Here is a 57,671-nt window from a genome sequence, read left to right as displayed (position 1 = left end):
GTAAGTTAATTGATGCAGCTCATAGAGCTCAGGCACTTGCTGAATTAGAGTCTGTAGTTTCAATAAAAACAGGATCTCCAATTTCAACGGTATCTGCTGAGGACCCGCGAGGATTTGGATTGGGGGTTGGTTATTACTACGATAAAGAACTTCAGCAAAAATTCTGGATTTATAAAGGAAGTACTTTAGGATTTAGAACGATGTATTTTTGGCAACCTTGTAATAACGTAACCACTGTAATTGCATTAAATAGTAAAGGGGGCGAAGGTAATCCTGATTCTAAATTAGGCGATGAGATTCTGAATGCTAATCTTAAATTATATAAATTGATTATAAAGTCCCATCCCGAACTAAAATGTATGCCTTAATGTGATAAAACTTAGCCCCTATTCGTATTAGCGCCGTGTAATAGGAGAATTTGTACCACAGCACTCCTGCATTATGACTTTGTCTAACAGGTTAAAGCAGCTGACAGGTTCCCCACGAGTTAATAATTCCTTAATGGAAACTAGGGTAAAATTTCAGCCATATTTTTTTGCCTATGAAAATTATGCCAAATAGCCCCATCACAATTAAAAAAACAGATCGATTTTTTATTGCCATTGCTAAAATTGAGGTGCATTCGTTTGTCTTGTTTGGAGTTTATAATCAGTTTAAGGTAAATAACTTACTAAGTCGGGTAGGTAAGGTATTTGACGATAGTAAAATTGATGACACTTGCATTGATGAGTGCATGCGACCGTTCTATTTCCTTTCTGGAGGTATTGCTGCTCAATTAATGGATGAAGGAGTTTTCAGAAAAAAACGGCGACAAGCCGCGATCAATTACCAGGCTTATGATATTAGCTACGAACAATATTTAGAATATCTAACGATTTTAAGTAATTTAAGCACCCAAAAAAATGCTTTTTACTGTTATCAACCCAATTGGGTGTCTGAGGAGCAAATTATACTTAAGTATGATAAGGTGCCGCGTCAGACCAGTTCGAATGAGAATGTAGCTCAAATAAAACAAAGCGTAGCGAGTTTGAATGTCGGAAATACTTGTCGACATAGCGCCATTGCATTGGTGGAAGCGGTGCAGAAGGAGCCGATTTCTACTTCTGTTTCATCTTATTTCTTTCGTGATTTGCCTTATAAAACCATATTGGAATTTGGTCAGCCCACCAATTCGATCCCTTTTTATGTACTTCCAGCCCCTCCCTCAGCCTACATAGGATTGGGAGATGAGAAAGAGCTAATTCTTAGGGACCTCTATGCAGGGATGGAGCGTTTGCCGCACATTGCGCCTCACGACCAAATTACGATGGATAAATTTAGCCGGCTTAAGGAGTTATATAATAACATTGCGGGACCGCAAAAAGATGTAAGCCTTAATGAATTACTCCAAAACATTCAGGTGTGGAAGAGTAAAAATTGTGTCGTTTTAGACACCTTAAGAGAAAAATTTTGGGGTTTGGATTTCTTTTTTAAGAGGACATCAGCTACTATGTTGTTAGTCAATAACGTAGAGTCTAGGCTAGAAAAATTCATAACCTCTTCGTTGACTCGATGAGGGGTTAACTTACATCAAAGGAGTGAAGATGAAATTCTATTATTGCAAATCGGCTTGTTCTTTGGCAGTACGCATTATTTTAAATGAATTAGATTTTAGTTATCAGGATGTAGAAGTTGATTTAAGAACAAAAAAAACAAAAAACGATGAGGACTTTTGGGCGATTAATCCCAAAGGAGCAGTGCCAGTGATTATGCTGGATAATGGTCAAGTCATCACTGAAAACCAAGTTATTTTGCAATACCTGGCTGATACGGCCAAAGACCAAAAGGTTTTAGCGCCTATAGGAGATTTGAAGCGCTATCATACTTTAGAATGGTTAAATTATGTGGCGACAGAGTTGCATAAGTCTATTGGTATGTTTTTTAATCCAGCACTGACTGAAGAAATGAAAAAAAATATTTATATGCCAATGATTCACGCCAAGTTGAAATTGGTAAATGAGCATTTAGGAAAAAATACCTATTTAATGGGAGAGCATTTTACCCTTCCAGACGCTTATTTATTTGTTATTTTAAGATGGACCTATTATTTTAAAATGGATTTATCTGCGGTACCGCACATAGAAAAATTTATGCATCATTTAAAAACTCGCCCTTCAATAGTAAAAGCACTACAACAAGAACAATTATAAATACTTGCGCAGCCTGGTTGGCTCCAACCAGGTTTTCCAAGGCTCATGCGTACATCAAGATAAGTGAAAATTGGGGCTGGGGCTTTACCAAAGAAATAATTTATGACACAATGTGTATTTTTAAGTCAAATTGAGGATTTAATACATGCGGAATCAAAATGCATTTACAGCTGAGCTGGATTTGAAGTTTTTTGGATACGCAGGTTTTGAATCAACAGCAGGGCTTTCTTTATCAGACCAGGCTCCTCTTATTGCACGTAATGTATTGCGTGTATTGATGATGGGATGGACTGATGCTTGGAGAGAGCTATTAACCCCAACGGTTTTTCATGCCGTTTTTATTGAGCGTAATCCGACATTTTTAAAGGAAATGCGTCGTGCTTTCCAAGAAGGTTTTTTAGAGTTATTTAACCAATTAGAAGGCAAACAATTTAATGAAAACCAATCAGAACAAATACAACTTTATTTAAGTAATTGTTTGGCATTATTACCTTATAGTGATTTAACTCCCTATGAATCGATTAGTATTCCTCAAAACATTGCCGGCGAATGGGTTCTGGTGGAGTATGCGGTAAAACCAATTGAATTAACCAGTGGAAAAGAGCGTGATTCGGACCGAGTTTTTGCTTATGGTCTTGAGCCTTTAATCAATCGGTATGCAGAGCCTCACTTAATTTTTATGGGTACCACTTATCCTGCTGGACAAGGATTTTTAACCCAGATTAATTCCGATGCTCGCGGCTTTGAATCCGTGGGGACTTCTTTATATAAAACAGGTAGACAACGTATTCATGATTGGTTGGCGTTGCAGCACAATCCTGTTCATGTTTGTGGAACAAGTCTTGGGGGTTCGTTAAGTTTATTATTAGCTATTGATAATGGTGATTATACCTTAGCACGTGTTGATGCCTTAAATCCTGCAGGATTACATGAGGCACAGTCTTCAACTAATATGGATCACTGGGATAAATTGTCTTCTAAGCCTCGAGTTGTAGTCCAGAAACAGGGAAACGATCCGGTTTCTTATTTTGGTTTTTGGAAAGATGATTGGGAAATAGTCGAAGTGAGGCCTCCCAAAAATAAACAAGGCCCAAACGCAGTTACCGATCATGCATTAAATTATGCAGGTATTAAGGGCACACAGTTTACCTACATTAATGCTAATGAAGACAATGCCAAACGCAGTTCACGAAATTTTTGGATTTTTTCCCTTGCTCGCAGTGCATTTTATTATAGTGTCATGGTTCCTTATACATACGTAATTCGCCCGACAGGTTATTTTTTAGCTAGGAATTGGCCTTTCTTATTCTTGGCTCCCGTGGTTGCTTTGGCTTCGTACGCTACATTTCTTGGAGGCGTATTGGCTGTGGGGTTTGGTGTTGCGGCAACAGGACTCGCTTTGCTGGGAGCTGCTATTTTTGAGCGCATTTTTAAAAGCACTCCACAAACGCATTATGCAAAAATGCATGATCCTTCACTTCCGCGAAATGAGGAGCTGGACATTTATAATCAAGACAATGCCCTTGATCTAAAGCTTACTTATCGCGATGTAAATGCTTATTATAAAATGATGCGTATGGCTAAGGGCAAAGAGTTTTTGCCGGATCATGATCGCACTTCCAAATATGTTAACACGATGACGAAACGAGAATTACTAGCGGCTAGTGAGGATCCTCTTAATGCAGATGTGGATGTGACTTTACGTTTACCCAAAGCTAAAATAATACAAATGAATCATGCTTTTAGACTTTTTGGTAAAATAGGGGCCACGGATCAACATCGATTAGCAGAAGGATTGAATGCTAGCCAGCAAGAGTATGCGTGTGGGAAAAAGCCATAGTTTATTGTAGGTTAGGCCCTAGGCCTAACCCAAAACTTACAAAATATTCTTCATTTAATGGCTGTGAAAGGGTGCCTATGCATTGTTCAATGAAGCACAGCTGTGCTGCACTGCCTCCCCCACAAAATCAATAAAATGGCGCACAGCGGGCACCAAACCTCGCTTAGAGGGATAAATAAGGTAGAAACTTGCAGTAGACAAAGACCACTCAGGGAGAATACGAATTAAGCTCCCTTCCTGAATTTCCTGGTTGCAGTATTCTAATGGCAGTAACGCAATACCTAAGCTTGCCATAACTGCATGTTTTAAGATCGTCCATTCATTACTTTCGAGACGAGGAGTTAATGGAATACTCACTTTTTGTCCATTCGTATGTGTCAGTTGCAATTGATTGATGCCGTCCATTTTCGTTTTACCTAGCCAGGAAAACTGCGTCAATTCAGTAGGGAATTTTAGAGGAGGGTGTCCTTGCAAATAATTGGGAGTTGCAACTAGACAATGAGTGCTCTCTCCTAGTTTTCTAACGACTAAATTGGAATCCTCCAATTCATTGACTTGGAACCTCAGGGCCATATCAAATCCTTCTTCAATTAAATCTACTTTACGATCACTGGCATAAAGGTTGACACGCACTTCTGGATAACTCCGCAAAAACTCAATAATAATCTTTTTAAAGTGCGATTGAGCAACTAAAGTAGGGCAGGTTACATGAATGCGTCCTTTAGGTTTGGCTTGAGCTTGAATTGCCACTTCTTGAGCAAAATTGGCTTGGTTTACCATGGCTTTACTGTATTCATAAACTAATTGGCCTATATCCGTTAAACTCAGTTTACGCGTTGAGCGATTAAGTAAGCGCACTCCTAAATAATTTTCCAACTCCGAAATACGTCGACTTAATTTAGATTTCGTCATTTCTAAACCAAGGCTTGCTTGGGTAAAACTACCTTCATCAACAACACAGCAAAAGAAATATAAATCATTTAGGTCAGGTAAAAGAGTGAATGAGCGCATAGTTGGGTCTTTAAAATATTGATTATTGTTAATTATAGGACAATGTTTCATGAAATAGCTATCTTATCATTTATTGTTTTAATTATATGCTTAATACAGAGGCAAATAATTAATTCGGAGATAAAAATGAACTTACTCGCTCTTGATAGCAGTATTCTGGAAAATAATTCTATTTCTCGCCAACTGATGAGCCAATTTCTTGATTATTGGCAACAAGAAAATCCACACGCGGAAATAGTTTATCGTGATTTAAATACACAACCTATTAATCATTTATCCAGTAAATTTTTAGGTGCGAAACAAAAAGCCCCTGCAGACTTGTCCCCATCCTTAAGAGAGGATTTGGAGCTTTCAGAGCAGCTGATTAATGAATTTATCAATGCAAATGAGCTTGTTATTGCAGCGCCTATGTATAATTTCACCATACCTTCCCAATTAAAATCTTGGATCGATCGTGTTTTAGTTGCTGGACGTACGTTTAAGTATACCGAACAAGGGGTTGTAGGGTTGGCAGGTGAAAAAAAAGTTACCATTATTTCTACTCGTGGTAATCATTACTCAAGTGATGAAGTAATGAAGGCTAGGGATTTTCAGGAAGACTATTTAAAGGTTATTTTTGACTTTATTGGCATTAAGGATGTAACCATTGTCCGAGCTGAAGGTTTGCATATTAACGAATCAGTACGAGTTAAATCCATAAGTTTGGCTGAGCAAGAGATTAAAAATCTTTTTCAGGTTACTCACTAAAAACTCCCCGAATTCCCATATTTTTTAAGGTAGGCTGGGCGATAAAGCCCAGCAAACAATGTTTGTCCTAAATCCGATGGGGCTTACATCCGCCAATAACTGCCAAATGAAGGTGATTTTATCACCTGCTCTCCTACTCCTCGCGACATCCCTCATAATTGTCACCGCTCTGAATTACCGTGGTCAAGCACATGGTAATTCGAGCCTTAGGCAAAATTTGAAGTGAAATTCGGCCATGGGCTGTACCGCTAGCCTTTGCTATCACGACGCTTTATTTTCTTTCCATTCATATACTTTTTGCTCATCAATAACATCGGTGGTTTCGTTAAAGCCAGCACGATTTTTCAACGGCTCTATCGCTGTTGCGGCGATGTTAATGCAATTAGGTTTTGCATATTTTTGCATATGACCTGCAATATCAATAACTCGATCGCTTATTTGTTCCAGAGGTGTGTCCTCATCGATATAAACAAAACCGGCGTTGATACCACAACGAATTTGAAAGTCGTGTTTTATTTTCTTTTCATTTTGGTTAAAGCTTTTTAAGCGTTCAAGCAGACATACGGCGGCGCTGACGGCGCCATCAACAGTACGAAAACAACTCATAATACCATCAGGTGTTTTAGTGTACTTTACAACCCCGTTTTCTTTAAGGCATAAGTCCACAAAAGTGTTATAACGATCAAAGTCATAGGCAGCAAGATGTTTGTCTTCGTCTCTTTTCATCCCCGTTGAGTCAACCACATCAATGGCTAGAAAAGCTAATTGTTGCCCCATATTGTCGAGTTTACTTTTAAGATCTGCGAATTCTTTAAGAAGTTGTTTTCTATCACTAGGTTTGGTTGTACTCAATGCTTCAAATTTACTATCGATTTCAGTCATTTTTTCTTTGGATACAACCCGGCTGATTTGATTGCGCCATTCATAATAGGCTCTCTTCTCTTTCTGTTTACTGATTATACTCAAGCATTTTTCTCTCAACGAAGTACAGAAATTGGCTAAGATCAGTAAGAGTACACCTAAGATTAGCAGGCTAAAATCAATGCCATGTAATTTATAAGGTATAATTAGTTTTATGTGTGATACGAGTGGCTGGCTTACCTGATGTACCCAGTTTGTTATTTTCATTAATATTGTGTACTGACCAGGGTTATCGATATAATGGGAGCCAAAACTGATGGCTAGCAAAAGGACGAAAAATAGAAGTACTAATCTTACTACTTTCACTATATATGCCAAGGAAGTTAATAACATCTTTATCATTTTTTGACCTATAGTAGATACTCGTTTACTTTGGAATTCACACAAGCATTGGTTTAATAATAGGCAATAATTGAGAGATATGCGAACAAATTAGGTTTTTTAAGGTTAAGATAATGAAATATTGTAATAACATGTAGGTTGGGCCATGGCCCAACGTAAAGTTTTAGAGGGACTCGATGCTTTGTTGGGTTATGAGCCCAACCTATAAGGCAAACGATTTTAGCTTAAAACCGATAAGCTAAACGTGCAGTAATGGAATAAAGGAAGGGATAATAGGCATCCGCTGGACTTAGTTGAGACTCTCCAAAACCCGCAGTGTAGTTTGCTACAACTTCACCCATTATACGGTCTGTAAAATTATAATTGACCCCAACGCCAAATGTAGGGGATGCGCGCCAGTCATCAATAATCAAATCTTCACGATAGAGGGCTGCGATTCCGGCACTAGAAAATACTCTAAACTCAGTACGAGGGATTTGTAGCATAATTTTAGCGAGGACACTGATGCTATCAGTTTTCGTAGTTAAACTCAGTTTCCCATCATGCTCATAACTGAACAAGCTATAAGATGTGAAGTATACTGTCGAGTTTGGATAACGCATGTAATTTGCTTCAACTGCAAAATAAGGGGTAAATTCATACCCAAGCAACGCTCCCCAAGTTGCCCCGCCTTCCTGAACATCTACAGGTGTGGACATTAGCAGCGCAGTTTTTTGGTTTTTATTGGTAGGGATTAGTGCATGCCAGGTGGTAGATCCATAACCGGCTATAGCACCCGCATAAAAAGGATGTTTTACTTGGTTATTTATATTTGCGTAGCATCCAGTAGTTGAAAAAAATAAAAGCGAAAATAGAGGTAATATTGATTTTTTATTAATCACAATGCAATACTCTTTTTACAAAATCAGATCTAAATCAAATTGAAAAGCTGGGCCATAGGCCCAACTCGGTTCAGTGCAATTATTGACAGGCTTTCCCAGAAGAACTACAGATTCTTCCACGAGAATCAGTACCACCCAAACGGTAGCAGTTCCAGTTGTCCATACAATCTTGTACCGAAGTGTATTTTTGATATTCACATGCTTTTTGTAACGAGCCAAACACACTGATTAATCGGGCATAGAGCATTCTCATATCTTGACACATGCCTGCGGGTAAACCTGAAGCTTGGCAATAACAGGTAGCAGTAGTTTTAAATGAAGGGCAAAATCCGGGATTGTCTGTAGGAACGGCATTGGTGCAAGCAAAGGAAGATATACTAAAAAAACACATCAGCACAGCAAAAATTTGTCGTATCATTTTTGAGACCTTAGTTGAGGGGAAAAAATAATTGCAGTAATGTATCAGAAAAATGGAAAAGCTGCAAAAGAGATAGCTTTAAAAAGTAAAGTTTAGAGCATACAAGACACCTACAGCTTTGAATGAGAGCAGCATAATCAAGATTTTTTCACCACAACCTCGTTGATTACGCTCTGCATCAAGTCTATTTGTTGTTCAATAGCTAATCTTTAAACTATTTGATAACTCGTCCGATTGGGTTGCCCTACAGTTTTTTCTATTACCAAGCAATCCATAATCTTAACCACTTCTTTAGTAATTTGCTTGCGGTATTCCGGGGTTAGATTTGCCGAAACTACTAAATAATGTAAATATTGCTCAGGATCATAAAAAAAGCATGCCTCAAAAACATAATCAATTACTAATAGATCCTCTTGATAGTTTTTTATAGGGTGAGTTTTTAACCCAAAAAGTTCAGGTTTCTCATCAAGATGATCAATATTGGCAATAAAATCATTTCTAACATTAACGTTCATAATGAAATGAGTATTTCGTTTAAAGAACATTAACCGTGCAATAGAATGCTGTAAAATTTTATGATAACTCGTTGAAATTTTTAATAATTTTGCAGCAATAGGCATTAATAATTTGATTAAGGCCGCTCGGATTTTTTTACCTTTAAATCGCAAGGTATGAGTAGCCCCGAGCTTAATAAGATTAGAACAATGTTGATGGTTGCTGGTCTCGATTGTTGCTGCGCATATTTGCTTGGCCAAGGTGGTTACGGAAGCATGCTCATCCAAGTCAATTTTAATGGGCTCAATGCGTAAAAATGCACCTAGCGAATGATCATAGATAGGATTGTCTCGCGTTGATTTAATAATATTCATGACAGTGTATGGTGCATCATTTGGTGCATTGTTGCCGCAATTACGAAGTGCGAGAGCCAGTATGGCACAAAGTCCATTATTCAGACTGATATGATTTTTTTTACAGAATAGCTTTAGTTTACTCAACGTGTGAATGGGGATTTTTTCATAGGTTGAATAGCTATGGTTTGCTGCACTCATATCGTCCACGACATATTGTTTGGGAAAGGAAAAAAATGAAGCATCATGTAAATACTCCTCCCAGAACCTAATATTTTCATCTAATGATGTTGTAATTACATGTTGGTCAATATAAACATACTTTTTAAAAGTAAAGTCGGTTTCAATGGTATCTAGTGAGAGTGGATTTGTGTGGTAGAGCAGATAATATTTAGATAAATCAGCAAAGAGGATGGTAATGGATGCATCATCTGAAGTGATGTGAGGCATGCAAATTTGCAGTTCGCTAATACCAGTGTTTAGATGGAATAATTTGATGATAATTGATGGATAATTTTGTGGCCAATGCTGTGCGCTACTTAATTGCTCCATCGACATAAGGAGTCTTGTTTCTGCATCCTGTTTTGATAAAGAGCTTAGATCTTCCATCAGCAGTGGGAGAGCTACATTTTTTTGTATTTGCTGTTTGGGGCTAAGCTTTAACATGCGATAAGTTAAAACTTCATGTTTTTTTAAAATAGCTTGGAAGGCATATTCCAATGCTTCTTGATTTAATCGGCCTTGGAATTGTTTCCTGGCAACAATGTTTAACTTTTTTGCTCTGGGCTCAAAAGTATCCGCCATCCATAATACAAATTGGAATTCAGTTAATGGGATTTGTTTAACCCCAGGGTAGTACTCCTCATGATGAGTAGGGAGCTCTGATTCTTTAGCATTTTTAATTGCAGGGATTAACTTTGCGATAGAGGCTGCTTTATAAAAATCTTTTAAGGTAATACGTTTATGTAGTTGATGATTAATTTTGGATACTAAGCGTGCTGCTGATAATGAGTGGCCGCCTAGTTCAAAGAAGTTATCATTTAATCCAATTAATTTAACCCCTAATTCCTCGGACCACATTTTTACTAATTGTTTTTCTAGGGTTGTTGTCGGCTCTACATAATGTTGGCTAGCCTCTATATGGGGTATAGGCAAAGCCGCTTTATCAAGCTTGCCATTTGCGGTCAGTGGTAAGGAATTAACACGTACGAAGGCTGCCGGAATCATGTATTCAGGAACATGATTCTGCAGGAACTGTCGTATTTGGTTCATACTTGGGGATAGGTGGGGTTCATTGTCTTTTAGAATATAGTAAGCAACTAATCGCAATTCATGGTGTTCATCTTTTTGTGCAACTACGGCAACATTTTTAATCATGGAGTGCGTTTTTAAGCAGGTCTCAATTTCTCCTGGTTCAATACGAAAGCCACGGATTTTAACTTGATCATCCTAGCGGCCAAAATACTCCAGGGCTCCATCAGCTCGTCTGCGGCATAAGTCGCCTGTTTTGTAGAAACGTTTACTTGCATGATTATTGAGGGATAATGTAATAAATTTTTGTTGGGTTAATTTGGATTGATTTAGGTAGCCCCGAGCTAGGCACAGGCCACTAATTAATAACTCACCTGTTTCCCCATCAGCAACGGGAGCTCCATGCTCGTTGACAATAATGCAGCTGATCTCTGGGCCTGTGGTACCAATAGGAACATTGATTTCAAAGTCAGAAAAATTGTGTGCATCGACTCGATACACCGAAACCGCAACGGTAGTCTCTGTAGGACCATATTCATTGAATAATACATGCTTGGGATAGAGTGAAAGCCACGCTTTACATTCTGTAGCAGTTAAATTTTCTCCGCCTAAGATAATCGATTTTAAGTGAGGTAGCTCAAGATAATTATTTTGAGTTTCATGCTGCAGCGTTTTAAAATAGCTTGGCGTTGTTTTAATGATGTCGATTTGTGCTTGTACTAGATATTTAAGATAATGACTTATATTTTTTTTGACATCATCCTGGCAAATAACCACAGTTAATCCAAGCAGTAATGGAGCCAATGAGGTGGATACCGCCATATCAAAAATCGCGCTGGAAGAAAAATCAATCCGTTGTTGGGCTTGGCATCCGGTATATTCTGCAAGCCATTGGCAATAATTAATTACTGAACGATGCTCAATTAATACCCCTTTGGGAAGTCCAGTCGAGCCGGAGGTATAAATAATATAAGCTAATTGCTCCGAGGAGAGCTGAGTACTCAAATTTCCAGTAGTTTGCTGGCTGATGTGTTTCTCTTCTTTATCGAGAAGAATCAAATCGCCTTGATATTGAGTAAATTTATCGTTAAACGTTGATTTACTAATTAAAATAGGTGCCTTACTGTCTTGCAGCAAAAACAATAACCGCTCTTCAGGTTGATGTGCATCTAAGGGTAGATAAGCTCCGCCCGCTTTTAAAATAGCAATAATGGTGATAAGAAAATCAAAGGATCGAGGCAAGCATACAGCAATGGGTGTATCGGCCGTTACTCCTTTTTCTTGTAGATAACGCGCAAGTTGATTCGCTTTGTTATTTAATTCAGTGTACGTTAGTGCTTTCTTTCCCTGTAGAGCGCCAACATACCCTGGAAACTTGCGAGCTTGCTCCTCAAACAAACCTGGTAGTGTATTTGGTATCCCCATGTTTTGTACCTACATTGTTATTGTTATAGTCTCGGTAATAAACGATTAAGCCACTGTGGCAAATACCAATTCCACGATTTAAAAAGAGCCATTGTTGCTGGGACTAAAAAGCTTCTTATTAAAAAGGCGTCCATAAAAATAGCAACGGCAATACCTAATCCAAAGGCTTTAACCATTAATACGTCAGCGACTAAAAATGAGCCGCAAATCACGATGACAATAAGGGCTGCACTAGTAATGATACGGCTGCTTTTTTCAATTCCAAAAATAATACTTTTATTATTGTCTCCAGTTAATTGATGAGCCTCTTTAATTCGCGATAACAAAAATACTTCATAGTCCATTGAAAATCCAAATAGAGCGCAAAAAATGATCACTAATAAACTAACGTCAAGCATCCCTTGGGGTTCAAAATTAAGAAGATTAGCGAGATATCCTTCCTGGAATACAAACACTAAAGCACCATAAGAAGCAGAGAGACTTAGTAAGTTCATTAAAATGGCTTTTAATGGTAAGAAAAGCGATCTTAATAGCACTAAGAGTATCAAATAGGAAAATATCATTATCCATAAAATTGCATGAGGCAAGACGCGATAAATAGTATGTAATACATCGATATTGCTTACAGCCGTTCCTGTTAACTTCATCGTTAAACCTGAAATTGGCTTTAAATCACGTAACTCAGCAATCAATTTTTTGGTTTCAGGGGAGTTTAGCGGGTATTTGCTGACAATATTGAGCACCGTTAAATGTTTTAATGTGGTATTTGCCAATAATTGTTTCACATGAGTATCTGATAGGCTACGTTTGTCATGATATAAGGTATAATATTGGCTTTTCGTCAGGTCAGAGTCGCTACTGATGATCCCTGTAACTTTTTTAATACGGGAATTATCTTTCAATTTATCCACCAGATTATAAATCTTCGACAAGTTACTCTTGGATAAAATCGAAGTCTTGGAGGTTATTACTAATTGAATAGGGTTTAATTCTTCAATGTTAAATTGCTCCGCATAGGTATCATAAAAACTTCGCTTTGCAGAGTTTTCGGGGAAAATTCGATAGTCTGAAATACCAAATTTTACGGATAAGAAAGGGTAACCCAACACCAGTAACAGCGTTAATATTGTAAAGAAAAAGATATAAGGTCGCTTTACAACACGCTCAGCAATCCATCTCCAATAACTGACCTCTTCGTTTTTTCTGCGGAAAAAACGTATAGGAAACAGATTAATTTTCGTTTTTAGAACAGCAAGAATTGCGGGTAACAGTATGGTCGATATAAGAACGGCATAAAATACCGCCATAAGCCCACCAACAGCAACAGAAATCAAAATATTAATGGGAAATAAGAATAGGGCACTTAAGCTCACAAATACTGCTAACCCACTAAAGACGATTGCTTTCCCTGCACTGGCTTGGGTCACCGCCAAGGCTTCGCCACTGCTTAGCCCACTCTTCAATTCATCACGAAAACGGCTGATAAAAAATAAGGAATAATCTAAACATAAGCAAAGACCTAATAATAGAGCGATGTTGATAGTAAATACAGAGAGTGTGTAATAATGCCCAATAAAATAAAGGCTGGTTAAGATAATCAGAGCACACCCTCCACCTAAAATAATAGGTAGAAATGCTGCAACAACTGAACCAAACACAAAAAGTAAGGTAATAATTGCCACCGGGGTTGCGATAAAATCTGCTTTATAAAGGTCGATTTGCGTTTGATGCGTTACTTGTTCGACAAACTCGGGTTCCCCACCAATTTGCATTGTCATATTGGTAGGTTTTTTGATGGCAGCCTTAAATTCTTTTAATTGCTGATCCGTAATGGCTTTTTTGTTTTTAAGGATTACTACTGCATAAGCTGTATGCTTGTCCTGAGAAACTTGTTGCTTTTTATACGGGAGTAGGATTTCATGCTTAATCGAGTAATCATCTAGGCCAGACAATGATTTTTTAATCTTGGAAATGAATTCATCATCAGTCGCCTTCAGCCTAGAACTGTGGTACATGATAATAAATTTATTATTATTGTCGTAACCAAATTCCTTGTTCAGGAAGCTTTGCGTACGTGTGCTGTCAGAGAACAAATCGACAAAACCCGTTGTTTTAAAGGGGTCCATAATTTTAGGTAGAAAGGGAATGCATCCTAAAATAAGCACTATCCATAGGATAATAACAGGCCAACGAAATCGATTAATAAATTTTCCTACTTGGTAAAAAACCATATATTCTTCTCATTATTTAGCAGAAATTAATGTAATTTTGCAGCAAAAATTCAGTGCAACATGCTCAATCTATTTGCGAATTTGCAAAATAAACCCCTAAAAAAACGATGACTCTTTAATCATATTAGTATAAATTAAGCATTATTGTTTTGTTTTAGCCATTGAAAAGGTATTTGTGCATCACTACGAGGATTTGATAACCATTTTTCACGCTTGTTTCGGCGCGGATTATAACACCAGATTGGTTAAAGGTGGTAATGAACCCATTTATTTACCTGCCGATGATCAACGAGATTATCATGCTATTTTCTTTGCTCATGGTTTTTTTAGCAGTGCATTGCATGAATGTTCACATTGGCTAATTGCAGGAGAAGAGCGAAGGAAACAGGTTGATTTTGGCTATTGGTATGCTCCCGATGGACGTACGGCGGAACAACAAGTTTTATTTCAACAAGTTGAAGTAAAGCCACAGGCAATCGAATGGATACTTTCGAAGGCTGCAGGGCATAAGTTTCGCGTAAGTATTGATAATTTAGATGGCGAACAATCAGACACTGAAGAATTTAAACATGCAGTGTATGACCAAGTAAAACATTATTGCACGCATGGACTCTCCGAGCGCGCAAAGCGATTTCGAGATGCAATCAGTGCTTTTTATGGTCAAAATGCAGTCTTATGTGTGAATGATTTTTTACTAGAGGAGCTGTAACTAAAAGTAGCTAGGGCAGCTAAGGTCTCTTGCCTTGAATTCCCGTGGCTGGACCACGGGATCTAAGAGAGCAGGGCAACTTGCTATCCATGCATTAATGATGCAACACAACCCCCATTGTCCAATCTATATTTTGTTCAGAAGGTACATACTTCACCGTTTGGGTGGGTGAGAATCCATAACCATGCACCATTAAGGCATAATAAAAAGCAGGTAATAGGCAGTAGGAGTCAAGATACTCATTGTCAGGATAGGTAGAGCTCAATGTTTCCCAAGCTTGATGACAAGCTAAATCATTAGCTTGTTGGAGAAAATCTTGAGTAGTTAATTGCTCGCCAGGAAACTGGAATGGTTTGCTTTCAGCAAGGTTGGCAATACCACCAATAGCATACCAAGAGCGCGTAGGCTGGCTATTTAAAAGTGGTTGAATGATTTGGTTGGCCTTATGTACCCCATTGATCAGTGCTTCAATTTCTTGGGCACACTCAAGAGCGTTTCCTGCTCCTACCCCACCACTTGGAAGAGGGTAGCTATCAACAAAACAGGAAGAGGAATCCAAGAGTTGGTGGGCCATTTCATTTTGACCTAAACCAAGAAAACTATGCACGAATAAGGTAATATGTTGGCCATAGAGGTTTAACTCAATAAATTTTCCTTTTTGTTGGGTTGCTTCACTAGAGACAGGGAAGGCAATTTGAGTAGATGCGCCGCCAATATCCAATACTCCGACAGATTCAGTGGAGGCTGATTGTAAGGTTTTGAGGTGATAATTCACTGACAACCAGTCATAGAGTGCTTCATCATCTCCGGTAATTGTTTTGGCATCCATTAATTGCCAATTGGCATTTTGGTTAAACCAGTTTCTTATATTTTGGTAATAGACTTTCTGTTTTGCTTGAGGGACTAGACGCATTCCGGCAGTAGCATAAAAATAGACGGGCATCTGCTGCGTAGGAGCTCCTGCAAAGAGAATGGTCATGTAGGAATCAATAGTGTTTTGATTGGTTTCAATCGTTGCAAGTCCGGGGGAGATTTTTTTTGCCCAGACTTCAGTGATGTTCGTTGGGGTATTTGTATTATCTTTGTTATAGGTAAAAACATGTAGCCTGGAGCCAGTACTTCCTGCATCAATTACTGCAATACATTGGTGGTCTTTACAGGGATTTTTTTCGGCATAAACATTCGTTGATATGATGAAGAAGCAAGAAATAAAGATGAAAATACGCAGCATAGTCTCAACCGTTAAGATTCAGTGCGCAAATGATACACTATGTATTTTTTGTTTTCAATATGATATCCTCACAAAAAATGCTAAATTATTAAAAAAACAAATAATGTAGGCTGGTTGCTTGCAACCAAGATCACTGCCATTAAGTTAGGATTATATTTATACCCTGTAGGTTGGGCCAATGGCCCAACAAATGCATCGCGTTATACCAGAATTTAATGTTGGGGCGTGGACCCAACCTACAAGTAATTATAATTTCTTAACTTAATTGCTGTGGTCAAAAACACGGGCTATTCCGCTTATACTACTGGATTACATCATAATGACAAAAGAACATGTTGGCGCAACCTATGCAATTTTATCTGGCTTTTTATATGGATTTATTGGCTATTTCGGTTTAAGTGCCATGAATGGATCAATGTCATCCAGTACCATGTTATTTTGGCGATTTTTTATCTCCAGCATTGCTATTGTAATTGTACTTTTACCTCAACTTAAAAAGAGCACAGACACCGCTAAAAGCATGTTAAACGCGTTTTTAACAGGCATGATTTATTATGGTTTTTCAACCTTACTTTATTTTTTAGCTTGCCAATACGTGAGCACAGGGGTATCGATGGTAATCTTTTTTACCTATCCCGTATTAATTATGCTTATTAACTTTTTAGTATATAAGCAAGCAATTCCTAAGGTTTATTATCTGGCAATTCTATTTATTCTGATTGGTATGAGCTTTTTAGTTGATTTGAGTGCCTTATCCTTTAATTTATCAGGTATTTTCCTTGGGGTAATTTCCGCATTTTTTTACGCTTGTTACATTATTTCCAGTAAACGAAATACACTGTCCCCGAACATGTCCACTTTAATGGTGTGTTTAGGGTGTATGGTTACTGCATTCATTGTTTCTGTTTTTAATCATACATTTGCTATGCCATCCTCAACTAACGTATGGCTTCATTTATTAGGCATTGCTATTATTGCAACTGTGGTTCCAATTTTATTAATGCTGTACAGTTTACGTTATATTAGCTCTGAAAAAGCCTCTATTCTATCCGTTTTAGAACCTGTATTTGTTGTGATCTTTGGGGTTCTACTTCTTGGCGAAGAATTACGCCTGATGAGCGCTGTAGGAATTATTCTTATTCTGGCTGGGGCCTTGGTTACACTGTTTAGCCATAAAATTAGTCTTGAGCTGGGGCGACTCAATGGGTGGCGAAGAGAGGTTATTGGGGAGTAAGGTGAGGAAATAACTACTTGATCGACGTAGCCCGTATTACGCTATACGAATACTGGCTACGTGGTGGGTACGTTGTTCTTATCTTAATACCAATTACCCGTATAGCTATTAGTACCAGAACAATCGCTCGGTGCGCATGTTCCATTACATGGATTACCGCAACAGTTACTCAACGCTACAGAAGCAATCACCATAGCTAAAACCAATATCATTTTTTTCATGACCTATCCTTGTTATGACTTCTTATACCTTAACTATACTCCAGGATTGTTCATTTAACCAATTAAAATTCAATGCTCTACTATTTGTAGCCACTGTAATTTCCATAAGTCAAAAAGAAATAATTGATTGGTTTTTTGGTCTAAATAAGGGCCGGCATTAATCGAGCGATGATTGGCAAGTTCCCGAAGCAATTCTGGTGTTACGCCCTCTATATCCCACTCACAACCATTAATATAAAATTGGTTTATTAGCCCTGAGTTTTCTTCTACATAAGCAAAACGGCAAGAGGCATCGCGTATCAGAATTAATCCTGATTGTAGTTCCTGGATAAAATTGGACAAATCACTTAGTTCATCTTCTTCCAGGGGCATGGGTAATTGTTGTTCGGCGTTTTGATCCAAACGGGTCGCAAAACAACCAAACCAAGACTTCATTATTTTTTCATCATTAATTAAGTGCTGTAAGAGTTTTTGTGCGTGTTGCCAGGCCGGCTGAGTAATTTCGGAGGTATTTTCTAAATGCGACCAATCTGGATCTTGATATAAATCAGTGAACGCGCCTTTTTCAGATAAAAAGTCACCAAGGCTGTCCCATAATTCTTGTCCTTGATAGCTGCGATATCCAAAAGAATAGGTCATGCATGATTCAGAGCGGGAGATGCCATAATGGCCAACATGCGGTGGCAGATAAAGCATATCACCTTCTTCAAGAATAAATTGCTCTTCTACAGCAAAACGCTCCATGATGCGTAGTTCAAGATCTTTAAGATAATTGTCTTGATTGCATTCTTTAGTAGTTAACAACCATTCTCGACGCCCTTGAGCTTGGTATAAAAAGACGTCATAGTTGTCATAATGCGGCCCCACGCTGCCATTAATTGCAGCAAAGCTAATCATGATGTCGTCGATTCGCCATTGGGGAAGAAAGTCAAAATGATCCAGCAGGGTATACACTTCAGGTATTAATCGATCTACCCCTTGGACTAATAAAGTCCAGTGAGTTTGCGGCATAGTGTTAAAATCTTGTTCTGTAAACGGTCCACGCTTTAGATGCCAAGCAGGATTCTGTTCTGGTGTTTCCCAGACAATACGGCTTTCAACATCTTCCTCTAGGGCCAGCCCTGCTAATTCATCGGGAGTTAAGGGGTTAACAAAATTAGGCAAGGCATTACGAATAACTAAAGGTTTCTTTTGCCAATATTCGCTAAGAAAAGTTTTTAAAGAAATATCCTGAAAATTGATCATATCTACTCCACATAGCCTGATGCAGGATAGCGTAATCAAGGTGAGTTCTTGATTGAGCTGCACTGCTTGAGCCTAAGTTGTTCTAATTGGAATGTAGAATCCGTTCTAATTCTCCACGCGCCTGACGCGCAAAGTTAATTAAATCTCGTTCCTGTTCAAAAAACTCAAATGATTGAATTAAGGTTGCATTATCATGCTTTTTGAATGCTTTAGTTTTTCGCTCAATATCCTCGTGTTTATATCCTAAAAACTTCATGACTTCTTTAGTCATTGTGAGCGAGGATTCAAAAACTTCTCTGATGAAATAATCAACGTTTAACTTATGTAATTCATAAGCATGTTGTCGGTTACGTGCTCTGGCATAGATTTTGAGATGTGGGAAGTGCTCTTTAGCTAATTGAATGATTCTAAGATTTGCATCGACATTACCCACCGTAACAATCAAGAGCTTAGCATTCTCTGCTCCTGCACTTTTAAGTAAATCAAGGCGGGTAGCATCTCCGAAATAACCTATGTAGCCAAATTTTCTTAACAGTTCGACTTGTTCCGCATTATTTTCTAATACAGTGATCTTTATTTTTTCCCCATTGAGAAGACGACCGATAATCTGCCCAAAACGTCCATATCCAGCCAGAATAATGTCATTGCTTTCATTAATAGAATCGTATTCTTTTTCCGGTAACATACTCATGTAACGCGGCAAAATAACACGATTATACAGCAACATCAAAAAAGGAGTGGTTAGCATGGATAGGGCGACGACTAAGGTGAAAAAATCGATAGTATTGGGATTAATAACGCGGGTTGCTCCCGAGTATTGGAAGAGTACAAAAGCAAATTCACTACCTTGGGATAGAGCAAAGGCCAAGCCAAAGGTTTGAAAATTAGTTAAATCGAAGTAACGTCCTAAAAGATTGAGCGTGGTGGCTTTGACCAGAACCAAGGCTAAGACGGCTCCGAGGATAAGCCAGGCATGTTCTGAAAAGAGCGAAAAATCCATGCCCATGCCTACGGAAACAAAGAACAATCCCAATAATAATCCTTTAAATGGTTGGATATCGGCTTCAATGGCATGCTTATATTGAGAGTTGGCTAAAACCACCCCAGAAATAAACGCACCTAAAGCAGGAGACACGCCTATTGACTCCATAAGTAATGTGATGCCAACAACCAATGCCAGTGAAAAAGCGGTGAATACTTCACGGAGGTTCGTTTTCGCAATAATAAAAAATAAATACCTGGATAAATAATGACCTACTAAAATAATGGAACCAATAACTCCTGCAACAAGAAGCGCATGCACCCATTTAGGCAGCTGAGTCATAAAGGAAGTTTCATGCTCGTTAAGTTGAATATGCCCACTCAATTGCAGCAAAGGGATAATAATTAAAATAGGGATTACTGCAATGTCCTGAAATAAAAGAATGGCAAAAGAGGCCTCGCCTTCTGCAGTTTTAAGCAGATTTTTTTCTTGTAGCATTTGCAAAACTAAGGCGGTAGAGGAAAGTGAAAGTGCCATGCTGACTGCAAGGGTGGGGCGCCAGTCATAACCAAGCATTAAACCAATAGTGAATAAAGCCCCGGTGGTAATAACCACTTGGAGACTACCTAAGCCTACAATGAGCTTTCTTAATTTCCATAACATGGACGGTTCTAGCTCAAGGCCGATTAAGAACAACATCATAATGACGCCAAACTCAGCAAAATGCATGATTTGTTGCGAATTGCCAATGAGTTTAAATCCGAAGGGACCAATCAGCATACCGACAATGAGATAGCCTAATACGGAGCCTAATTTAAATCGGCTGGCGATAGGCACCATGATGCTAGCGGCAGCAAGGAAGATAAAGACATTTAGTAAAATAGTTCCACTCATAGTATTAGACCTGGGATTTATTTAGCGTGACAATTTTTATATTTTTTACCGCTACCACAAGGGCAGGGGCCATTTCTGCTTATTTGTTGTTTCTTTACCTTTGAGGGGTTCTCCTTATTGACTCCATTCACATAAAACCAGGAACCATTCTCTTTGTGAAATTCACTTAGCTCGTGGATTACTTTTACTTGCCCATGGTCGATAAAGCGTGCGCAAAACTCAACAAAACCCTTATCAGAATCGGTTGGTTGCGCACTTAGAACTTCTAAGCCCAGCCAGGTGACATTTTTTGCCCATTGCTCGGCTTCTACCGGGTTGAAACCCACTAACATTTGACCTTTCATGGTGTTTTGGATGTAGTCGATGTTGGCCAGGCTATAAGCGGTATATCGTGAGCGCATTAATTGCTCAGGTGTTTGCGGCAGCTGTTTTTTTTCTAGATATAAGCCGCAACATTGCTCGTATGTCTTTTGTGTCCCACAAGGGCAAGGTGTCATAAGGAGCTCCCAAGCAAATAAATTAACTTGGAGATTATATGCGATATGGATGTAAATTTTTAGACTTATTCTTTCATTAGCGTATTTTTATCAGAAAAAACTAGCAGAAAAAAAGTAATCAGTGCACAATTCCGCAAAAATGTAGGTCATTGGGAGATTGGTCCCCGGAATGATCTGTAGGCTGGGCCCCTGGTCCCAATCTACATCTAATCATACAATCAGAGGTCATCGAAAAAATGAATTCTTATTTACTGACACAAGATATAGAACAAATCAATCAACAAGAAAGTGTTGAGCAGTTAGAAGACGGAAAGGTATTATTTTTCCCCAAACATGTCTTTTCTAACATTCATCCAAATCTTATGTCAGAAAGCATACTCGATGGCACTCGAAAAAATATCAGCTACGACTCCCAGAAAAAAAGTTTAAATGCTTACAAAAAGGACATAAATGGTCTTGATGAACAACTTGCGGACATGATGCAAGGATATGCCGATTTTTCCTATCAATTAATCCAAGCCGCCTTACCCTCATACATTCCTCATCTACGCTGGGGGCGCACCAGTTTTAGACCCGCTCAAATTAATGGGCGTGCTAGTTCAAAACGTAAAGACGACACCCGCCTACATGTGGATTCATTTTCAGCTAGTCCTGTGCATGGATTACGAATTTTACGCGTATTTTGTAATGTAAACCCTAATAATGAGCCACGTGTGTGGAATCTTGGTGAGCCATTTCCTCAAGTTCTCGCACGTTTTGCCCCGCAGATCGCCACCTACAGCAAGTTCAAAGCGCATGTGCTGAAATGGACGAAAACAACAAAAACATTACGTTCTGCCTATGATCATTACATGTTGCATTTACATGATACGATGAAGCTTGATGATGCGTATCAATCACAAGTGAATAAAACACGGGTTGATTTTCCTGCGCAAAGCACTTGGATTGTCTTCACTGACCATGTCTCGCATGCGGCATTAAGTGGGCAACATTTGCTAGAACAAACATTTTATCTCCCAGCAGATAAAATGATCAAACCTGAGTGCTCTCCATTAGTGCAGTGGCAAAAAATTAGGCCGGAAGTGGCTGTTTTTTAGGACAAATTCTCTTTACGAGGGGTCGAATTGCACGTTATGATGGGTTAGCATTAATTTAACGAAGGACCGTCGTACTCATGCAAGGAGTTAAGTCACCTGAAAAAAGTAAGAAAAAACGGGTGATTCCCCCTAGTTGGAAGAAACATTTCCCCTCTGAAAGCTCATTAGGCTTGCTGATCCTAGCCCTTGTGTTGATGATTGTTCTGTTATGGTATTTTGTCGCTAATAGGCAGCATGTTAATCCGGTCAAGCCGATCCCGATTGTTTCTGGGGTGGCAACAACTCGGGATGTCCCAATTTATATTTCTGCCTTAGGTACGGTAACCCCAGTTTACACGGTTACTGTTCAATCACAAATTAATGGCCTTTTGATGAAGGTTTTATTTAAAGAAGGGGATTTGGTTAAAAAAGGACAGTTAATTGCGCAAATTGATCAACGCCCTTATGAAGCATTGTTAACTCAATATCAAGGTGATTTAAAACGAGATACGGCTTTATTAGAAAATGCGCGTATCGATCTGAAGCGATATCAAACTTTGTGGAAAGAAGACTCTATTTCGCAACAAACTTTAGCAACCCAACAAGCTTTGGTAAAGCAGTATGAAGGTAATGTTGAAACAGATTTAGGCTTAATTCAAAGCACCAAGATCAATCTGATTTATTGCAACATCACCTCACCAATCGATGGACGAGTAGGCCTACGGCTTATTGATCCAGGTAATTTTGTGCAAACCTCAACTACGAGCGGCATTGTCGTTATTACCACCCATGATCCCGTGACGGTTATTTTCCCAATTGCTGAAGATTTTGTGCCGCAAGTAGCGCCCCAGGCATTTAAAGGCAAGAGTCTTGAAGTGAAAGCATACAATCGTCAACAGAATCAGTTATTGGCAACTGGAAAATTAATCGCCCTGAATAACCAAATTGATCCAGCTACTGGAACGGTCAAACTAAGGGCCATATTTGATAATAAGGAAAGTAAGTTATTCCCCAATCAATTTGTAAATGTACAAATATTAGTAAATACCTTAACTAAGGCAACTCTGGTTCCTACCTCGGCCATACAACATACCACCACTGAAGATTTTGTTTATTTAGTGAATGCAAATCACACCGTCACTACAACTCCAGTGGTGATGGGCCCTGTTAGTGGCGATGATACTGTAATTTCTCATGGTTTAGTTCCGGGCCAGCATGTAGTTATCGAAGGAGCTGATAAGTTAATGAATGGTTCCAAAATCATCGTACAGGAACATTATCCATCTAAAAAACCTAAACCACATAGGGTCTTATGAGTATTTCTGGCCCATTTATAGCAAGAGCAATTGCTACCTCGTTATTGATGTTTGCGATTTTCTTAAGTGGGGTCCTTGCCTATCAATTACTACCTGTTTCTGCACTACCGGAAGTAGATTATCCAACAATCCAGGTTTCAACTTTTTATCCAGGTGCCAGTCCTGATGTTATGAGCTCCACGGTGACGGCTCCACTTGAGCGTCAATTCGGGCAAATGCCAGGTTTGGACCAAATGACATCAAACAGTTCTACGGGTTCATCGATTATTACCTTACAATTCAATCTAGATATCGGATTGGATGTTGCCGAACAAGAAGTACAGCAGTCCATTAACGCCGCCAGCAGCTACTTACCCAAAGACTTACCTAATCCCCCTGTCTATAGTAAAGTTAATCCGGCTGATACTCCTATTATTACATTGGCTCTTACCTCAAAAACCCTGCCGCTAACGCAGGTGGAAGATTATGCTGAAACCCGGTTAGTGCCGAAAATGTCCCAGTTATCTGGAGTCGGGTTAGTAAGTATTGGGGGCGGAAATCGTCCTGCAGTTCGTATCCAGGCCAATCCTAATGCCTTATCCGCTTATGGGTTGACTATGGAAGATGTACGTACCCTAGTTACCGCCTCCAACGTTAATGCAGCCAAAGGAAATTTTGATGGGCCACGTTTGGCCTATACGATTAACTCCAATGATCAGCTTTTATCTGCGGCCGTTTATAAGCCATTAATTCTTTCTTACCAAAATCAAGCCCCGGTGCGTTTATCTGACGTCGCTAATATTATTGATGGCGCAGAAAATAATATGCAGGCAGCTTGGGTCGATAAAGAGCCTGCGATCATCCTTAATATTCAACGACAGCCAGGAGCTAACGTTATTGAAGTTGCTGAGCGGGTTAAAAATTTATTAGTGCAAATGAAGGCTGCTATTCCTGCAGCAATTAATGTAGAAATTATTACAGATCGTACTTTAAGTATTCGTGCCTCGGTAGAAAACGTGCAACTAGAGTTATTGCTATCTGTGGCCTTGGTGGTCATGGTGATTTTTCTATTCTTGCGTAAATTGCCCGCTACGATTATTCCCAGTATCTCGGTTCCTTTAGCGTTAGTTGGTACTTTGGGCTTGATGTATTTGCTTGGATTTAGTCTAAATAACCTAACCTTGATGGGGCTTACAATTGCCGCAGGTTTTGTTGTTGATGATGCTATTGTAATGATTGAAAACATCATGCGTTACATTGAGTTGGGAGAAAACCCGGTTGAAGCATCCCATAAAGGAGCGGCACAAATAGGTTTTACCATTGTTTCTTTATCGATCTCCTTAATGGCAGTATTAATTCCCCTATTATTTATGGGCGATGTCGTAGGGCGTTTATTTCGTGAATTTGCTTTAACCTTAACGATAACCATTGCCATTTCAGCCTTTGTTTCTTTAACACTAACGCCGATGCTTTGTTCGCGTATATTAAAAGCTCAAAGTGAATCGGAAGTAAAGCCATTTGAGTTGTATTTAGAGCGGCAGTTAAATCGCTTGATTGATGTTTATAAACGTTCTCTGAACTGGGTTCTTTCCTCACAACCATTTGTTTTATTAATTTTTTTTACCACCGTAATTATTACTGCCCTTTTATTGTATGTGATTCCTAAAGGTTTTTTCCCGATTCAAGATACCGGTATTATTCAAGGGATTTCCGTGGCTGCTGATTCAATTTCTTTTCCCGCCATGGCTGAGCGACAGCAGGCTTTGGCAAATGTAGTTCTTAATGATCCCGCGGTTGCAAGTCTCACCTCGTTTATTGGCATTGATGGCACCAATGTGACATTAAATAGTGGACGAATTCTTATTAATTTAAAACCTTTAAACGAACGACCTAGTGTTAATGAGGTGATTAAGCGTTTACAAAATAAAATACACAATGTGACAGGTGCTACCCTGTACATGCAACCAGTACAGGATTTAACGATTGATACGCTTACGAGCCGAACTCAGTTTCAATATAGTGTGAGTTCACCGGATAGCGCGGAGGTGGTGAAATGGGCAAAAATACTCGAAAATAAAATGCGAGAACTTCACATTTTAAAGGATGTAAATAGCGATCAGCAAAATAAGGGATTAGTTACTTCCATCAACATAGACCGTGATACAGCATCCCGATTAGGGATTACCATGCAAATGATCGATAACACCTTGTATGATTCCTTTGGGCAGCGGCAAATATCAATTATGTTTACGCAGCGTAATCAGTACCGGGTTATTTTGGAAGTCTTACCTTTCTTACGCAAGGCCGCTGTTGCGTTTGAAAACATCTATATTAATTCATCCGTAAGTAAGGCTTCAGCTACAGGAGGAGCGGCTACGACAGCAGGATCAACAGCAATTACCACCGGGAATGCCATCACCGTAAGTAATCCTATTGGTCTTGGGGAGAAAACAATTACGACAACTAGTGGCTCTGTTCCATTAAAAGCGATTGCCAGTATCTCACAAACTTTAGGTCCTTTGGTTATTGCGCACAAAGATCAATTTCCCTCAGCAACCTTATCATTTAATCTCGCAGAACGCGCTTCTTTGGGTGATGCTGTACGTGCGGTTACTGACATGCAAGAAAAGCTTAATGTTCCTTTAAATGTCGATGTGGGATTCCAAGGTACAGCCAAAAGCTTCCAAAACTCTTTAGCTAATGAGGGATGGTTGGTTGTTGCGGCTATTATCGTGGTTTACATTATTCTGGGCGTACTTTATGAAAGTTACATTCATCCATTAACTATTTTATCTACCTTGCCTTCAGCATCGATGGGAGCTTTATTAGCGCTTTATTTAACGGATAATGAATTAAGTATTATTGCCTTGATTGCGATTATTTTGCTGATTGGTATTGTACTGAAAAACGCCATCATGATGATCGATTTTGCTTTAGAACAAGAACGTCTTTATAAAAAGACGCCGCTTGATGCAATCTATGAAGCGGCTTTATTACGTTTTCGCCCCATTCTGATGACGACCATGGCCTCTATGCTAGGAGCAATTCCCTTGGCCTTTAGCCATGGTATTGGGGGGGAGTTACGACGTCCTTTGGGTATTGCTATCATTGGTGGCTTGATTGTCAGCCAGCTGGTGACTTTGTATACCACTCCCGTGATTTACCTTACTTTTGACCGTATTTCCCGGAGAGTGATGGGGTATCGGACAAATACTATACATTTATTGGGTCATTCTAAACACAGTGAAGGATCTTCTGAATGAGACGTCGATGCTATAGATTGGTAAAGTGCTTCCTGCGGAAGGTCCTTAGTTGTCTACTCCTCAGGATGACGTTAAAAGCTAAGGAGATAATATGAATATATCTTCCTTATTTATTAGTAAGCCAATAGCAACGATTTTATTAGCATTAGGCTTAAGTTTTGCCGGTATTCTGGCGTTTAATTTATTGCCTGTAGCTCCTTTGCCACAAATTGATTTTCCCACCATCAGTGTTCAGGCGTCACTACCTGGAGGTAGTCCAGAAGTAATGGCTACTTCCGTAGCATCCCCCTTGGAACGACAGATTGGACGTATTGCAGGTATTACTCAGCTTACCTCCACAAGTACTCTCGGACTATCGAGTATTATCGTCCAATTTGATTTATCACGTGATATTGATGGTGCAGCACGTGATGTGCAAGCAGCCATTAATGCCTCTTTAAGTCAATTACCTACTAATCTAACGAATAACCCCACCTACCGCAAAGTTAATCCAGCGGATGCGCCGATCATGATTCTTGCCTTAACTTCGGATAAGTATCGAACTGGGCAACTATATGATATGGCTTCGACTATTTTGCAGCAGCGAATTCTACGTATAGAAGGGGTCGGTCAAGTTAACGTCGGGGGAGGATCCTTGCCGGCGGTGCGTGTAGAGGTTGACCCTTTGAGCCTGAATAAATATGGAATTGGCTTTAGTCAATTGGCCACTACCATCGCGCAGGCAAATGTAAGTCAGGCAAGAGGTAGTGTTGTTAATGATGATGGGACAGTGTCCACCATTAAAAGTAATGATCAAATGTTTAAAGCGGCTGAGTATGCGCCGTTAATTATCTCCTATCAAAATAACAATCCCATACGTCTTTCTGATGTGGCTCATGTGACTGATTCTGTGGCTGATGTGCATAATGCCGGAATAGCGAATGGTAAACCTGCGGTGCTTTTGGTTTTATTTAAACAACCCGGGGCCAATGTAATTAAAACCGTAGATTATGTAAAAAAAATATTGCCTCAACTGAAAGCTTCTATACCTCAGGATATTGATTTAAATATTCTGATGGATAGAACGACAACCATCCGTACCTCCTTACATGATGTTGAATTAACCTTATTTATCGCCATGTTATTGGTTATTTTTGTGACCTATTTATTCTTGGGTACTTTTCGCGCCATGCTAATTCCCGGGGTCGCTGTGCCCTTATCTCTACTGGGAACTTTTGCGGTCATGAAGTTATGCCATTACAGTTTGGATAATTTATCACTCATGGCACTAACCATTTCAACAGGCTTTGTGGTTGATGACGCAGTTGTTGTTTTAGAGAATATTACCCGTCATATTGCAATGGGCAAAAAGCCAATGCAGGCTGCATTCGATGGCTCTAAGGAAATTGGTTTCACCGTAATCTCCATGAGTATTTCGCTTATCGCTGTGTTTATTCCCATCTTATTTATGACTGGAATTGTGGGGCGTCTCTTTAGAGAATTTGTGGTCACCCTATCTGTTGCAATTCTTATTTCCTTAGTGGTATCACTTACTCTCACCCCAATGATGTGTTCACGTTTATTACATTCTGGAGAGGAGGAGCAACCGAATCGCTTCATGCGTTTTATTGAAGCGGTAAAATTCCGTTACGGCCGTGGTTTGCGTTGGGCACTCATTCATCCTACTATGATGTTGGTCTTAACTTTTGCAGCTATTTTATTAACTATCTATTTATATATTATTGTGCCGAAGGGCTTCTTTCCTCAACAAACAACGGATCGAATAGCTGGCTCATTGCAGGCGGATCAAAATATTTCCTTTCAAGCAATGAAGAAAAAAATGATTCAATGCGTTTCCATCATTAAAGAAGATCCTGCTGTGGCCAATGTTGCTGCATTTATTGGTACGGGCCCAGGTAATAATACAGGCAACACGGGTACCGTATTTATTTTGTTAAAAGTTCCCAAGCATCAAAATATTCCAACAGAAGAAGTATTGGCTCGCTTACGGAAAAAATTAGCGGTGATTACCGGGGCAAGATTATACATGCAATCCACTCAGGATTTAACCATTGGCGGTCGTGCGAGTGCTGCTCAATTTCAATATACAGTGTCCTCAGATAGTTTGGCTGATCTTGCTGTTTGGACACCGCGCATTATGGAACAATTGTCTAAAATTCCTGGCATTTCAGACTTAAATAATGATCAGTTGAATCATGGTTTACAAAGTTTTGTTAAGGTAGAGCATGATACGGCATCACGCTTTGGCATCACTCCGGAAATCATTGATCAGGAACTTTATAATGCCTTTGGACAAAGCCAAATTTCGGTGATGTATATGCCAATGAATCAATATTTTGTGGTGATGAATGTGGCGCAAAAATATTGGCAATCTCCGGCAATATTAGATCAGCTCTATGTTAAGTCTCCAGCCGGAAACGAAGTTCCCTTATCGGCCTTTGCTAGTTTTAAATCGGGTTCAACCTTGTTGTCAGTGAATCACCAAAGCCAGACGCCAGCAGCTACCTTTTCCTTTAATTTAGCTTCGGGCACCTCACTTGGAGAAGCTGTTAACACGATAACTACAATGATCAACGAGATGGAGTTACCTCCCACCATGACCGGTTCTTTCCAAGGAACAGCACAGGCATTTCAACAATCTTTTGCAAATGAAAAGTATTTAATTTTAGCGGCTTTATTAGCAGTATATATTGTCTTAGGCATGCTCTATGAGAGTTTAATTCATCCTATTACCATTTTGTCTACTTTACCTTCAGCAGGGGTTGGGGCTTTGCTTGCTCTGATGCTGTGTAGTACCGATCTCAGTATTATTGCTTTGATCGGCATCATTCTTTTGATTGGTATTGTAAAGAAAAATGCCATTATGATGATTGATTTTGCTTTGGAGGCAGAACGAAACGAAAATAAAACTCCACGCGAGGCTATTTATGAGGCAGCCTTATTACGCTTTCGTCCAATTATGATGACAACTATGGCTGCACTACTTGGTGCTTTGCCTCTAGTCGTCGGTTTTGGCGTCGGCTCTGAATTACGACGTCCATTAGGTATTGCGATTGTTGGTGGTTTAATCTTGAGTCAGTTATTGACCCTTTATACAACACCAGTGATTTATTTAGCATTGGATACTGCAAGCATCCGCCTACGCCGCTGGATTGCGCAATTTAAATCTACTCGAGGTGCTTATGGTCAATCAGCCTAATCGATTAGTCAAAGGGTCGGCAGTGGCTCTAATTGTAACTCTGCTCACATCCTGTATGGTGGGACCTAATTATGTGCGCCCAAAAGTTGTTGGTCCTTCTGAGTTTAAAGAGGCTAAGGGCAAAATGGTTGCAGGACCCGTGCGTAAAAACTGGAAGCCCATAGAGCCTCAGGATGAGATGGATCGCGGCGAGTGGTGGAAACTTTTTAACGATCCGGTACTTAATGATTTGGAAGATCAGCTTAATCACTATAATCAGAATATTGTGAACGCTGAGGCGAATTACCGCCAATCATTAGAAATTGTGAACGAAGCGCGCGCCAGTCTTTTTCCAACACTAACGGGTGCATTTAATATTTTTAGACAACGCCAGGGTGGGGGATCCACTGCATTTATCAGCTCATCTGGGGGCACAACTTCGGTAGGTACTGCAGCAACGGGAAGTGGAAATGGTGCCAGTACCATAACAAACTACACCGGAATTCTTAATGCAAGCTGGGAACCTGATATTTGGGGGTTAGTCCGCCGGACTATAGAAGCAGACCGTTCTTTGGCAGAGTCTAACGCCGCATTAATTGGCGTAACACGACTGTCAGCACAAGGTTCTTTAGCGCAATATTATTTCGAATTGCGTACCTTAGATAAGAACCAAAGTTTCTTAGAGGATACAGTTAAATCTTATAAAGGAATTTTACGATTTACTAAGAATCAATACCGCTCGGGGGTGGTTTCGCAGGCAGATGTGGTTCAAGCAGAAAGCCAATTGGAATCCGCACAGGCTGCTGCATTGAATAATGGTATTTTACGTGGCCAGTATGAACATGCTATTGCCGTATTAATTGGCCGTCCCCCTGCATTTTTATCCTTAAAACATATGCCTTTAGCAGCCAAAGCACCAACAATTCCTTTAACAGTCCCCTCTGTATGGCTGGAACGCCGACCAGATATTGCGCAAGCAGAACGCTTAATTCAGCAAGCAAGTGCACAAATTGGAGTTGCTGTGGCAGCTTATTTCCCGACATTGACCTTAACTGGTACGGGAAGTGCTTCAGCAAACAGTTTTCACCGATTAATTCACAAGCCTAATCTTGGTTGGTCATTGGGATTACAAGTAGCAGAAACCATTTTTGATGGGGGTTTACGTTCAGCTACCGTACGTGCTGCGAAACAGGCATATCTCGCTCAGGTAGCGTCCTACCGGCAAGTGGTACTAACTGCATTCCAAGAAGTAGAAGACAATCTTATTGCCTTGCGTATTTTACGGGAGCAAACTGTGTTCCAAGATAAGGCCGCAGCTCATGCTCGTTTGGCACTTAAATTAGTGGTGAATCAGTATAAGGCAGGGACCGTGCCTTATTCTAACGTATTGACTGCACAAATTACGGCTTTTTCTGCCGAACAATCAGCTAATAATGTAGATGGTTTGCAGATGAGTGCGGCCGTAGGTTTGATCAAATCGTTAGGCGGAGGCTGGGTGGTGAAGCCGGTTAAAATAAAAGTGCAGGGTATTTGCGTTGAGACGAAGAATTGTGGGCGAGGGAATGTTTGAAATAAAATATAGTGTTGGTTGGGCCTATGACCCAACCGACAACCCTTAATGCAACTGAACTGGCTCCTGCAATTCCTCAATTACTGCAGCCAACTTCTCACTCACTGGGACCCCAGTTTTTTTCAGGGTTTCAACCAAGTGCCCTTTAGCTTTCAGCGGATCAGTCAAATTAAAGCAAATAACCTCAGCAATTTCAGCAAGGAAACAATCAGAGCTTAATGTTTTTGCTTTTTGAATTAATTCCTCTGCCTGCTGAATGTCTTCTTTCAACGCAGCAATCAATGCCAACCCACCCCAACCATCGGCTAATTCAGCAACCTGATGTGCCGCGATTTGATAGGTATTGAATGCATCATTTAATTCATCTTGTAACAGTGCACACCAACCTAAAGCAATACGGCAATCATAAAATTCAGGATAAATTTCTAGAGCTTTTTGCAAACTATAATCGGCACGCTCAAAATCACCTTGATTCATATGAGCACTACCTAAGGCAAACCAGAGGCGGCAATCACCAGGGTTTATTTGTAACAGTTTTTCAATATCTTCTACTGTAGTTTCTTGGGTAGTAAGGCCTAACATGGAATGAACTAGTTTTGCATCATAATTATCTGGGTCGCGTTCAAGAGTTTGGTTCGCTGCTTGAATAGCTTGCTCATTTTCATCGCGGTCAAAGTGTAGTAGTGCAAGAAGACCTAAAGCGTCTGCATCACCAGCATCATGAATTAATACGTCCTTTGCTAAGTCTAAGGCTTGATCTAATTCACCTTGTGCATGGTGTATTCGCGCCATTAATCGTTTTGTTTCTGGATGATGTTCCCCTTCAATAACTGGTGATAAAACCTTAGCTGCACTTTCTAAATCGGAATTAATAAAATGGATAAATCCCAGGTTATAACGAAGAGCCGGTGTATCTTCGTATGTTAAAGCTTCAATAAAATTTTCTTGAGCTTGGGAGAGTTGACCTCGGTTTAAATGGAGTAATCCTTGATGACCAAGGCAAGCAATTCGGTCGATGTCATTGGCTTGATTAAGATAGTTTTGAGCTGCATCTAAATCATTGAGTTCTATGTAAAGATCACTGATTTTTACTAATAGGGCAAGGTTATTTTTATCTTGGTCTAAATAAGAAAGATAACGATTTAATTGCTCTTGGACTTGTTGATTACTCATATGTAGGATTCCTTGTCATGTGAGGTTGTTAAAAAACTGGGGAACTATAAGCCTAACAGGTAAAAAAGGCAAACTCTATGCAGAGCGTATGTGAAATTGAATCTCTTGAGATGGCACAGAACCACATTCAGGAGGACCTCAGTTGATACTATTAAGTTAGCACCGGTTCCCAGTCTCAAAATATGCTATATCTTTAATGTGAGAAATAATTCATAAATTCGTAAGGTTAGTTGCAAAATTATTATGATCTTATCGGATTTGACAGCTAATTATTTCCCACATTATTATGATGTATAAATACTACTCAGGGAGGGTGTTTTTATGCTTGGGATGGTTGCATGGGAAGACGTTTGGAATGTAATTAATTTTGCCAAAGATAAAAATGAGGATTGGTTTTTACAAGGTCCTGCCCGAAGATTTATTGAAACGTATAAGGCGCGACCTGGTTTTTTCACAGCGTATAAAAATAGCTATGAGTTTTCTGGTGGTTTGCTAGCCAATATTTTTTACCCTGTAGCATTGAGTGCTTTTTCTGGATTTTCAGTGGCTTGTATTATTTTTGGTGCCGTTCTAGGGGTAGGTGCCTCGCTTGCGGCAACAGGAGCTGCTCTATTTGGTTGTTATGAATTTTGTGATGAGTCGATTGATAATGCAGCAACCGCGTTCCACATCGCAGGCTTAGGATTGACTGCATTTGCCATTAGCAGTCTTTTACTTGCCTTTAGCTTATTTCATGCTCCGCTTTCTTTTCTTACTCGCTCAGGCAGCACTTTTCTTTCAATGCTAATGACTTGTAACTCCCAAGCTGAAAGCAAGCCGAATGCAGACAGTGTTCAGGAGGTCCATCCAATGTTAAGCTAAAGGTTGATGAGGCAATATTTTTCTATTTGACACAATATTTTTCAAAAACGTATAATGATTATTTTTTGGTCACTATGCTGGGGAACGGTATGCTTGGGCTATATGGCGAACGTGAAGTAAATTATATATTTTCAAATGATGCAAAGGACATGGAAGAGATTGCGAGCAGAGCTCTTGAAACCTACAGCTCGCGTCCTGGTTTTTTTACACCCTATAAAAATGTGGCTCATGCAGTTGGCGAGTTCATAGCACCAGTTGTTTATCCTCTCGCTGGCGGAACTCTTGCTGTGTTTTCCGTATTTTCTGCAGCTCTTGCCGCAACGTTTGGTATTGGTTGTCTATTAGTTGCAGTTGGCGCGTCACTCTTTGATGATCCGACTCTTGCTAACGAAGCATTTGATTTGGTAAGTGATACTTTGCAATTTATTGGGAATACATTAGTGATGGCAATTGTTGCCGCTACTTTAGGTGCTCTTAGTTTTCCTCATAGCGTTGCATCGGTGATTACTCGCTCTGCAGCTACTGGTGCTCATTTTACTACAGGGTATACTGATGATTATGAGTATCCAGAGGACGAAGAAGAGTATTACTGTCTTTCCTATTAAGCAAAAACATTATTCCGCACGTAGCCCGTATTAGCGTAGCCCTAATATGGGTCGCGGTATAAGTAAGGTTATAGGCTAGAATTAAATTTGAAAACTTCCTACTAAGGCCTGGACAACCAAATCCCAGCCATCAATTAAAACAAACAGCAATATCTTAATCGGCAATGAAATGCTCATCGGAGGCATCATCATCATTCCAACAGTCATGAGAATTCCAGAAACAATGAGATCAACTAATAAGAAAGGTAAAAAAATCATAAATCCAATTTGAAAGGCCGTTTGCAATTCACTGAGGATAAAAGCAGGAATCAATTGATAGAATTTAATTTCTTCTGTAGAGGAGGGCAATGGTTCCTTTGCCAATTGCAAAATGACTTTCATATCCTTTTCTCGAGTTTGCTGCAGCATGAATTTTTTTAAGGGTTTGACGGCATTATCGAGTGCTGCTTCTGTAGTAATTTGATGAGATTCATAGGGTTGATATGCTTCAGTATAGATGGTTTTAGCTACCGGCATCATGGTAAACAAGGTCAGGAATAAAGATAGACTGATAATCACCGTATTCGGTGGTGTCTGCTGTAATCCCAACGCATTACGCAGCATGGAAAGCACGACCACAATGCGTGTAAACGAAGACAACATAATTAAAATACTAGGCGCCAAACTTAAAACTGTAAGTAGAGCGAATGCTTGCAGTGCTGGAGAAATATTATCCTGCTCTAAATGGATTGGGCCTATATTAGTTCCAGAGGCTGCAAGTACCGTTAACGGACAAAATAAAATAAAACAGAAAATAATACGCTGCAACATCATGATGAAGGTTTGACCTCTTGAATTGGATGAATGGCTAAGGCATTTTGATTGTCGGCAATTAAAAATCGTTGTCCCTGATAATCAAGGATGTAAACTTGCATTTTATGATGTACAGAGATTTTCTCAATGAGCTGATATTGGGTTGGTTTTTTTACTAATCCTTTCGAGCGCTTTGCTAGGAATGAAAGTATTACGAGGAGGATTAACAAAACAACTAAATAAGGAATCCAGTGGATCTGGGCGATTGGATCCTGCTTAAATGCCAGAGTATTCTGGGCATGAAGTGCTGGTGCAATTAGCAAGCCCAATAGCAGCCAGCTTTGTTTTATTACTGTGTTATTCATGCATTAATTTCCGTAATCTGTACTGCGAAATGGTCCTCATGGCTCATTAATTCACCGCGAGCAATTACGCGATCATTTAACAGAATTTCCACGGGTTCATCTGTTTTTTGATCAAGCAGTAATTCATAACCGGATTTGAGCTCCTTTAATTTGGCAATACTTAGATTTAAAGTACCAATACGTACAGTGCATTGCACTTCAATATCACCAACTAAGCCTAGATAGTTTTGATTAAGGAATTGGCCTTCAGCTTGTTGGGCATGTTCTTTTAAATTAACTTTTTTTACCGTAATGCTCATGATTTCCTCTTTAATACAATTGATTTATGGGATGCGGATTGGCCTAATTCAGCCTCAGCGAATAATTCTTTTCCTCGGGTTACTTTTAGTGGTTCGGTGATTGGGTGTTTGGTGCTAAGTACGTCACCGACTTGTAATCCCACAAGACTTTTTATCGATAAATTACTGGAACTAAGTTCTAGTGCTAAATGAATGTTTTGTTCCGCTAATGCTTCATCAAGGGAACTCAATGGGGGAGCTTTTCTTTGAGATGCAGGAAGTTGTTGATAAACCCAATCAGGGTTCACGATCAGCGTGAAATTGCTTTGTTCACAAGTGAAGGTAAGGAGCACACTCGTTGAACCAGCATAAAACCAGTCTGGATTTTCTCCCTGATATGCTTGCAGCATACATTCCTCAAGCTGGAAAAACTTATTTAACAGTTTTAATAGAAGGTCTTTGCTCGCTGCATCAAAACTAGATTGTTTACTACCGAATAGTGCATGGTTGAGCACATTTAAATAACCACCTTCAAGGCAGCCAAGTACACCGTTATGCCCCTGAAGCATGGAGGCTTGTTCTACGTGGTAGTTTTTAGGTGTCATGGCCAGATGCAAGTCAATAGGAGTGCAACAGTACTCCTCATTCCAAGCATCGAGTTTTTGTTTAAATTGTTGGGTTAATTGGTGCAGTTCTACCACATTAATTAATCGATAGGGCTTCATAATTTAGTTTCTAACTCTTCTAATAATTGTTTGTCTATATCCATAATCTGCGAGCAGGCCTGGAACATTCTTTGTAACACGACAATATTGGCGAATTCCACGGTGGGATCGACGTTAGAACCTTCTAAATAACCAGATTGAATAGCTTCTAATTTTTTGGTATTTGCGTGTCCATAATGAATACCCTGCGTAGTTTTTGCGCGAAAAAAATTGTCTTGCGTTTGTATTAAATTGTTTTCCATATCATCAAAAGAGGCCATGCCTATGTAGATGCCTTTAATGATTTGTCCGTTATTATAGTGGTAGGAAATTAGGCCTTCTTCATCAATCCTAATTTCATTTTGTTCGCCTTTGGGGTAACCATCGTTTTTGTGGATTTCAATGGTGGTGTCTGTTGATTGATTGGTAGAGGGGCTCCCTAGTTCTACGTATTCATTTTGCCCATTATTAGCATCTCCAAAGTAGACAGAGAGGGGTTGGCCATTTAAAGATAATTGAATCGTGCTGTATTCTGAGATAATACCCTTGGGAAAAGCACCAATGTCATTAAATTTTATTATTTGCCCCGATGAGATCGAAATTTCCTTTTCACCATCATATTGGATACCTGTTAACATCCATTCTGTTGGTGCAGTAGTTTGCTGTGGTATTTCTGCACCTGTAAATCTTAGGGTGATGGTATGAGGATTTCCTTGCGCATCATAAATGTTTTTTAGTTTAAAGGTGATATCTTCATAGGTAGACATAGGCGTTTTTGGGTTTTTTTCTTGAGGTATAAATTGACCATGTATAAAAACATTTTTAGTGGCTTTACCTGCAGAAATTTTAGGCCCTTGCTCATAGATAGGAGCCAAATTGCCAGAATGGTCATAGCCTTGCACTTGCCCACCTGTTTTATAATCAGTTAAAACCCCATCTTTAAATTCGAAATGCCCATCTCGGGTATAAACCAATTCATTATTCTTTAGTCTAACTACAAAAAAACCGTTGCCCACGAGGGCTAAATCAGAACCAGAACCGCTTTCTTGATGATTACCACCCTTAAAATTAATCGAAGTACCTTGAACACGCACACCATGACCGTTTCCTTCCTCCCCATGACCATTACCTAAAGAGGAATAGAATACATCACTACGTTTAAAACCATGGCTTTGCATATTCGCTATATTGTTCGAAGTATTTTGCAATCCGTAACTTGCAGCAAGCATTCCCGAGAGACTGCTGTAATAAGTACTTGTCATTTTTTTCCTTTTAAGACGTTAAGTTTTATTTCATCACTCGACCGAAACTCCCTTGGTCCAGCCTTTCAATCAGTCCTATGTTTCCCTTGCTCTCTTAGAATGCCAAATTACCACAGCTTGACCGGGTAGTTCGGCATGCTAGATGACATACCCGTGCAAGAGGCACTCAAACTTCAACCTCAAGAACTTGATCCAACTTTGCTTTGATATGCTCACCCCCAACCAAAACCATAATTTCTATCGCCCCATTTTGCTGTAAAAGCACCGATTTAACTTCGCCTGATAGAGCCTGTCCGTCTATTTTGACTTTTCTACCTAAAAGATTAAGGCCACGATTTTCCTCTGCCAATTTTAATAGCTGTTGTACTCCGCTATTAGTTCCAACCGCCTGTTGCAAAGAAGAAAATTGCGCCATCTGTGCCATAAATTCACGGTTATCTATCGGTTTTAACGGATCTTGATAGGTCAGTTCTTGCATGAATAATTTCATGTACTCATCTTGGCCCATGTTTACAGCCTCAACTGGTTCAGTCATTATTTACTCCATTAATAATCAAACGGCTTAAAACCAAGCCTCTTTTCTTTAAATAATTTTGAATGAGTTGCACCAGCTCATTTTGTTCGTATTTATCTAATGTGTGCAGATTTAAAGAGAGCTCTGCTTGGTCTCCCTGAATAAACAAGTGACTGTTTTTAAATGGTGTGGCGCGCGTCGTCATGCTATATGAAATACTATTTGTCTCTTTAATTGCTAATCTATCCTGTGTGAATTGACTCGTATGCAGTAGCATAGGCAACGATGATTGTTCTAGGGTTTGTTCCAGCTCAATCATAAACGGCATAAATTTATTTTCAGGCGAATACGGTGATGCGGTGTTATCCGTTGCCGTCATCAATGCATTTTGGAATTCAATATATTGAGATTCCCGAACTTGGGCAGACGTAGAGCACACCGGTGCATTTTCCTTAGGGAGTGCTCGCTCTGTTTGCGGTGTCTGCAGTGGCTTCGCATCAAAGTGCAGCTCAGAGTGTTGTAACTGAGTTTGGTGCTGCCAATAATACTCATCCCCTGTACTTTGCTTGGCTGGATTATTTAACCAATGTTCAAAGTCAGCAGATGAATACTGATTGGTATGCCGTTTTGCCTGCTCTTGGCATTGCGGTAGTGATTCAATAATTTTCATCATGTTCCTATTAAATAATACATACCTCAGGCTGATCTGAATTCCATGTCATTGCCCCCGTTGAATAACCCACTCATCCAAGGCATTATTTTCTGCTTTCTTCTGTTGCTCCTTGAGCTCAGCCTGTTCACGCTCCAAATATTTTTCTAACATCTTTAATTCTGTTTTAATGCGCTGCATTTTTTCTTCCACATTCTGTTCTGTGTCTTGATGCTGTTTCAGCGTCATATTCAACTCTTCCTTTTTTTCATGTTGTTGTGTTATAAAATTGAGCCGGTTGATTTCAAAATCAGGATTAATCGTTAACGAATTAATTCCTGCTTGTTGTATTTGCTCATCCAGCGCCTCTATCTCTTGGCGCACTTTGTGTAATTGATTTTGTGTCTCGTGTAATTGCGAATGAAGCTCATTAAGTTGCCAGTTTAATTTAGTCATCAGTGCTGTAAGTGATTGGTTCATAATAAAATCTCTTTAAAACGTTGCATGAGTTCAGTAAAGGATAAAGACCGTTTCGTATCTTGAATGAGTAGCTCATTGATTGCAGGCATGCGTTGAACCGCAGCATCTAGCAAGGCATTATTCCCAGGCTTATAAGCACCCAAGTCAATCAAATCTTTATTTTGTTCATAAATGCTTAACGTGGCGAAAATCTGATTCATGAGTTGCTGCTCTTCCGCACTCACCAAATGCTTAGCCAGTCGAGAGACACTTTGCAGAATTGAAATCGCAGGATAGTGACCACGTTGTGCCAATTCGCGAGTGAGGACAATATGTCCATCAAGAAGTGCACGCATGTGATCAGCTAAGGGCTCGTTAAAATCATCCCCTTCAACCAAAACCGTATAAACCGCACTAATGCTTCCTTGATCCTTAAAATTTCCCGTACGTTCAACAATGCCAGGAAGAAGCGCGAAAACGCTGGGAGTGTAACCGCGTGCAGTAGGGGGCTCCCCTAAACTTAGTCCAATTTCTCGTTGGGCCATGGCAAAACGGGTAATAGAGTCCATAAATAACATGACGTGTTTGCCTTGTTGGCAAAAGTATTCCGCAATTGCAGTGGCGGTATATACGGCCTGACGACGCATCAAAGCGGATTCATCACTGCAAGAAACTACCAGCACGGATTTTCTTAAGGTGGGTTCATCCAAATGATTGTGGATAAAGTCATTGACCTCGCGGCCACGCTCACCAATTAAGGCAATCACATTAATATCCGTTTGCAGGTTTTGCACCATGTTGCCCAGCAGGGTACTTTTTCCCACACCACTACCTGCAAAAATCCCAATTCGCTGCCCTTTCCCTAAGGGAAGTAAAGCGTCTATAGTCTGGATTCCCGTACTTAAACGCTGACTAATTGGCAAACGGTTAAAGGGATTAATTTTTTTATTTTGTGTAAATACACGTTGTTTATTGTGTAAACGTAAACGCGTATCAATTGGTTTCGCAAAGGCGTCAACGGCATGACCTAATAAAGAATCACCTACCGCAATACTTAATGGATTTCCCGTTGCCCGTACTTTGTAGCCCATGCAGACCGGAGCAGAATCATAGGGCATAAGATAGACTTTTCCTTGTTCAAAACCAAGGACCTCAGCTTGCATAATTAATTGATGATGTTGATCTAGTATGTCACAGACCTCACCAATAAAGGTTTGTGGCGGCCCATTGGCAACTAGCTTTAAGCCAATGAATTGCTCAATTTCTCCTAAACGTTCAACGGCTAAGAGTTCATTAATCCATGGATGCATGAGCGCCTCGCTGCTTTAATTGCAGTAATACTTCTTTGAGCTTATCGATTTGTTTTTCGATACTGGCGTCAAAAATACCATGGTTGGTTTTAAGCACATAACCTCCTAAGGCAAGCGATTCATCGGTTTTTATTTTTAAGCCATTTAAATGCGCTGCACTTAATTGCATGGTGCCGTTTTGTAAGGCCACAATGTCTTGTGGATGCAAGTAAAGCTCAACTGATTGTTTGTCATTTAATTGCGTAAGAATGTGGTTGATTTGCTGACTGAGTGCTTGTTGATTATTGCTGTTTTCCACAAAAAACTGTTTGCTGATTAGCAATACAATATCGGCAATTTCATTAGCCAAATCTAGACGATTTTGTGCTACTGCTTGGGGGAGCGATGCCAGCATTTGTTCTAATTGCTGTTGGTTTTGGCTCTTTTCTTGTCCGAGGCGAGCCTGCTCCTCAGTCATTCCTGCTAAATACCCTTGCTCATAAGCCTCTTGGCGAATTAGTTCGCATTGTGATTCATCTACAGTGGGTGTCTCAGGAGGAACCGTGTCAATTAGCTCAGGAGCCTCCTGGTTTAAATAAATTACTTCTGTACTGACCAAGACATTTTTATGGAGTGTTGCCATGAGGCACCTCCAGTTGTTCACTAAAGCTTAATTGTCTTTGCCATTGTTGGAAGAGGTATAATTTCGATGCAGGTTTTAGCTGTCGCACTTGAGTCCCTAATTCCTCTTGGATTTTTTGTTTTTGCATGCACGTTTCTAAAAACATATGCTCCCAAGTGAATTGTCCTTGCTCTAGTATAATGGCGATGTAAAGCGGGTCTTCCTGGCTTAGCTTTTGGCAAAATTCAGGTAAGCGAAATTCCTTTGGTGCAAGCTCAGGGCAGGGCAGATGGCGAAATTTATTTGCCTCTTTAAGTAGTGCATGGCCTTGCACGTTTGCAAAACGCTCGCGCTGTATTGGGGTTAACCGTTTAAGTACCCATCGTTGATCCACAGGTTTTAATTTTGCTAAATTAAGCACGATTTTTTTTAATTCATTATTCATGATGATTTAGCCATTGGGTTAATTCTATTAAAAGCTGCTGGCGTTTTTTTTGCCGGTTGCGTCTTAAGATGAGCAGCGATGAACTACCAAGCACCGCCAGAAACATGAAAACAATAAGGGCTTGCCATTTTTGTTCTTCACTCCATTGTTCTAAGATGGACGCACGAAAGTGCTTTGTCGTTATTTGTTGATTTGCAGTAGAACTTAGGGGCACTGAAATTTTTGCTGTTTTGGGGGCGCTAATTAAAGCTTCAACACTGATTGCATCGCCACGCTTTTCATCAAAACCTACCGTACTTTTTATGAGACGCTGAATTTGGGCAATAGTTTTAGCATCCGTTTTTTGTGGTAAAACCACGCTGACTGAAAGCCGTTCAATAGTGCCATTTGCCCGTTTAAATAATTCTTTTTCATGGCCAAATTCATAGGTTTTTTCTAAGGTTAAATCTTGCTTGCCTTTCTGATTTCCTTTTTTGTCTACCGTAGAATGTTTGGTTTGTTTTTCATGGGTAATTTGTCCTCTGGCTTGCGGTTTTACCAATTCACGCTGTAGTTCATCGTAATTGATGGCTACATTAATTTTCACCATGACTTGATCTTTGGCAAAGATTTTTTGCAGTAGTTGCATGACCTTGTCATTTAGATAATGCTCTATGGTTTTTTGCGTGGTGAAATGGTTGGAAGAGGGGTCTTCTTCTGTTGCTGATAAGGTATTTCCATTTTGATCCACCACCACAACATTGGCTAAACTTAAATGCACAATACTTGCTGCAACTAACTGTTGAATGCTGTGCACTTGTTTTGGTGTTAAAACCTGTTTTAAGTGCAAGGTCACTGAGGCTTTAGGTTGATTGTTGTCGTGATCAAATAAATGACGTTCTGGAATCAGTAAATGTACCCGTGCTTGGCGTATTTCATCAATGCTGGAAATAGTGCGCTCCAGTTCACCTTGCAAGGCACGCTGGTAATTAATCTTTTGCGAAAAATCAGTCATGCCAAAATCGTTTTTATCAAATAATTCAAAGCCCACATTGCCAGCTAATTGCATGCCTGATCCCATGATTTTTAAACGGGTTTTCGCAACCATATCTTTATCAATTAAAATATCTCTGCCCCCATTACGAAGCTGATAGGAAATATTTTCTTGATCCAATTGGCTTAAAACCTTATTCGCGTCTTGCTCATCCAAATGATTAAATAAAATAGCGTAAGAAGGGGATAAGACCCACCAGCTAAGCATAATAGTCATGATGAAAATTCCGGCGATGCACGCAATTAGACTGAATTTGCGTTTTGCTTCCAAGTTCCTAAACCAGAGGCTGGCTGTTTGTAAGTAATTCACTTTAAATTTGCTCTCTTAATAAATCTTGATAGGCACTCATCAACCGGTTACGAATTTGCTCTAAATACTGAAACGATAATTTGGCTTGCTCCAGGGTAATCATGGTTTGATGCAAGTTTTCTGCATGGCCGCTGGCGAGTTCATTTAAAGCTTTATCAGCAGTATTTAATTGTGTATTGGTATCGTCTATTTTTTCGCTAATCCAGGCAGAAAAAGACTCTTGTGGCGCAGCTTTTGTTGATTCTATTTCTGGACTTTGCACATTAGGTTTTAAAAATAAGTTATCTAGTGCATCGATTCTCATCGCTCATCTCCTATACTTAATGCCTGTAAGTACAAGCTATGCGCGCTATTGATCATTTTGATGTTGGCTTCATAGGCTCGCGAGGCGCGTAAGAGGGTGGTCATTTCATCAATCGTGCTAATCCCTGGATAGGTGATGTAGCCTTGTTTGTCCGCAGCTGGATGGCCGGGTTGATAAACTTTATTAGGCGGTAAATTTTGTGGAACCACCTCTACCGAGTTGATACCCATCTCTTGGGGATTGGCTACCAATTCAGAGAATATTTTAGCGGAGGTGATTACTTGGCTTGCTTGAAATACTGAGCCATCTGCATTTTGCAATGAGTGTTGATTGGCAATGTTATTTGCCACCACATCAACACGTAATTTTTCAGCATTCATTCCTTGGCCGGAAATGGCATAAATTTGCGCGTAATTCATTATTGATTTCCTTGTAATGCGAGTTTCATAATGGCTAACTTTTGATTTAAGCCTTTAACCAGAGCGCGGTAATGGGTCATGTTCTGCACGTTTAATGTCATTTGCTCATCAATGCTGGATTGGTGATCACAACTTTGGTAATAGGGTGCAATTTCTGATAAATTATTATTATTTGGACTTAAATGGTTTTCCTGTAATTGCTGTTCAAAATTAACTTCCATGCTTTGGTAATTTTCCGTATTGATGTTGGCAATATTATTGGCAATAGCTGTCTGGCGCATTAATGCGGCATCCAAGGCCAGACTAACTAATTGTATGGTGTTATCTGTACTCATCACTTTTCCTTTATTGAATCACCAATTCTGCGTGTAATGCTCCGGCGCGTTTTAAGCTTTCCAAAATAGCAATAATGTCACGCGTGGAGGTTTGGACTTTTGTTAAGGCACTAATCAAATCAGCTACCGTGGCGCCTTGTTTTAATTTCACGGTGTTGGCCATACGTTCATTCACATTAATGTTGGTGCTAGGCACAACAGCGGTACGTACTTGCCTTCCCATGTTTTGCATTAAGGTTGGTTGGGATATTTGATATTCAGTAGAAATAGCAATTTGTAAATTGCCATGAGAAATGGTAACTGCATCGATTTTGACATCGGCCCCCGCCACCACTACACCAGTACGCTCATTCACTACTACTGTAGGTAAGTTATCCGGAGTAATCACTACGTTTTCAATTTGACTTACAAAACGAATAAAATGTTTGCGGGCTGATTGAGGTGGGTGGATTTCAATATCCTGTGCTGAACGTGCGCGTGCAGTGTTCTCACCAAATTGACTATTTATAGCTGATTCAATAGTGTCCGCGGTGGTGAAGTCTGGATGATTTAAAATCAGATGCATTTCACCTGATTTTTCGATTAAATCGTTATAGATTGTTTTTTCGATAATGGCCCCACCAGGTATTAAGCCAGTAGTGGGATGATTTTTTTGGATAACATTGCCATAAAGGTCATATTTAAATCCCCCAATCGAAATAGGTCCTTGAGCTAAGGCGTAAACCTGATTGTCTGCCCCTTTTAGCGGAGTTACCAGTAAAGTTCCACCCAATAAGCTTTTGGCATCACCTAGTGAGGCCACATTGATGTCAATTTTGTCTCCTTGATGGGCAAAGGAGGGGAGATTTGCGGTAATAATTACGGTTGCGGTATTACGGCTATTGATCTCATTAGGGCTTAAAGTCACGCCAAAGGTTTGTAATAAGTTTGAGATTGCCTGAGTGGTATCCTTATTACGTCGTGAGTCGCCAGAACCTGCCAAACCAATGACTAAGCCGTAACCAGTAATCGGGTTTTCTTGTAAGCCCGACAAACGGGCAATGGATTTGAGACGCACAGCAGAATAACTTGGTTGCCAGCATAGTGGTACCCAGAAAGCCAGCAGGATTAGCAGTTTCTTTTGTACGCTCATCATACGACCCCTATAAACGACAGGATCTTATAAATGTAATTACGATCTTGTGAGTTAGATACAGAACCCGCTCCGGTATAAACGATCTGAGCTTGGGCTAAACGAGTTGATAAAATAGTATTTTGCGGGCTAATGTCTTCAGGCCGTACCACGCCGCGTAACAGGATTTTTTGATTTTCTCCATTAATGGTAATTCGTTGTGCGCCTTCCACCAGATAAGTCTGGTTAGGAAATACTTCCTTGATGCGTACGGTAAGCGCGGCTTTAATTTTACCATTGCGTCCTGTTTTGGCTGCTGCTTTTCCTTTGCCATTCAAACCAAAATTTACTTGGTGGTTGTTGCGGTTATAGCCGGCCTCTAATGCGGCTTTTATCTCTTTATGTGAAGAAAGATCAGCACTGGTTTGGGCATTCGAGGTTTCCATAACAATGACGGTAAGTACATCACCGGGCAAGGTGGCTTTACGATCGGCGATTAAAGGTCGGTAAACCTCCTCATCGAAAAGATTAATAGCCCATAATGTTTGGCTAAGAATTAGCACTCCCAGGAAAATTAGTTTTTTTAATAGTGCATTCATGCGACAACCTCTGCGGAGTTTTTTCCAGTGACTACTGCAACAAAGTATTTATTTGTACGAGGATTTTTCATACGTATCGATTGCCCTTGAACTCCGTTACTTTGCGCTACTGCTTCAATGGTGATTGCTATTCCATACTGTTGTACGAGGACCTTTGTTTTTTGCCCCTGCATCACTTCGGGTTGGTTACCAAGCAAATCCTGCGTTAAAATTTGTTGTTTATTAATCGGTTTATTAAGCCAAATGGTCGCTGGAAATTGTGTTAATGGGGTGCTGTTGAGACCAGCAATGTTACGTTTTTTTAAGATCATATCTGAGGGCCGAAGCAGGGTATGACGCTTAATCGTGTGCTTCGCAACCAATACGGACTGATAGGCTTTAACTGCAAACCAGATAGGGATAGAGCGATTTTGATAATGCAGACGAACACAAACGCGTTTAGCAACAGGATAGCCTTTAGGAAGTTGGATTTTAAAATTGGCTAAGGCAATACGGCTATCTTTAACTACTGTTTTGCTACTCAGCTCCACTTGGCTATATGCTTGCTTTTTTAGTTGCTTAGTCAATGCGTTTTGCGCTGTAGATAGCAAATCTTTAGCTTTGGATCCTGAGGTTTCGCGAATGGTGGCACTGAGTTTACCCTTCCATTGATAAGAAAATTTTCCAACTCGGTGTTGCAACCAAGTAAGTACTTGGTGCTTCTTCAGTTTGGTTCCAGACATGGGCTTGCTATCCAAGATGATTTTTCCCCATTGCTGTTTATCTGGGGTAATAAGCAGCAAGTCGCCCAGCTTTTTAGCTTCAGGAGTAATGGGCGTGCGAAAGCGCAACACCGTTTCTGCCTGGATTGGAAAAACGCTCAATAACAGTAATAAATTAACCACGAATTTCATTAGTTATTTTTTCCAATTCATCCGCAATTTGTACGGCTTTCGCATTAAGCTGGTAAACCCGTTGTGCCATCGTGAGCTGCATTAGCGAACTGACCATATCGACATTAGAGCCTTCGATGTTATTTTGCATTAAAGCGCCTAAACCACTACTGTTGGGATTATCAATTAGTGGCTCGCTGGTTTTATCCGTGACAATATAGAGTCCTGAACCAATAGGATTTAAGGTTTCAGGATTGGTAAATTTAGCCAACTGAATGGTTCCTACTAATTGCGGTTCTGGTTCATCAGTTAGCGTAACCATTACATCTCCATTGCTTTTAATGGTTAATTTATCGACGTCATCGGGAATTTGAATGTTATCTGCAAGTCTTAGTCCGTCTTGAGTTGCCAGGTAGTTTTCCTCATCATAGCGAAGACTGGAACTGCGAGTATAAGCAATATTGCCATCGGAATTAATGACTTGATAAAAGCCATCGCCGTTGATGGCAACATCTTTTTCATTGCTAGTGGCTTTTAAGGGCCCTTGGGTAAAATCCTTGCCTGTTTTGTATACAGCAGTCCCTAAACCTAATTTGGCACTGGCTTGATTGTTGAATAGCGGTTCTTCCCCATTAATATTTTGGTACAGCACATCCTCGAAGGTTACCGTACTGGCTTTATAATTCGGGGTGTTCAAGTTTGCCAAGTCATTGGCAATACGATCAATATGATATTCCTCCGCTTTAAGCCCACTAGCGGCAATGGCAAGCGTGTTAGACATTTCCTTCTCCTAACTGATTAATGGCCGTTGCTAATAAATTATCTGCGGTACGCATGACCCGTTGACTGCTTTCAAAATGACGTGAGGTTTTAACCATATCCATCATTTCATCCATAGATTTCACATTGGATTGCTCTATAAATCCTTGCAACAAACGGGTATTGGCTCCTGCAGGAACGGGCGATTCATCACTTTGATACAATCCATTACCGGTGTAATGGAGCAAATTAGGCTGATTAAATTGAACGACGCTTAATTGGTCCACTTGATGATGGTCAATGAATAATCGGCCTTGTATATCAATAGTGAATGTATGATTATCTATTTTGATGACCCCACCTTTACCCAAGACCGTTTCACCAGTTGCTGTCGTGAGTTCACCTTGGTTATTTACTTGAAAATCACCACGACGTGTGTAAAAAACACCTTGTTCTCCCTGAACTTGGAAATAGCCATCTCCACTAATTGCAATATCTTTGGGATTCTGCGTTTGGTTCAGTACCCCCTGCGTTTTTATTTGTCCTAGATCAATTTGTTGGGTTGCCTGGTTGATATTCGCTTGCAGATGATCAGTAAACATTGCTGTTTCAGCCAGCTGCCGTTTAAATCCTGGTGTATTCATGTTGCTAATGTTTTGGCTGATCGATTGCAATTTTAATTGGTCAAAATCCATGGCTAATTGTGTGGCGGTAATCGCATCAAACATAATGTTTCCTTATTTTACTATCCCAAAAGATTCCACTTGAATCGTGACTGGAATTTCACTCATGGCCAGTACGGTTAAATGGGGAATAACTCGCTGAGTTAATTGTTTTATATGGCGTCGCAGTAGAGAGGAGCACAATAAAATAGGGCGTTTGCGCTCTCCTAACATCGTTTCTACTTGACTTGCTAATGCAGTAATTAAGTTTTCCGTAATTTTGGGTTCCAGTGCTAAATGATTTTTTCCGCTAATACTTTGGTTGAGTTGTTGTTCTAATGAGGGTTCTAATGTCAGAACATATAAGCTATTTTGATTGCCTAGCAGTTTTTGACAAATCGGCATGGCCAAGCCTGCCCTCACTAGCTCAGTAAGTTGGATGGGATCTGGGAGTTGTTTGGCATGTTCTAACAATAGTTCTAATATCTGTTGTAGGGGGCGAATGGAAACTTTTTCTTGTAGCAGCGTTTGCAATATGCGTTGCACATGACTTAAAGGTAATTGGGCGGGAATTAGTTCCTCACTTAAGGTTTTAATACCAGGCTGTAATAACAGTTTTTCGGTTTCTTCGCGAGTTAATAACTGTTCAATATGCGCGTAGATAATTTCATTTAGATGCGTGGTTAATACCGTAAGTGGCTCGCATACGGTATAACCTGCTTCTGTGGCTTCTTGCTTTTTCTCTAGCTCTATCCAGCACGCCGGCAAGCCATAGCTTGGGTCACGTACTTCAAACCCGGCGCTTAGGGTCGTAGGGTTTTTATTGCGACTGGAAAAAATGGCTAATACTTTATCCCAATAGAGGGGATTTACGCCGGAGTGATTTCCTTGAATCGCAATGTGGTAAAGAGGGTAACTGAGTTTTTTATCAGCTTTTAGTTTCACATCGGGCAGCACAAAACCTAAATCAAAAGCAATTCGCTCACGAATTTGTTGAATGATTTTTAGTACTTGTTCTTCATAAGGTAATAGTGTTTGATACAGTTCTTTGTTCAGACTAATTTCAATCGGATGAATTCGGATTTTATCGTATAAATTTTCTTCCGTCTCTTCGATGAGTATTTCTTCTTTCTTGGACTTAATTGCCAAAAATGTAATAAATAAAAATAGCACTAAAATAAATAATACGGGAATTAGGGGAATACCTTTTAGAAATAAAAGACAGGTTAAACTCAAACAAACGAGTATTAAACTTTTAGGGTAGGCGCTAATTTGTTTAGCAACCTCAGAACCTAAATGCGCATCAGTTGCTGCCCGAGTGACGATAATTCCGGTTGCGGTGGAAATAATTAGGGCCGGAATTTGCGTAACTAAGCCATCACCTACGGTAAGTAGAGTGTAGGTTTGAATCGATTCGGAAAGACTAAAGCCTTTTTGTAATAGACCAATGGCAAAACCACCAATGATATCGACCAGAATAATTAAAATGCCAGCAATAGCATCGCCTTTTACAAATTTACTGGCACCATCCATCGCCCCATAAAAATTGGCTTCTTTTTCAATTTGCGAGCGCCTAAGTTTAGCCTCATCCTGAGAAATGCTGCCCATATTTAAATCCGCATCGATACTCATTTGCTTACCTGGCATACTGTCTAAGGTAAAGCGGGCCGCCACTTCAGCTACACGTTGAGCGCCATTAGTTACTACAATGAATTGCACGATGATTAAGATTAAAAAAACAACCAGCCCCATTACGTAATTCCCACGAATAACATAATGTCCCATGGCATCAATAACTTTACCTGCATGAGCATCTGATAAGATAAGGCGGGTAGCGGAAATATTCAGTGCGAGGCGAAATAGAGTTGAGATTAGTAATAGAGCAGGGAAGGTCGAAAAACTTAGAGGCTTATCCGTGTAAAAAGTAAGTAAGAGAATGGTTAAAGCCCAGCTAAAATTTACAATGAGTAATAAATCTAATAATGCCGCTGGGATGGGAACAAACAGAATAAAGAGAATGCTTGTGGCAAAAGCAATCATGAGCATTTCGCTGCTGTTATTAAAGAAATTTTTGTTCATTACACATCCTGCTTACGCGCATAAATTTCGCGAAATATTGCTGCGGCAAAGGGATAAAGCTCCTTATGAATCCATTGATTTAAATCCACAGAATGATAGAGCATGCGTGCAAATGGTTTATGTTCAACAATGGGAATACCGTGTTTTCTTGCCAGTTCTTTGACTTGCAACACCATGTTATCTTGCGCTTTGCAAACCACTTTAGGAGCAGGCATACTGCTGCGATCGTACTTTAAGGCAATGGCTAAGTGGGTTGGATTTGTAATGATTACATCAGCAGTTTTCACTTGTTTTAAGGAGGCGGTTTTTTGCCGCAATTGCTGTTGCAACTGTTTGATTTTCGATTTTATTTTCGGATCACCTTCCCGTTGCTTGTATTCGTCTTTTATTTCTTGCTTGCTCATGCGCTGATCTTTCGCATAGCTCCAGCGCGTATAGAACTTATCCAATATTGCCAGCATTGAGAGCAGTAGCAATAACTGAAACATGAGGGCTAGGAGGAAGGGCATGATGATGCGAGGCTGTTCGTTAACAGGTGTTAACATCAATTGCAATAAGTTAGGTATTTGATTCTTGAGGGAGAAGAATAAAAAAATAAATGCCACACTCAACTTCAGGCTGCTTTTCATGGTTTCAAAGCAACTTTTTATTGAAAATAACTTTTTAAACCCTTGGGCCAAATTAATCCGTTTGAAATCAGGGAGCAGAGGGGTAGTTGACCAGATTACACCGGTTTGCGCTAGATTAGTAAGAATGGTGGCTAAGCTACCTGCTAAAGCAAAAGGCAGCCAGAGACTAATGACTTGGCTTAAAATAAATTGCTGTAAATGAGAGATGTTATCAATACTAAATTGTAGATGTGCTGCCAGTTGCAACAAATGACGAAACATCTTTTGTAATTCATGCAATTGCTTTGGCCAAAGTGCACTCAACATGCCTAGCATAACCAATAAGGCCACGCAGGTAGTTAACTCGATGCTTTTGCTTACTTGTCCTTTTTCTTTGGCTTTTTGTAGTTTATAGGGTGTTGCTTTTTCAGTTTTTTCACTCATGGCATAAGCTCCTGCCAGGTTTGAAAGCATTGAGCAAACACTGTATTAGTAATAGGGGCGATGTAGCCCATCATCATAAATAAGAGGAATAAGCCTAAAATTATTTTGATGGGTAAGGTTAAAAAATAGGTACTAACCTGGGGCATATTACGGGTAATTAACGCACCACAAAGCTCAACAGCAAGCAAGGCAATGATAATAGGGCTGGCAATTATAAATGCCATACTAAACATAAAGGAAAATTGTTTCGTAACCGGGATAAATCCTGCAAACAAGTTGAGGGTTCCAGGTGGAATAATTACAAAAGAATAAGCTAACCCTTTAAATAGCCATTGGTGGATATCCAGACTAAAAAAGAATAAAACTGCTAGCATCGATAATAAATGGCTGGTTAATGCTTCTTGATAATGTTCACTCGGATTAAAAATAGCGGTCACATTAAAGCCTGTTTCATTATCAATTAATTGACCAGCAATTTGAAAGAGTGCGAATGCTGCATAAAGGCTGGTTGCTAAGATTAATCCATTAGCAAATTCAGCAAGCCCGCCGAGAAGAATGGCATTGTTACTTAATGCTGAGGGAGCGACTGGGACATAATTAGCTAAAAGCAGGCTCAAAGTAAAAATAAAAAGTAAGCGCGCATGAATAGGTAAATAACGTACTGCTTGAATAGGGGTAAAGAGCAATACTGTGCCTAAACGGATGCTGATAAAAAATAAATTGCTTAGCCAAGGGAGGGATAGGGTCATGATTTGAGGGCCCCTGGAATGTTGAGAAACAAGGTTTGCGCAAATTCAACTAAGGAATGCAACATCCAGCCGCCACAAAGCATTAACATGAGTACTACGGCTAACACCTTAGGTACAAAGCTTAGGGTTGAATCTTGAATTTGGGTAACAACTTGAAGGATTGAAACCAGTAAACCGCTAATGAGTGCGACTAGTACTATTGGTGAGGCAATGAGCAATGCATGCCAAAGCAATTGTTTACTTAAATAGATAGCTAAATCGTTAGACATCTTCCGTTTCCATTATTTCTAACTTGCTGTACTCCACTTGCATCGGTGCGATACAAGCCAACATTTTTCCATAGGTGCCTTTGCTTAAACACCGCGGCGGATTAAATCAAACTTAATGAATTAAAACAAGTCTGGAGAGTCAAAAAAATTGTAAGTGAGTTAGGGAATAAGATCGATTTTTAGTAAGAGCTTGAATAAGCTTGGGGCACGTATGGACATAAATCCTAATCACTCCTACGGGCTGACAGGGTTAGTTTGCGAATAAAGTGTCTGAACCTGATTTGAAGCGGTATGCGCTAATTATTTTTAGACCTGCTTATCAGAATAAATACATAAGCACTAAAAAAATAAAAAACCGCTTGACAGGATAAGGGGAGGTCATTACAATGCGAGCCTTATTCAGGGGTTATAGCTCAGCTGGGAGAGCGCTTGCATGGCATGCAAGAGGTCGGCGGTTCGATCCCGCCTAGCTCCACCATCAACATCTTAGTATGTTGATGGGGAAAACGTTCAAGGTCCCCATCGTCTAGCGGCCTAGGACATCGCCCTTTCACGGCGAGAACAGGGGTTCGAACCCCCTTGGGGACGCCATTTTGGCGTTTTAAGTGGTAGTAAATAGTTGTAAAAAGTAGTAGAATAAAAATCTAGGTCCCCATCGTCTAGCGGCCTAGGACATCGCCCTTTCACGGCGAGAACAGGGGTTCGAACCCCCTTGGGGACGCCATTTTTAGGCATTTTTATTGCCTTATCTCAAGTTAAAACAATTATTTTTATTATTGATATTCAATATGTTGTATTTTTGAGCCAATCTTTATTTCATTTGTGATGAAGAACTTAAGTATATGTCTCCTATCCTGATTTACCGCCGTTTAAGGAAGTTCTAGTTACTAGCAACTACGCCACCAATTGTTAAAACATTAGAGTCTTATATAAAGACTGAATTACCGCAGCTTGACCGCGGTATCCAGATCTATTTGCATTTTTAATGCGAATTTATGATTGTGTGGGCACCGGGGATTTGTAGGCCGGGGACCCCCAATCTACATATAAGTCTATAAACGTTCAAAAATTGTACGTGTATTAAACCCAAAAAGACGCTCATGCATGCGATAAGCGTATTCATCGGTCATATTTGCTAAATAATCACAGACAACTCTATAGGCTTCAATTTCGTCCTTAGCTTGTTTAAATAACAAACGATTTTTATTATCTAACAAACTTCCTGGATTTGAGCTAATCGCATCAAATAATCTCAGCACCACAGTTTGACCTCCATATTCAAAGGTGCGGGCCTCTTGAGAGTCAATTACATTATCATAAATGCAGTGCATCAAATACTTTAATAAGGCAGCCGCTTCGGGAATTAAGGCTAGATTATATTTTAATAAATTATTCTCAAAGCCTTCATGAGTTACACTAATTTGGGTCGAGGTAATAAAATAATTCACCATTTCCCCAATGGTCTGCTTTCTTAAATAGGGGTCATTAGAAAATAGAGAATCAATAAGCCGATCTTGATGATCTAAAAGAGAGGTATTGTTCAATAATCCTCTAAATTCAGGAGTATCCAAATGTGAAGGATTTATCAGACGCAGATGAATGGCATCCTCTAGATCATGAACTCCATAGGCAATATCATCTGCTGTATCCATAATGGAGCAGTCAAAACTGTGATACGCGGCTTTACCTACTTTAGTTCCATTAGGTTCTACGGACAGAGATTGGAATAATTCACGATCATTTGTTGAAAAGGGTGCTAATAACCAATCGACCTCGGGTTGTTCGCAATCAAAATAAGCTTTGGGTGGCAACCAATCATTTATTTTAATGGTTTTATGAATAGATTCATGAACCGGAGGTTGTTGTGGAGCAATAACTTTAGAGCGCTGTACCGGGTATTTTAAAACACCAAGCAATGCGCGGCGTGTGAGATCCAGACCAAAAGCACCATAGCTGCTTTCTACTTTTGTTAATAGACGCAGTGTTTGTCCATTTCCTTCAAAACCACCGTAATTACGCATCATGTAATTCAATGCGACTTCACCGCCATGCCCAAAAGGAGGATGGCCAATGTCATGCAGTAAACAAATGACAGAAATTAAATCATCATTAGGCAATAGCCCAGTGAGTACCGCATATTGTTCTTGATTAATCAATAGGTTACGTACAATGCTGCGGCCAATTGAATCTACTTCTAGTGAATGAGTAAGGCGTGTGCGATGGAAATCCCCCTCATCAGTTCCTAAAATTTGGGTTTTTCTCTGTAATCTCCGAAAAGCAGGGCAATGAATAACTCGAGTTCTATCTCGTTCGTAAGGATCTCGATGATCGTTGGTTCCTCGTTGATTTGTTTGTCCTGAGCGTCGATGCGTCCACATAAATCTTGCCGTGAAAATGATAAAGCAGTAACTGTAAGCCATACTATTAGTTGAAACAATAGGGTTTGCTCATATTTCACTTATTTAAAATAGCCGCTAGGCTGCAAAATTTGAACTAAGAGTTTTTCTAAAGTTTTTCCAGATTTGGAAGATAACAGTTAATAAGAAGGCTTATAACCAGGGGAATAATAATGAATAATAATATTAGATTCGCCATCGTCGGGTTAAGTGTTTTAAGTATGTCTGCGTGTACTATGGTGGACAATCAAACAAGTGAGAACTTGTATTATCCGGCCTATGCTAGTTATGATAATAGCCAACTGTATATGCAAAGTAATTATGGGAACTCCAGTTCTAATTACAAGTACAATTATTCAATCCGACCTCCTCGTGATGTAATTGTGCCTGACTCTTATCATGTTGGGGATATGCGCTCACCAACCTCATTCCATGAGCGTGATGAAGAGTGGGTGCGTAGTCAAAGCCCACAAGCCTATACTATTGAATTAGCTAACGGTGAAAAGGCTTCAAAGGTTGCTCAAGCTCTGTATAAAGCACCGAAACAAAATCGAATGGCTCAAGTAAAATATCAACGCAATGGAAAAGATTACTACAGTGGCGTATATGGCTCCTACAAGGATGCTGCTGATGCACAAAAAGCGTTGAGCTCCTTACCTGCAGATCTTCGCAATGGGGCTACAGTAAAAAGCTGGAGTAGTGTGCAGCAATAATAAGCGTTATTATATAGTCCAGGATTAAACGCTCATTCAGGATTTTATTATGTTGCGTATTCGCATTCACGGATTTATGCTGCTTGGTTGTTTTGTTTGTTCATTTAATACCTTTGCTTGGTGGGATTCTGGACATCGTTTGGTTGCTTTAATTGCTTATAACAATCTTGATTCTGAATCACAAAGAAAATTTAATGAATTGACTCAAACGCTGAGAAGGGACTATCCAAAAGCTAATCTTGCAACTTGGCCGGATGCTATACGAAAAAACTCGATAGAGGCTTATACGCACTGGCATTATATAGACATGGCATACAGCAGTGATGGTTCCCCTACGGAAGTTTCTGTGGATACCGATAATGCAGTATGGGCTTTAGCGCAAATTAATCACGTGTTATCAAATAAAGACGTGCCGCTTAGCGAGCGTGCACGATTTACCTCTTTTCTTGTTCATATTACTGGTGATTTACACCAGCCTTTGCATGCTATTTCACGCTCCAATAAAGAATTGCCCCAAGGTGATCAAGGGGGGAATTTATTTTGGGTAAAAGATCCAAGGCACCCAGAGTCATTGATAACCTTACATGCTTTATGGGATAGTAGCTTTGGTTTATTTAAAGATCTTTCTGATGAGCAGATCCAACGCATCGCTCAGGAAATTACTAATACCTATCCGCGAGATTATTTTTCTAATCAAGAATTAAATGCCCCACCCCAGGTGTGGGCACAGGAAAGCTATAGTTTAGCTAAAAATTGGGTTTACGCTACGATAGAAAATGAAGTGCCCACTCTAGAATATCAACAACAATCTCAAGAGCTAATTAAACAGAGAATTGCTTTAGCTGGTTATCGGCTGACATTATTGCTCGCGGCCTCATAGACGGAGCCATAGGCCAACCTACACTTAATAAATACAATCCTTATTATTTAAGTTGCACTCATTAAAATCATCACATGAGCCACTCCAGCTGTAGGAGTTTTTTCAGCATTAAATTGCTTGATAGTAAGCGCATATCGTTCATTAATTTTGGTTAACCAGGTAACAAACAAATTAAACGGTACTGATTCAAAAGTCAGTTGGACATCTCCAGTACCAGTCTGTTGCAACTGATAAGGAAATTTCTGCAAGGTGTGTTCTTTAAGCTGTGTTGCTAAAATAGTGAGTAACTGACTATTATCAACGGCCTGTTTACTTTTAGGCCGTAGGTTTTGCCCTTTAACTTTTTTCATCCAATCCAAAGTGGAGATTTTCTCAACCAATTGTGTGGATTTTTGATTGACCTGACGGCTCAATGGAGCATATAAAAGCATGTAATAGCAATAGAGAATAAGGCAGATTGTTGCACCAATAATCATCCATCGTTCTCTCTCATTAAGCGTATTTAAATAAGCTTTCATGATAACTCCAGGGTTGCAACAACTTGTTGTTCATGAGTTGATGCTTGCGTCTGTTTGACATTAAGCTGGGATTGTTTCAATTGGTTTTCTAGTTTTTCCAATTTAGCAAAATCAGGGCTAATTAGTGTAACGGATAAGGTTTTATTTTGATAACGAAATTGTTCCAAAGTAAATTGCTTGCTATCCATGACCTTGGAAAATTGGTTGAGTAAAAACCAAAAACGAGTTTGTCCTTCGTTATTATTGTTTTTTAGTAACTGCATAATACGAAATTTAGGACTAATGACCTGTTTGGAATCAGGAAAAAAGCCATGATAAATTTCCGCAATTTGTTTATCAATTTGCGCTGTTTGTTTATTCACAAAATAGAGATTAATGGCATTAACCAAGATCAATGACACTAACCAAAAACAAAATAAAGCACCTGCAAGTTGATATCCCTTTTTAATCCAATCAGACTTGCTGCCGTGTTGCATGTCGCCTTGGCAAAGATTCATTAATTTAGCATTTAAGATTCTTTTAGCAATCCACTCATAAGAAGTTTCTTGTCTTTCTTTTGCATCTAGTTCGACTTTAATGAGGCTATCCGTGAACACTAGAGGGGTATAAAGCGGATGTTTTTTTATATAAATATCTGCTAAATCCCCAGAAAGCTCTCCTCTAAAATCATCGGAATTGACGAGTAAATCGCGCTCACTAATACAGAGCTCTTCAGGTTCTAGTGCAAACCAATCTAGAGTAATTGCTGTAAATTCGATGTTCTTTTCAGTCAGCAAGCTCATAATATAATGCATTCGTTGCTTGCTTATCGCTGTAATCAGATAGTGGTTGTTTTGATATCTTGCTTTATCAAAAGCAAAATGGAGCTCATCAACGGATTGGGCTAATTTATCTTCTAGAGCATAGGGAATGGCTACGCGTGCTTTTCGATCTGGGAGCCAGGGTAGTTCAAGAGTTAAAAGACTGGCATTGGCGCAACTTTCAATTACTATGGTGCCGCAGTCTTGTTGTAAAGTTTGGATTTCTGCAAAACTTCGCTGAGCAGGTGGGGTATTCGTAACCCCCTCTGCATCAAGTTTTAAGCAAAGACATCCC

The 57,671-nt window shown here is 39.7% G+C and carries 56 protein-coding genes and 3 tRNA genes (2 of these 59 cut by a window edge); 19 read left to right on the top strand and 40 right to left on the bottom strand.

The genetic code is table 11. The features are described from left to right. The 4 genes from E1P08_RS03585 to E1P08_RS03570 all read left to right on the top strand — a co-directional run. Nucleotides 1-368 carry the end of a serine hydrolase domain-containing protein gene (locus tag E1P08_RS03585; RefSeq protein WP_133135992.1) on the top strand. It extends 889 nt beyond the left edge of the window, so only the last 368 of its 1,257 coding nucleotides appear in the window; the start codon falls outside the window, past its left edge; its stop codon occupies nucleotides 366-368. Between the two features lie 182 nt (nucleotides 369-550). Then, the gene (locus tag E1P08_RS03580) at nucleotides 551-1,555 is read left to right on the top strand and encodes a hypothetical protein (protein ID WP_242602358.1); all 1,005 of its coding nucleotides are present in this window, start codon (nucleotides 551-553) and stop codon (nucleotides 1,553-1,555) included. Nucleotides 1,556-1,583: 28 nt separating this feature from the next. Then, nucleotides 1,584-2,189: a glutathione transferase GstA gene (gene gstA / locus E1P08_RS03575; RefSeq protein WP_133135625.1), complete on the top strand. Its 606-nt coding sequence runs from the start codon at nucleotides 1,584-1,586 to the stop codon at nucleotides 2,187-2,189. Nucleotides 2,190-2,334: 145 nt separating this feature from the next. Further along, a complete protein-coding gene (locus tag E1P08_RS03570) occupies nucleotides 2,335-4,029 on the top strand; it encodes a hypothetical protein (protein WP_133135624.1) in 1,695 nt (564 codons plus the stop codon). Nucleotides 4,030-4,104: 75 nt separating this feature from the next. Here the strand turns inward: E1P08_RS03570 and E1P08_RS03565 are convergent, their stop codons facing one another. Next, nucleotides 4,105-5,040: a LysR substrate-binding domain-containing protein gene (locus tag E1P08_RS03565; RefSeq protein ID WP_133135623.1), complete on the bottom strand. Its 936-nt coding sequence runs from the start codon at nucleotides 5,038-5,040 to the stop codon at nucleotides 4,105-4,107. Between the two features lie 126 nt (nucleotides 5,041-5,166). On the opposite strand from E1P08_RS03565, the gene E1P08_RS03560 reads away from it, so the two are divergent. Further along, the gene (locus E1P08_RS03560; RefSeq protein WP_133135622.1) at nucleotides 5,167-5,787 is read left to right on the top strand and encodes an FMN-dependent NADH-azoreductase; all 621 of its coding nucleotides are present in this window, start codon (nucleotides 5,167-5,169) and stop codon (nucleotides 5,785-5,787) included. A gap of 261 nt (nucleotides 5,788-6,048) precedes the next feature. Here E1P08_RS03560 and E1P08_RS03555 read toward each other — a convergent pair whose 3' ends face one another. The 6 genes from E1P08_RS03555 to E1P08_RS03535 form a co-directional block, all read right to left on the bottom strand. Next, the gene (locus E1P08_RS03555) at nucleotides 6,049-6,753 is read right to left on the bottom strand and encodes an adenylate/guanylate cyclase domain-containing protein (RefSeq protein WP_242602357.1); all 705 of its coding nucleotides are present in this window, start codon (nucleotides 6,751-6,753) and stop codon (nucleotides 6,049-6,051) included. A 521-nt stretch (nucleotides 6,754-7,274) separates the two neighbouring features. After that, entirely contained in the window at nucleotides 7,275-7,931 is a 657-nt protein-coding gene (locus tag E1P08_RS03550; protein WP_133135620.1) for an outer membrane beta-barrel protein, read from the bottom strand. A gap of 79 nt (nucleotides 7,932-8,010) precedes the next feature. Continuing rightward, on the bottom strand, nucleotides 8,011-8,349 hold the full coding sequence (locus E1P08_RS03545; RefSeq protein WP_133135619.1) for a hypothetical protein: 339 nt from the start codon (nucleotides 8,347-8,349) through the stop codon (nucleotides 8,011-8,013). Between the two features lie 209 nt (nucleotides 8,350-8,558). Further along, nucleotides 8,559-10,601: a condensation domain-containing protein gene (locus E1P08_RS17430; protein ID WP_278042278.1), complete on the bottom strand. Its 2,043-nt coding sequence runs from the start codon at nucleotides 10,599-10,601 to the stop codon at nucleotides 8,559-8,561. A gap of 45 nt (nucleotides 10,602-10,646) precedes the next feature. Continuing rightward, nucleotides 10,647-11,873, bottom strand: coding sequence for an amino acid adenylation domain-containing protein (locus tag E1P08_RS17425; RefSeq protein WP_242602355.1), 1,227 nt, complete (start codon nucleotides 11,871-11,873; stop codon nucleotides 10,647-10,649). Between the two features lie 23 nt (nucleotides 11,874-11,896). Continuing rightward, entirely contained in the window at nucleotides 11,897-14,104 is a 2,208-nt protein-coding gene (locus E1P08_RS03535; RefSeq protein ID WP_133135618.1) for an MMPL family transporter, read from the bottom strand. A 175-nt stretch (nucleotides 14,105-14,279) separates the two neighbouring features. Between E1P08_RS03535 and E1P08_RS03530 the strand changes: the two genes are divergently transcribed. Beyond that, nucleotides 14,280-14,813 (top strand): elongation factor P hydroxylase, encoded by a 534-nt coding sequence (locus E1P08_RS03530; RefSeq protein ID WP_133135617.1) that lies wholly within the window; start codon nucleotides 14,280-14,282, stop codon nucleotides 14,811-14,813. A 94-nt stretch (nucleotides 14,814-14,907) separates the two neighbouring features. Here E1P08_RS03530 and E1P08_RS03525 read toward each other — a convergent pair whose 3' ends face one another. Further along, a complete protein-coding gene (locus E1P08_RS03525; protein ID WP_133135616.1) occupies nucleotides 14,908-16,044 on the bottom strand; it encodes an acetate and sugar kinases/Hsc70/actin family protein in 1,137 nt (378 codons plus the stop codon). Nucleotides 16,045-16,360: 316 nt separating this feature from the next. On the opposite strand from E1P08_RS03525, the gene E1P08_RS03520 reads away from it, so the two are divergent. Further along, nucleotides 16,361-17,278: a DMT family transporter gene (locus tag E1P08_RS03520; RefSeq protein ID WP_133135991.1), complete on the top strand. Its 918-nt coding sequence runs from the start codon at nucleotides 16,361-16,363 to the stop codon at nucleotides 17,276-17,278. An 83-nt stretch (nucleotides 17,279-17,361) separates the two neighbouring features. Here E1P08_RS03520 and E1P08_RS17115 read toward each other — a convergent pair whose 3' ends face one another. The 4 genes from E1P08_RS17115 to E1P08_RS03505 form a co-directional block, all read right to left on the bottom strand. Further along, nucleotides 17,362-17,499 carry a hypothetical protein gene (locus tag E1P08_RS17115; RefSeq protein WP_165485075.1) on the bottom strand — a complete coding sequence of 46 codons (138 nt, stop codon included), beginning with the start codon at nucleotides 17,497-17,499 and terminating at the stop codon, nucleotides 17,362-17,364. 69 nt (nucleotides 17,500-17,568) lie between these two features. Further along, a complete protein-coding gene (locus E1P08_RS03515) occupies nucleotides 17,569-18,744 on the bottom strand; it encodes a JmjC domain-containing protein (RefSeq protein WP_133135615.1) in 1,176 nt (391 codons plus the stop codon). An 82-nt stretch (nucleotides 18,745-18,826) separates the two neighbouring features. Continuing rightward, on the bottom strand, nucleotides 18,827-20,620 hold the full coding sequence (locus E1P08_RS03510; protein WP_133135614.1) for a monovalent cation:proton antiporter-2 (CPA2) family protein: 1,794 nt from the start codon (nucleotides 20,618-20,620) through the stop codon (nucleotides 18,827-18,829). 17 nt (nucleotides 20,621-20,637) lie between these two features. Further along, a complete protein-coding gene (locus E1P08_RS03505; protein WP_133135613.1) occupies nucleotides 20,638-21,117 on the bottom strand; it encodes a YchJ family protein in 480 nt (159 codons plus the stop codon). A 236-nt stretch (nucleotides 21,118-21,353) separates the two neighbouring features. On the opposite strand from E1P08_RS03505, the gene kdoO reads away from it, so the two are divergent. From kdoO to E1P08_RS03480, 5 genes are all read left to right on the top strand, one after another. Continuing rightward, nucleotides 21,354-22,214, top strand: coding sequence for a Kdo hydroxylase KdoO (gene kdoO / locus E1P08_RS03500; protein WP_133135612.1), 861 nt, complete (start codon nucleotides 21,354-21,356; stop codon nucleotides 22,212-22,214). 77 nt (nucleotides 22,215-22,291) lie between these two features. Beyond that, nucleotides 22,292-23,509 (top strand): efflux RND transporter periplasmic adaptor subunit, encoded by a 1,218-nt coding sequence (locus E1P08_RS03495; protein WP_133135611.1) that lies wholly within the window; start codon nucleotides 22,292-22,294, stop codon nucleotides 23,507-23,509. Continuing rightward, on the top strand, nucleotides 23,506-26,751 hold the full coding sequence (locus E1P08_RS03490) for an efflux RND transporter permease subunit (RefSeq protein WP_133135610.1): 3,246 nt from the start codon (nucleotides 23,506-23,508) through the stop codon (nucleotides 26,749-26,751). The genes E1P08_RS03495 and E1P08_RS03490 overlap by 4 nt, the downstream gene beginning before the upstream one ends. Nucleotides 26,752-26,842: 91 nt before the next feature. Further along, on the top strand, nucleotides 26,843-29,950 hold the full coding sequence (locus E1P08_RS03485; protein WP_133135609.1) for an efflux RND transporter permease subunit: 3,108 nt from the start codon (nucleotides 26,843-26,845) through the stop codon (nucleotides 29,948-29,950). Further along, complete coding sequence (locus E1P08_RS03480; protein ID WP_133135608.1) at nucleotides 29,934-31,499, top strand: efflux transporter outer membrane subunit; 1,566 nt, start codon at nucleotides 29,934-29,936, stop codon at nucleotides 31,497-31,499. Before E1P08_RS03485 ends, E1P08_RS03480 begins: the two co-directional genes overlap by 17 nt. Before the next feature lie 45 nt (nucleotides 31,500-31,544). On the opposite strand, the gene E1P08_RS03475 is transcribed toward E1P08_RS03480, so the two are convergent. Beyond that, the gene (locus E1P08_RS03475) at nucleotides 31,545-32,672 is read right to left on the bottom strand and encodes a tetratricopeptide repeat protein (RefSeq protein WP_133135607.1); all 1,128 of its coding nucleotides are present in this window, start codon (nucleotides 32,670-32,672) and stop codon (nucleotides 31,545-31,547) included. Nucleotides 32,673-32,993: 321 nt separating this feature from the next. Here E1P08_RS03475 and E1P08_RS03470 point away from each other — a divergent pair, with 321 nt between their 5' ends. After that, on the top strand, nucleotides 32,994-33,533 hold the full coding sequence (locus E1P08_RS03470; RefSeq protein WP_133135606.1) for a hypothetical protein: 540 nt from the start codon (nucleotides 32,994-32,996) through the stop codon (nucleotides 33,531-33,533). A gap of 89 nt (nucleotides 33,534-33,622) precedes the next feature. Next, nucleotides 33,623-34,138 carry a hypothetical protein gene (locus tag E1P08_RS03465; RefSeq protein ID WP_133135605.1) on the top strand — a complete coding sequence of 172 codons (516 nt, stop codon included), beginning with the start codon at nucleotides 33,623-33,625 and terminating at the stop codon, nucleotides 34,136-34,138. A gap of 81 nt (nucleotides 34,139-34,219) precedes the next feature. On the opposite strand, the gene fliP is transcribed toward E1P08_RS03465, so the two are convergent. From fliP to fliQ, 24 genes are all read right to left on the bottom strand, one after another. Next, a complete protein-coding gene (gene fliP, locus E1P08_RS03460) occupies nucleotides 34,220-34,951 on the bottom strand; it encodes a flagellar type III secretion system pore protein FliP (RefSeq protein ID WP_133135604.1) in 732 nt (243 codons plus the stop codon). Further along, nucleotides 34,948-35,295: a hypothetical protein gene (locus E1P08_RS03455; RefSeq protein WP_133135603.1), complete on the bottom strand. Its 348-nt coding sequence runs from the start codon at nucleotides 35,293-35,295 to the stop codon at nucleotides 34,948-34,950. Before E1P08_RS03455 ends, fliP begins: the two co-directional genes overlap by 4 nt. Continuing rightward, nucleotides 35,292-35,594 (bottom strand): FliM/FliN family flagellar motor switch protein, encoded by a 303-nt coding sequence (locus E1P08_RS03450; RefSeq protein WP_133135602.1) that lies wholly within the window; start codon nucleotides 35,592-35,594, stop codon nucleotides 35,292-35,294. Before E1P08_RS03450 ends, E1P08_RS03455 begins: the two co-directional genes overlap by 4 nt. Continuing rightward, nucleotides 35,591-36,298, bottom strand: a complete 708-nt coding sequence (locus E1P08_RS03445; protein ID WP_133135601.1) for a FliM/FliN family flagellar motor C-terminal domain-containing protein — start codon at nucleotides 36,296-36,298, stop codon at nucleotides 35,591-35,593. The genes E1P08_RS03450 and E1P08_RS03445 overlap by 4 nt, the downstream gene beginning before the upstream one ends. Further along, the gene (locus E1P08_RS03440) at nucleotides 36,295-37,539 is read right to left on the bottom strand and encodes a flagellar hook-basal body complex protein (protein WP_133135600.1); all 1,245 of its coding nucleotides are present in this window, start codon (nucleotides 37,537-37,539) and stop codon (nucleotides 36,295-36,297) included. Before E1P08_RS03440 ends, E1P08_RS03445 begins: the two co-directional genes overlap by 4 nt. A 166-nt stretch (nucleotides 37,540-37,705) precedes the next feature. Beyond that, nucleotides 37,706-38,074 carry a flagellar hook capping FlgD N-terminal domain-containing protein gene (locus E1P08_RS03435; protein ID WP_133135599.1) on the bottom strand — a complete coding sequence of 123 codons (369 nt, stop codon included), beginning with the start codon at nucleotides 38,072-38,074 and terminating at the stop codon, nucleotides 37,706-37,708. Next, nucleotides 38,067-38,726 (bottom strand): hypothetical protein, encoded by a 660-nt coding sequence (locus tag E1P08_RS03430; RefSeq protein WP_133135598.1) that lies wholly within the window; start codon nucleotides 38,724-38,726, stop codon nucleotides 38,067-38,069. Before E1P08_RS03430 ends, E1P08_RS03435 begins: the two co-directional genes overlap by 8 nt. 45 nt (nucleotides 38,727-38,771) lie before the next feature. Next, entirely contained in the window at nucleotides 38,772-39,182 is a 411-nt protein-coding gene (locus E1P08_RS03425) for a flagellar FliJ family protein (RefSeq protein WP_133135597.1), read from the bottom strand. Continuing rightward, nucleotides 39,179-40,471: a FliI/YscN family ATPase gene (locus E1P08_RS03420; RefSeq protein ID WP_133135596.1), complete on the bottom strand. Its 1,293-nt coding sequence runs from the start codon at nucleotides 40,469-40,471 to the stop codon at nucleotides 39,179-39,181. The genes E1P08_RS03425 and E1P08_RS03420 overlap by 4 nt, the downstream gene beginning before the upstream one ends. Continuing rightward, nucleotides 40,455-41,093 (bottom strand): FliH/SctL family protein, encoded by a 639-nt coding sequence (locus tag E1P08_RS03415; RefSeq protein ID WP_133135595.1) that lies wholly within the window; start codon nucleotides 41,091-41,093, stop codon nucleotides 40,455-40,457. Before E1P08_RS03415 ends, E1P08_RS03420 begins: the two co-directional genes overlap by 17 nt. After that, complete coding sequence (locus tag E1P08_RS03410; protein ID WP_133135594.1) at nucleotides 41,077-41,517, bottom strand: hypothetical protein; 441 nt, start codon at nucleotides 41,515-41,517, stop codon at nucleotides 41,077-41,079. Before E1P08_RS03410 ends, E1P08_RS03415 begins: the two co-directional genes overlap by 17 nt. Then, nucleotides 41,510-42,859: a flagellar basal-body MS-ring/collar protein FliF gene (gene fliF, locus E1P08_RS03405; RefSeq protein ID WP_133135593.1), complete on the bottom strand. Its 1,350-nt coding sequence runs from the start codon at nucleotides 42,857-42,859 to the stop codon at nucleotides 41,510-41,512. The genes E1P08_RS03410 and fliF overlap by 8 nt, the downstream gene beginning before the upstream one ends. Before the next feature lies 1 nt (nucleotide 42,860). Further along, a complete protein-coding gene (gene fliE / locus E1P08_RS03400; protein ID WP_133135592.1) occupies nucleotides 42,861-43,163 on the bottom strand; it encodes a flagellar hook-basal body complex protein FliE in 303 nt (100 codons plus the stop codon). Further along, nucleotides 43,160-43,582, bottom strand: a complete 423-nt coding sequence (flgC, locus tag E1P08_RS03395) for a flagellar basal body rod protein FlgC (RefSeq protein ID WP_133135591.1) — start codon at nucleotides 43,580-43,582, stop codon at nucleotides 43,160-43,162. Before flgC ends, fliE begins: the two co-directional genes overlap by 4 nt. Continuing rightward, entirely contained in the window at nucleotides 43,582-43,917 is a 336-nt protein-coding gene (locus E1P08_RS03390; protein WP_133135590.1) for a flagellar basal body protein, read from the bottom strand. Before E1P08_RS03390 ends, flgC begins: the two co-directional genes overlap by 1 nt. A 10-nt stretch (nucleotides 43,918-43,927) precedes the next feature. Beyond that, nucleotides 43,928-45,052 carry a flagellar basal body P-ring protein FlgI gene (locus E1P08_RS03385; protein WP_242602354.1) on the bottom strand — a complete coding sequence of 375 codons (1,125 nt, stop codon included), beginning with the start codon at nucleotides 45,050-45,052 and terminating at the stop codon, nucleotides 43,928-43,930. After that, entirely contained in the window at nucleotides 45,049-45,627 is a 579-nt protein-coding gene (locus tag E1P08_RS03380) for a flagellar basal body L-ring protein FlgH (RefSeq protein ID WP_133135589.1), read from the bottom strand. Before E1P08_RS03380 ends, E1P08_RS03385 begins: the two co-directional genes overlap by 4 nt. Next, on the bottom strand, nucleotides 45,624-46,520 hold the full coding sequence (gene flgA / locus E1P08_RS03375) for a flagellar basal body P-ring formation chaperone FlgA (protein ID WP_133135588.1): 897 nt from the start codon (nucleotides 46,518-46,520) through the stop codon (nucleotides 45,624-45,626). The genes E1P08_RS03380 and flgA overlap by 4 nt, the downstream gene beginning before the upstream one ends. Continuing rightward, on the bottom strand, nucleotides 46,504-47,280 hold the full coding sequence (locus E1P08_RS03370; protein WP_133135587.1) for a flagellar hook-basal body protein: 777 nt from the start codon (nucleotides 47,278-47,280) through the stop codon (nucleotides 46,504-46,506). The genes flgA and E1P08_RS03370 overlap by 17 nt, the downstream gene beginning before the upstream one ends. After that, nucleotides 47,273-47,986 carry a flagellar hook-basal body protein gene (locus E1P08_RS03365; RefSeq protein ID WP_133135586.1) on the bottom strand — a complete coding sequence of 238 codons (714 nt, stop codon included), beginning with the start codon at nucleotides 47,984-47,986 and terminating at the stop codon, nucleotides 47,273-47,275. Before E1P08_RS03365 ends, E1P08_RS03370 begins: the two co-directional genes overlap by 8 nt. A 9-nt stretch (nucleotides 47,987-47,995) precedes the next feature. Continuing rightward, nucleotides 47,996-49,999, bottom strand: coding sequence for a flagellar biosynthesis protein FlhA (locus E1P08_RS03360; RefSeq protein ID WP_133135585.1), 2,004 nt, complete (start codon nucleotides 49,997-49,999; stop codon nucleotides 47,996-47,998). Next, on the bottom strand, nucleotides 49,999-51,051 hold the full coding sequence (locus tag E1P08_RS03355; RefSeq protein ID WP_165485074.1) for an EscU/YscU/HrcU family type III secretion system export apparatus switch protein: 1,053 nt from the start codon (nucleotides 51,049-51,051) through the stop codon (nucleotides 49,999-50,001). The genes E1P08_RS03360 and E1P08_RS03355 overlap by 1 nt, the downstream gene beginning before the upstream one ends. Next, a complete protein-coding gene (locus E1P08_RS03350) occupies nucleotides 51,048-51,800 on the bottom strand; it encodes a flagellar biosynthetic protein FliR (RefSeq protein WP_133135583.1) in 753 nt (250 codons plus the stop codon). The genes E1P08_RS03355 and E1P08_RS03350 overlap by 4 nt, the downstream gene beginning before the upstream one ends. Next, nucleotides 51,797-52,069, bottom strand: coding sequence for a flagellar biosynthesis protein FliQ (fliQ, locus tag E1P08_RS03345; RefSeq protein ID WP_133135582.1), 273 nt, complete (start codon nucleotides 52,067-52,069; stop codon nucleotides 51,797-51,799). Before fliQ ends, E1P08_RS03350 begins: the two co-directional genes overlap by 4 nt. 402 nt (nucleotides 52,070-52,471) lie before the next feature. Here fliQ and E1P08_RS03340 point away from each other — a divergent pair. From E1P08_RS03340 to E1P08_RS03330, 3 genes are all read left to right on the top strand, one after another. Then, nucleotides 52,472-52,547 (top strand) — tRNA-Ala (locus E1P08_RS03340). A 37-nt stretch (nucleotides 52,548-52,584) separates the two neighbouring features. After that, nucleotides 52,585-52,660: transfer RNA gene (locus E1P08_RS03335), tRNA-Glu, on the top strand. A gap of 57 nt (nucleotides 52,661-52,717) precedes the next feature. Then, nucleotides 52,718-52,793, top strand: a tRNA-Glu gene (locus E1P08_RS03330). Between the two features lie 328 nt (nucleotides 52,794-53,121). Here E1P08_RS03330 and E1P08_RS03325 read toward each other — a convergent pair. Continuing rightward, the gene (locus E1P08_RS03325) at nucleotides 53,122-54,447 is read right to left on the bottom strand and encodes an anti-phage deoxyguanosine triphosphatase (protein ID WP_133135581.1); all 1,326 of its coding nucleotides are present in this window, start codon (nucleotides 54,445-54,447) and stop codon (nucleotides 53,122-53,124) included. 191 nt (nucleotides 54,448-54,638) lie between these two features. Here E1P08_RS03325 and E1P08_RS03320 point away from each other — a divergent pair, with 191 nt between their 5' ends. Both E1P08_RS03320 and E1P08_RS03315 read left to right on the top strand, forming a co-directional pair. Beyond that, nucleotides 54,639-55,178: an SPOR domain-containing protein gene (locus tag E1P08_RS03320; RefSeq protein WP_133135580.1), complete on the top strand. Its 540-nt coding sequence runs from the start codon at nucleotides 54,639-54,641 to the stop codon at nucleotides 55,176-55,178. 49 nt (nucleotides 55,179-55,227) lie between these two features. After that, nucleotides 55,228-56,058 carry a S1/P1 nuclease gene (locus E1P08_RS03315; RefSeq protein WP_133135579.1) on the top strand — a complete coding sequence of 277 codons (831 nt, stop codon included), beginning with the start codon at nucleotides 55,228-55,230 and terminating at the stop codon, nucleotides 56,056-56,058. A 47-nt stretch (nucleotides 56,059-56,105) separates the two neighbouring features. Here E1P08_RS03315 and lspM read toward each other — a convergent pair whose 3' ends face one another. Continuing rightward, nucleotides 56,106-56,576 (bottom strand): GspM family type II secretion system protein LspM, encoded by a 471-nt coding sequence (gene lspM, locus E1P08_RS03310; RefSeq protein WP_133135578.1) that lies wholly within the window; start codon nucleotides 56,574-56,576, stop codon nucleotides 56,106-56,108. After that, nucleotides 56,573-57,671, bottom strand: partial view of a type II secretion system protein GspL gene (gene gspL, locus E1P08_RS03305; protein ID WP_133135577.1) — the 3' portion only. The gene runs 41 nt beyond the window's last position; 1,099 of the gene's 1,140 nt are visible here — the last part of the coding sequence; its start codon lies beyond the right edge, outside the window — the gene reads right to left on this strand; its stop codon occupies nucleotides 56,573-56,575. Before gspL ends, lspM begins: the two co-directional genes overlap by 4 nt.

Source organism: Legionella rowbothamii (assembly GCF_900639985.1).
GTDB classification, from domain to species: domain Bacteria; phylum Pseudomonadota; class Gammaproteobacteria; order Legionellales; family Legionellaceae; genus Legionella; species Legionella rowbothamii.
Note: the sequence above shows the minus strand (reverse complement) of the source record. Positions and strands in the feature narration are given on the sequence as shown.

What these genes read in the sequence shown, in the direction of transcription:
- E1P08_RS03410 (WP_133135594.1), bottom strand. Translation starts at nt 41,517, where the DNA reads ATGAATAATGAATTAAAAAAAATCGTGCTTAATTTAGCAAAATTAAAA.
- fliE (WP_133135592.1), bottom strand. Translation starts at nt 43,163, where the DNA reads ATGAGAATCGATGCACTAGATAACTTATTTTTAAAACCTAATGTGCAA.
- E1P08_RS03475 (WP_133135607.1), bottom strand. Translation starts at nt 32,672, where the DNA reads ATGAGTAATCAACAAGTCCAAGAGCAATTAAATCGTTATCTTTCTTAT.
- fliP (WP_133135604.1), bottom strand. Translation starts at nt 34,951, where the DNA reads ATGATGTTGCAGCGTATTATTTTCTGTTTTATTTTATTTTGTCCGTTA.
- E1P08_RS03415 (WP_133135595.1), bottom strand. Translation starts at nt 41,093, where the DNA reads ATGGCAACACTCCATAAAAATGTCTTGGTCAGTACAGAAGTAATTTAT.
- E1P08_RS17425 (WP_242602355.1), bottom strand. Translation starts at nt 11,873, where the DNA reads ATGGGGATACCAAATACACTACCAGGTTTGTTTGAGGAGCAAGCTCGC.
- E1P08_RS17115 (WP_165485075.1), bottom strand. Translation starts at nt 17,499, where the DNA reads ATGAAAAAAATGATATTGGTTTTAGCTATGGTGATTGCTTCTGTAGCG.
- E1P08_RS03465 (WP_133135605.1), top strand. Translation starts at nt 33,623, where the DNA reads ATGCTTGGGCTATATGGCGAACGTGAAGTAAATTATATATTTTCAAAT.
- E1P08_RS03445 (WP_133135601.1), bottom strand. Translation starts at nt 36,298, where the DNA reads ATGAAGCCCTATCGATTAATTAATGTGGTAGAACTGCACCAATTAACC.
- E1P08_RS03390 (WP_133135590.1), bottom strand. Translation starts at nt 43,917, where the DNA reads ATGAGTACAGATAACACCATACAATTAGTTAGTCTGGCCTTGGATGCC.
- E1P08_RS03515 (WP_133135615.1), bottom strand. Translation starts at nt 18,744, where the DNA reads ATGATCAATTTTCAGGATATTTCTTTAAAAACTTTTCTTAGCGAATAT.
- E1P08_RS03565 (WP_133135623.1), bottom strand. Translation starts at nt 5,040, where the DNA reads ATGCGCTCATTCACTCTTTTACCTGACCTAAATGATTTATATTTCTTT.
- flgC (WP_133135591.1), bottom strand. Translation starts at nt 43,582, where the DNA reads ATGAATTACGCGCAAATTTATGCCATTTCCGGCCAAGGAATGAATGCT.
- E1P08_RS03315 (WP_133135579.1), top strand. Translation starts at nt 55,228, where the DNA reads ATGTTGCGTATTCGCATTCACGGATTTATGCTGCTTGGTTGTTTTGTT.
- E1P08_RS03435 (WP_133135599.1), bottom strand. Translation starts at nt 38,074, where the DNA reads ATGACTGAACCAGTTGAGGCTGTAAACATGGGCCAAGATGAGTACATG.
- E1P08_RS03495 (WP_133135611.1), top strand. Translation starts at nt 22,292, where the DNA reads ATGCAAGGAGTTAAGTCACCTGAAAAAAGTAAGAAAAAACGGGTGATT.
- E1P08_RS03360 (WP_133135585.1), bottom strand. Translation starts at nt 49,999, where the DNA reads ATGAACAAAAATTTCTTTAATAACAGCAGCGAAATGCTCATGATTGCT.
- E1P08_RS03320 (WP_133135580.1), top strand. Translation starts at nt 54,639, where the DNA reads ATGAATAATAATATTAGATTCGCCATCGTCGGGTTAAGTGTTTTAAGT.
- E1P08_RS03455 (WP_133135603.1), bottom strand. Translation starts at nt 35,295, where the DNA reads ATGAATAACACAGTAATAAAACAAAGCTGGCTGCTATTGGGCTTGCTA.
- E1P08_RS03525 (WP_133135616.1), bottom strand. Translation starts at nt 16,044, where the DNA reads ATGCTGCGTATTTTCATCTTTATTTCTTGCTTCTTCATCATATCAACG.
- kdoO (WP_133135612.1), top strand. Translation starts at nt 21,354, where the DNA reads ATGAATTCTTATTTACTGACACAAGATATAGAACAAATCAATCAACAA.
- gstA (WP_133135625.1), top strand. Translation starts at nt 1,584, where the DNA reads ATGAAATTCTATTATTGCAAATCGGCTTGTTCTTTGGCAGTACGCATT.
- lspM (WP_133135578.1), bottom strand. Translation starts at nt 56,576, where the DNA reads ATGAAAGCTTATTTAAATACGCTTAATGAGAGAGAACGATGGATGATT.
- E1P08_RS03365 (WP_133135586.1), bottom strand. Translation starts at nt 47,986, where the DNA reads ATGTTTGATGCGATTACCGCCACACAATTAGCCATGGATTTTGACCAA.
- E1P08_RS03380 (WP_133135589.1), bottom strand. Translation starts at nt 45,627, where the DNA reads ATGAATGCACTATTAAAAAAACTAATTTTCCTGGGAGTGCTAATTCTT.
- E1P08_RS03480 (WP_133135608.1), top strand. Translation starts at nt 29,934, where the DNA reads ATGGTCAATCAGCCTAATCGATTAGTCAAAGGGTCGGCAGTGGCTCTA.
- E1P08_RS03430 (WP_133135598.1), bottom strand. Translation starts at nt 38,726, where the DNA reads ATGATGAAAATTATTGAATCACTACCGCAATGCCAAGAGCAGGCAAAA.
- E1P08_RS03385 (WP_242602354.1), bottom strand. Translation starts at nt 45,052, where the DNA reads ATGATGAGCGTACAAAAGAAACTGCTAATCCTGCTGGCTTTCTGGGTA.
- fliQ (WP_133135582.1), bottom strand. Translation starts at nt 52,069, where the DNA reads ATGTCTAACGATTTAGCTATCTATTTAAGTAAACAATTGCTTTGGCAT.
- E1P08_RS03440 (WP_133135600.1), bottom strand. Translation starts at nt 37,539, where the DNA reads ATGACAAGTACTTATTACAGCAGTCTCTCGGGAATGCTTGCTGCAAGT.
- E1P08_RS03535 (WP_133135618.1), bottom strand. Translation starts at nt 14,104, where the DNA reads ATGGTTTTTTACCAAGTAGGAAAATTTATTAATCGATTTCGTTGGCCT.
- E1P08_RS03350 (WP_133135583.1), bottom strand. Translation starts at nt 51,800, where the DNA reads ATGACCCTATCCCTCCCTTGGCTAAGCAATTTATTTTTTATCAGCATC.
- E1P08_RS03425 (WP_133135597.1), bottom strand. Translation starts at nt 39,182, where the DNA reads ATGAACCAATCACTTACAGCACTGATGACTAAATTAAACTGGCAACTT.
- E1P08_RS03420 (WP_133135596.1), bottom strand. Translation starts at nt 40,471, where the DNA reads ATGCATCCATGGATTAATGAACTCTTAGCCGTTGAACGTTTAGGAGAA.
- E1P08_RS03580 (WP_242602358.1), top strand. Translation starts at nt 551, where the DNA reads ATGCCAAATAGCCCCATCACAATTAAAAAAACAGATCGATTTTTTATT.
- E1P08_RS03560 (WP_133135622.1), top strand. Translation starts at nt 5,167, where the DNA reads ATGAACTTACTCGCTCTTGATAGCAGTATTCTGGAAAATAATTCTATT.
- E1P08_RS03370 (WP_133135587.1), bottom strand. Translation starts at nt 47,280, where the DNA reads ATGTCTAACACGCTTGCCATTGCCGCTAGTGGGCTTAAAGCGGAGGAA.
- E1P08_RS03505 (WP_133135613.1), bottom strand. Translation starts at nt 21,117, where the DNA reads ATGACACCTTGCCCTTGTGGGACACAAAAGACATACGAGCAATGTTGC.
- flgA (WP_133135588.1), bottom strand. Translation starts at nt 46,520, where the DNA reads ATGAAATTCGTGGTTAATTTATTACTGTTATTGAGCGTTTTTCCAATC.
- E1P08_RS03450 (WP_133135602.1), bottom strand. Translation starts at nt 35,594, where the DNA reads ATGAGCATTACGGTAAAAAAAGTTAATTTAAAAGAACATGCCCAACAA.
- E1P08_RS03470 (WP_133135606.1), top strand. Translation starts at nt 32,994, where the DNA reads ATGCTTGGGATGGTTGCATGGGAAGACGTTTGGAATGTAATTAATTTT.
- E1P08_RS03325 (WP_133135581.1), bottom strand. Translation starts at nt 54,447, where the DNA reads ATGTGGACGCATCGACGCTCAGGACAAACAAATCAACGAGGAACCAAC.
- E1P08_RS03510 (WP_133135614.1), bottom strand. Translation starts at nt 20,620, where the DNA reads ATGAGTGGAACTATTTTACTAAATGTCTTTATCTTCCTTGCTGCCGCT.
- E1P08_RS03485 (WP_133135609.1), top strand. Translation starts at nt 26,843, where the DNA reads ATGAATATATCTTCCTTATTTATTAGTAAGCCAATAGCAACGATTTTA.
- E1P08_RS03570 (WP_133135624.1), top strand. Translation starts at nt 2,335, where the DNA reads ATGCGGAATCAAAATGCATTTACAGCTGAGCTGGATTTGAAGTTTTTT.
- E1P08_RS03490 (WP_133135610.1), top strand. Translation starts at nt 23,506, where the DNA reads ATGAGTATTTCTGGCCCATTTATAGCAAGAGCAATTGCTACCTCGTTA.
- E1P08_RS03355 (WP_165485074.1), bottom strand. Translation starts at nt 51,051, where the DNA reads ATGAGTGAAAAAACTGAAAAAGCAACACCCTATAAACTACAAAAAGCC.
- E1P08_RS03545 (WP_133135619.1), bottom strand. Translation starts at nt 8,349, where the DNA reads ATGATACGACAAATTTTTGCTGTGCTGATGTGTTTTTTTAGTATATCT.